Origin of the sequence: Pseudundibacterium arcticum, from assembly GCF_042646465.1 — a bacterium.
In the GTDB taxonomy this organism is placed as follows: Bacteria; Pseudomonadota; Gammaproteobacteria; order Burkholderiales; family Burkholderiaceae_D; genus Undibacterium_A; species Undibacterium_A arcticum.
The window spans coordinates 1-57,671 of record NZ_JBHRTP010000002.1 but is presented as its reverse complement, the minus strand read 5'-3'; the positions used below and the strand labels follow the sequence as shown (position 1 = coordinate 57,671).

The 57,671-nt window shown below is 57.5% G+C and carries 52 protein-coding genes and 5 pseudogenes (1 of these 57 running past the window's edge); 27 read left to right on the top strand and 30 right to left on the bottom strand.

The features are described from left to right. The 7 genes from bioF to ACFOFO_RS00420 form a co-directional block, all read right to left on the bottom strand. Positions 1–349, bottom strand: the 5' portion of a protein-coding gene (gene bioF, locus ACFOFO_RS00450; protein WP_390328103.1) for an 8-amino-7-oxononanoate synthase. 833 nt of this gene lie to the left of the window's left edge; 349 of the gene's 1,182 nt are visible here — the first part of the coding sequence; the start codon lies at positions 347–349; its stop codon lies beyond the left edge, outside the window. 8 nt (positions 350–357) lie between these two features. Further along, the gene (bioA, locus tag ACFOFO_RS00445) at positions 358–1,698 is read right to left on the bottom strand and encodes an adenosylmethionine--8-amino-7-oxononanoate transaminase (RefSeq protein WP_390324911.1); all 1,341 of its coding nucleotides are present in this window, start codon (positions 1,696–1,698) and stop codon (positions 358–360) included. Positions 1,699–2,239: 541 nt separating this feature from the next. After that, a complete protein-coding gene (locus ACFOFO_RS00440; protein ID WP_390330502.1) occupies positions 2,240–2,956 on the bottom strand; it encodes an ABC transporter ATP-binding protein in 717 nt (238 codons plus the stop codon). Then, positions 2,937–3,731: an ABC transporter ATP-binding protein gene (locus ACFOFO_RS00435; protein WP_390330501.1), complete on the bottom strand. Its 795-nt coding sequence runs from the start codon at positions 3,729–3,731 to the stop codon at positions 2,937–2,939. The genes ACFOFO_RS00440 and ACFOFO_RS00435 overlap by 20 nt, the downstream gene beginning before the upstream one ends. Then, positions 3,728–4,858 carry a branched-chain amino acid ABC transporter permease gene (locus tag ACFOFO_RS00430; protein ID WP_390324913.1) on the bottom strand — a complete coding sequence of 377 codons (1,131 nt, stop codon included), beginning with the start codon at positions 4,856–4,858 and terminating at the stop codon, positions 3,728–3,730. Before ACFOFO_RS00430 ends, ACFOFO_RS00435 begins: the two co-directional genes overlap by 4 nt. Next, positions 4,855–5,730, bottom strand: a complete 876-nt coding sequence (locus tag ACFOFO_RS00425; RefSeq protein ID WP_390330499.1) for a branched-chain amino acid ABC transporter permease — start codon at positions 5,728–5,730, stop codon at positions 4,855–4,857. The genes ACFOFO_RS00430 and ACFOFO_RS00425 overlap by 4 nt, the downstream gene beginning before the upstream one ends. Before the next feature lie 129 nt (positions 5,731–5,859). Continuing rightward, positions 5,860–7,017 (bottom strand): ABC transporter substrate-binding protein, encoded by a 1,158-nt coding sequence (locus ACFOFO_RS00420; protein WP_390330498.1) that lies wholly within the window; start codon positions 7,015–7,017, stop codon positions 5,860–5,862. 331 nt (positions 7,018–7,348) lie between these two features. Here ACFOFO_RS00420 and ACFOFO_RS00415 point away from each other — a divergent pair, with 331 nt between their 5' ends. From ACFOFO_RS00415 to ACFOFO_RS00380, 8 genes are all read left to right on the top strand, one after another. Next, entirely contained in the window at positions 7,349–8,305 is a 957-nt protein-coding gene (locus tag ACFOFO_RS00415; protein ID WP_390330497.1) for a CoA transferase subunit A, read from the top strand. After that, positions 8,298–9,068 carry a CoA-transferase subunit beta gene (locus ACFOFO_RS00410; protein ID WP_390324919.1) on the top strand — a complete coding sequence of 257 codons (771 nt, stop codon included), beginning with the start codon at positions 8,298–8,300 and terminating at the stop codon, positions 9,066–9,068. The genes ACFOFO_RS00415 and ACFOFO_RS00410 overlap by 8 nt, the downstream gene beginning before the upstream one ends. A 55-nt stretch (positions 9,069–9,123) precedes the next feature. Then, complete coding sequence (locus ACFOFO_RS00405; RefSeq protein ID WP_390330495.1) at positions 9,124–10,086, top strand: LLM class flavin-dependent oxidoreductase; 963 nt, start codon at positions 9,124–9,126, stop codon at positions 10,084–10,086. Between the two features lie 79 nt (positions 10,087–10,165). Then, complete coding sequence (locus ACFOFO_RS00400; RefSeq protein WP_390324924.1) at positions 10,166–11,698, top strand: acyl-CoA carboxylase subunit beta; 1,533 nt, start codon at positions 10,166–10,168, stop codon at positions 11,696–11,698. Positions 11,699–11,728: 30 nt separating this feature from the next. Continuing rightward, positions 11,729–13,738 carry an acetyl-CoA carboxylase biotin carboxylase subunit gene (locus tag ACFOFO_RS00395; RefSeq protein ID WP_390330493.1) on the top strand — a complete coding sequence of 670 codons (2,010 nt, stop codon included), beginning with the start codon at positions 11,729–11,731 and terminating at the stop codon, positions 13,736–13,738. A 267-nt stretch (positions 13,739–14,005) separates the two neighbouring features. Continuing rightward, positions 14,006–14,983: an XdhC family protein gene (locus tag ACFOFO_RS00390; RefSeq protein ID WP_390324926.1), complete on the top strand. Its 978-nt coding sequence runs from the start codon at positions 14,006–14,008 to the stop codon at positions 14,981–14,983. Between the two features lie 357 nt (positions 14,984–15,340). Beyond that, positions 15,341–16,363, top strand: a complete 1,023-nt coding sequence (bioB, locus tag ACFOFO_RS00385; RefSeq protein WP_390330491.1) for a biotin synthase BioB — start codon at positions 15,341–15,343, stop codon at positions 16,361–16,363. A gap of 22 nt (positions 16,364–16,385) precedes the next feature. Further along, the gene (locus ACFOFO_RS00380; protein WP_390324927.1) at positions 16,386–16,571 is read left to right on the top strand and encodes a hypothetical protein; all 186 of its coding nucleotides are present in this window, start codon (positions 16,386–16,388) and stop codon (positions 16,569–16,571) included. A gap of 169 nt (positions 16,572–16,740) precedes the next feature. Here the strand turns inward: ACFOFO_RS00380 and ACFOFO_RS00375 are convergent. The 4 genes and pseudogenes from ACFOFO_RS00375 to ACFOFO_RS00360 all read right to left on the bottom strand — a co-directional run. Continuing rightward, positions 16,741–17,306: pseudogene (locus ACFOFO_RS00375) on the bottom strand (IS6 family transposase); the annotation flags it as partial. A gap of 82 nt (positions 17,307–17,388) precedes the next feature. After that, positions 17,389–17,952 (bottom strand): NADPH-dependent FMN reductase, encoded by a 564-nt coding sequence (locus ACFOFO_RS00370; protein ID WP_390324929.1) that lies wholly within the window; start codon positions 17,950–17,952, stop codon positions 17,389–17,391. 303 nt (positions 17,953–18,255) lie between these two features. Continuing rightward, the gene (locus ACFOFO_RS00365; protein WP_390330489.1) at positions 18,256–20,424 is read right to left on the bottom strand and encodes an FUSC family membrane protein; all 2,169 of its coding nucleotides are present in this window, start codon (positions 20,422–20,424) and stop codon (positions 18,256–18,258) included. Between the two features lie 126 nt (positions 20,425–20,550). Further along, positions 20,551–20,856, bottom strand: a pseudogene (locus ACFOFO_RS00360) (XdhC family protein); the annotation flags it as partial. A gap of 5 nt (positions 20,857–20,861) precedes the next feature. Here ACFOFO_RS00360 and ACFOFO_RS00355 point away from each other — a divergent pair. Continuing rightward, a pseudogene (locus tag ACFOFO_RS00355) lies at positions 20,862–21,087 on the top strand (XdhC family protein); the annotation flags it as partial. A 3-nt stretch (positions 21,088–21,090) separates the two neighbouring features. Here the strand turns inward: ACFOFO_RS00355 and ACFOFO_RS00350 are convergent. The 13 genes and pseudogenes from ACFOFO_RS00350 to ACFOFO_RS00290 form a co-directional block, all read right to left on the bottom strand. Further along, positions 21,091–21,274: pseudogene (locus tag ACFOFO_RS00350) on the bottom strand (XdhC family protein); the annotation flags it as partial. A gap of 94 nt (positions 21,275–21,368) precedes the next feature. Further along, the gene (locus ACFOFO_RS00345) at positions 21,369–22,823 is read right to left on the bottom strand and encodes an NAD(P)(+) transhydrogenase (Re/Si-specific) subunit beta (protein ID WP_390328108.1); all 1,455 of its coding nucleotides are present in this window, start codon (positions 22,821–22,823) and stop codon (positions 21,369–21,371) included. Between the two features lie 5 nt (positions 22,824–22,828). Further along, on the bottom strand, positions 22,829–23,176 hold the full coding sequence (locus tag ACFOFO_RS00340) for an NAD(P) transhydrogenase subunit alpha part 2 (RefSeq protein ID WP_390324933.1): 348 nt from the start codon (positions 23,174–23,176) through the stop codon (positions 22,829–22,831). Positions 23,177–23,245: 69 nt separating this feature from the next. After that, complete coding sequence (locus ACFOFO_RS00335; protein WP_390324935.1) at positions 23,246–23,593, bottom strand: aspartate 1-decarboxylase; 348 nt, start codon at positions 23,591–23,593, stop codon at positions 23,246–23,248. After that, entirely contained in the window at positions 23,590–24,717 is a 1,128-nt protein-coding gene (locus tag ACFOFO_RS00330; RefSeq protein ID WP_390324936.1) for a Re/Si-specific NAD(P)(+) transhydrogenase subunit alpha, read from the bottom strand. The genes ACFOFO_RS00335 and ACFOFO_RS00330 overlap by 4 nt, the downstream gene beginning before the upstream one ends. A gap of 71 nt (positions 24,718–24,788) precedes the next feature. After that, positions 24,789–26,021 carry a diaminopropionate ammonia-lyase gene (locus tag ACFOFO_RS00325; RefSeq protein WP_390330487.1) on the bottom strand — a complete coding sequence of 411 codons (1,233 nt, stop codon included), beginning with the start codon at positions 26,019–26,021 and terminating at the stop codon, positions 24,789–24,791. Between the two features lie 16 nt (positions 26,022–26,037). Then, a complete protein-coding gene (can, locus tag ACFOFO_RS00320) occupies positions 26,038–26,709 on the bottom strand; it encodes a carbonate dehydratase (protein WP_390330485.1) in 672 nt (223 codons plus the stop codon). Between the two features lie 157 nt (positions 26,710–26,866). Further along, positions 26,867–29,347: a 5-amino-6-(D-ribitylamino)uracil--L-tyrosine 4-hydroxyphenyl transferase CofH gene (gene cofH, locus ACFOFO_RS00315; RefSeq protein WP_390330483.1), complete on the bottom strand. Its 2,481-nt coding sequence runs from the start codon at positions 29,345–29,347 to the stop codon at positions 26,867–26,869. After that, entirely contained in the window at positions 29,292–30,017 is a 726-nt protein-coding gene (cofC, locus tag ACFOFO_RS00310) for a 2-phospho-L-lactate guanylyltransferase (RefSeq protein WP_390324939.1), read from the bottom strand. The genes cofH and cofC overlap by 56 nt, the downstream gene beginning before the upstream one ends. Then, entirely contained in the window at positions 30,014–31,033 is a 1,020-nt protein-coding gene (cofD, locus tag ACFOFO_RS00305; protein WP_390324941.1) for a 2-phospho-L-lactate transferase, read from the bottom strand. The genes cofC and cofD overlap by 4 nt, the downstream gene beginning before the upstream one ends. 16 nt (positions 31,034–31,049) lie before the next feature. After that, entirely contained in the window at positions 31,050–31,820 is a 771-nt protein-coding gene (gene cofE / locus ACFOFO_RS00300) for a coenzyme F420-0:L-glutamate ligase (RefSeq protein WP_390324943.1), read from the bottom strand. Positions 31,821–31,828: 8 nt separating this feature from the next. Continuing rightward, positions 31,829–32,503 carry an NADPH-dependent F420 reductase gene (gene npdG / locus ACFOFO_RS00295; RefSeq protein ID WP_390324945.1) on the bottom strand — a complete coding sequence of 225 codons (675 nt, stop codon included), beginning with the start codon at positions 32,501–32,503 and terminating at the stop codon, positions 31,829–31,831. Positions 32,504–32,558: 55 nt separating this feature from the next. Next, positions 32,559–33,335 (bottom strand): LamB/YcsF family protein, encoded by a 777-nt coding sequence (locus tag ACFOFO_RS00290; protein WP_390324947.1) that lies wholly within the window; start codon positions 33,333–33,335, stop codon positions 32,559–32,561. Between the two features lie 225 nt (positions 33,336–33,560). Between ACFOFO_RS00290 and pxpB the strand changes: the two genes are divergently transcribed. The 7 genes from pxpB to ACFOFO_RS00255 all read left to right on the top strand — a co-directional run bounded on the left by pxpB (position 33,561) and on the right by ACFOFO_RS00255 (position 41,700). Then, positions 33,561–34,283, top strand: coding sequence for a 5-oxoprolinase subunit PxpB (pxpB, locus tag ACFOFO_RS00285; RefSeq protein WP_390324949.1), 723 nt, complete (start codon positions 33,561–33,563; stop codon positions 34,281–34,283). Beyond that, positions 34,280–35,314, top strand: a complete 1,035-nt coding sequence (locus ACFOFO_RS00280) for a 5-oxoprolinase subunit C family protein (RefSeq protein ID WP_390324950.1) — start codon at positions 34,280–34,282, stop codon at positions 35,312–35,314. Before pxpB ends, ACFOFO_RS00280 begins: the two co-directional genes overlap by 4 nt. 127 nt (positions 35,315–35,441) lie before the next feature. Continuing rightward, positions 35,442–36,227 (top strand): GntR family transcriptional regulator, encoded by a 786-nt coding sequence (locus ACFOFO_RS00275; RefSeq protein WP_390324952.1) that lies wholly within the window; start codon positions 35,442–35,444, stop codon positions 36,225–36,227. Between the two features lie 223 nt (positions 36,228–36,450). Further along, positions 36,451–38,829, top strand: a complete 2,379-nt coding sequence (locus tag ACFOFO_RS00270) for a xanthine dehydrogenase family protein molybdopterin-binding subunit (protein WP_390324953.1) — start codon at positions 36,451–36,453, stop codon at positions 38,827–38,829. Then, positions 38,826–39,665 (top strand): FAD binding domain-containing protein, encoded by an 840-nt coding sequence (locus ACFOFO_RS00265; RefSeq protein ID WP_390324955.1) that lies wholly within the window; start codon positions 38,826–38,828, stop codon positions 39,663–39,665. The genes ACFOFO_RS00270 and ACFOFO_RS00265 overlap by 4 nt, the downstream gene beginning before the upstream one ends. Then, on the top strand, positions 39,662–40,915 hold the full coding sequence (locus ACFOFO_RS00260; RefSeq protein WP_390324957.1) for a xanthine dehydrogenase family Fe-S subunit: 1,254 nt from the start codon (positions 39,662–39,664) through the stop codon (positions 40,913–40,915). Before ACFOFO_RS00265 ends, ACFOFO_RS00260 begins: the two co-directional genes overlap by 4 nt. A gap of 11 nt (positions 40,916–40,926) precedes the next feature. Beyond that, positions 40,927–41,700: an alpha/beta fold hydrolase gene (locus tag ACFOFO_RS00255; RefSeq protein ID WP_390324959.1), complete on the top strand. Its 774-nt coding sequence runs from the start codon at positions 40,927–40,929 to the stop codon at positions 41,698–41,700. 191 nt (positions 41,701–41,891) lie between these two features. Here ACFOFO_RS00255 and ACFOFO_RS00250 read toward each other — a convergent pair whose 3' ends face one another. Continuing rightward, positions 41,892–42,794 (bottom strand): LysR family transcriptional regulator, encoded by a 903-nt coding sequence (locus tag ACFOFO_RS00250; protein ID WP_390330482.1) that lies wholly within the window; start codon positions 42,792–42,794, stop codon positions 41,892–41,894. A gap of 145 nt (positions 42,795–42,939) precedes the next feature. On the opposite strand from ACFOFO_RS00250, the gene ACFOFO_RS00245 reads away from it, so the two are divergent. The 9 genes from ACFOFO_RS00245 to ACFOFO_RS00205 all read left to right on the top strand — a co-directional run bounded on the left by ACFOFO_RS00245 (position 42,940) and on the right by ACFOFO_RS00205 (position 50,537). Further along, on the top strand, positions 42,940–44,085 hold the full coding sequence (locus ACFOFO_RS00245) for an NAD(P)/FAD-dependent oxidoreductase (RefSeq protein ID WP_390324964.1): 1,146 nt from the start codon (positions 42,940–42,942) through the stop codon (positions 44,083–44,085). A 99-nt stretch (positions 44,086–44,184) separates the two neighbouring features. Beyond that, entirely contained in the window at positions 44,185–45,429 is a 1,245-nt protein-coding gene (locus ACFOFO_RS00240) for an aromatic ring-hydroxylating oxygenase subunit alpha (protein WP_390324966.1), read from the top strand. Position 45,430: 1 nt separating this feature from the next. Next, positions 45,431–45,901 (top strand): aromatic-ring-hydroxylating dioxygenase subunit beta, encoded by a 471-nt coding sequence (locus ACFOFO_RS00235; protein WP_390330481.1) that lies wholly within the window; start codon positions 45,431–45,433, stop codon positions 45,899–45,901. A gap of 8 nt (positions 45,902–45,909) precedes the next feature. Next, on the top strand, positions 45,910–46,248 hold the full coding sequence (locus ACFOFO_RS00230) for a non-heme iron oxygenase ferredoxin subunit (protein ID WP_390330479.1): 339 nt from the start codon (positions 45,910–45,912) through the stop codon (positions 46,246–46,248). 54 nt (positions 46,249–46,302) lie between these two features. Next, positions 46,303–47,409 carry an S-(hydroxymethyl)glutathione dehydrogenase/class III alcohol dehydrogenase gene (locus ACFOFO_RS00225; protein WP_390324971.1) on the top strand — a complete coding sequence of 369 codons (1,107 nt, stop codon included), beginning with the start codon at positions 46,303–46,305 and terminating at the stop codon, positions 47,407–47,409. Between the two features lie 12 nt (positions 47,410–47,421). Continuing rightward, positions 47,422–48,273, top strand: a complete 852-nt coding sequence (fghA, locus tag ACFOFO_RS00220) for an S-formylglutathione hydrolase (RefSeq protein ID WP_390330477.1) — start codon at positions 47,422–47,424, stop codon at positions 48,271–48,273. A 74-nt stretch (positions 48,274–48,347) separates the two neighbouring features. After that, complete coding sequence (locus tag ACFOFO_RS00215; protein ID WP_390330475.1) at positions 48,348–48,956, top strand: glutathione S-transferase family protein; 609 nt, start codon at positions 48,348–48,350, stop codon at positions 48,954–48,956. 91 nt (positions 48,957–49,047) lie between these two features. Then, entirely contained in the window at positions 49,048–50,238 is a 1,191-nt protein-coding gene (locus ACFOFO_RS00210) for an ABC transporter substrate-binding protein (RefSeq protein WP_390330473.1), read from the top strand. Further along, on the top strand, positions 50,223–50,537 hold the full coding sequence (locus tag ACFOFO_RS00205) for a hypothetical protein (RefSeq protein WP_390330472.1): 315 nt from the start codon (positions 50,223–50,225) through the stop codon (positions 50,535–50,537). Before ACFOFO_RS00210 ends, ACFOFO_RS00205 begins: the two co-directional genes overlap by 16 nt. A gap of 454 nt (positions 50,538–50,991) precedes the next feature. Here ACFOFO_RS00205 and ACFOFO_RS00200 read toward each other — a convergent pair. Continuing rightward, positions 50,992–51,228, bottom strand: a pseudogene (locus ACFOFO_RS00200) (hypothetical protein); the annotation flags it as partial. Positions 51,229–51,801: 573 nt separating this feature from the next. Between ACFOFO_RS00200 and ACFOFO_RS00195 the strand changes: the two are divergent. Continuing rightward, complete coding sequence (locus tag ACFOFO_RS00195) at positions 51,802–53,397, top strand: ATP-binding response regulator (protein WP_390324978.1); 1,596 nt, start codon at positions 51,802–51,804, stop codon at positions 53,395–53,397. A gap of 219 nt (positions 53,398–53,616) precedes the next feature. Here the strand turns inward: ACFOFO_RS00195 and ACFOFO_RS00190 are convergent, their stop codons facing one another. The 3 genes from ACFOFO_RS00190 to ACFOFO_RS00180 form a co-directional block, all read right to left on the bottom strand. Next, positions 53,617–53,934: an HAD domain-containing protein gene (locus tag ACFOFO_RS00190; protein WP_390324980.1), complete on the bottom strand. Its 318-nt coding sequence runs from the start codon at positions 53,932–53,934 to the stop codon at positions 53,617–53,619. Next, positions 53,912–54,208: a hypothetical protein gene (locus ACFOFO_RS00185; RefSeq protein WP_390330471.1), complete on the bottom strand. Its 297-nt coding sequence runs from the start codon at positions 54,206–54,208 to the stop codon at positions 53,912–53,914. Before ACFOFO_RS00185 ends, ACFOFO_RS00190 begins: the two co-directional genes overlap by 23 nt. A gap of 183 nt (positions 54,209–54,391) precedes the next feature. After that, positions 54,392–55,183: a metallophosphoesterase gene (locus tag ACFOFO_RS00180; RefSeq protein WP_390324984.1), complete on the bottom strand. Its 792-nt coding sequence runs from the start codon at positions 55,181–55,183 to the stop codon at positions 54,392–54,394. A gap of 718 nt (positions 55,184–55,901) precedes the next feature. On the opposite strand from ACFOFO_RS00180, the gene ACFOFO_RS00170 reads away from it, so the two are divergent. Beyond that, positions 55,902–57,098: a tyrosine-type recombinase/integrase gene (locus ACFOFO_RS00170; RefSeq protein WP_390330469.1), complete on the top strand. Its 1,197-nt coding sequence runs from the start codon at positions 55,902–55,904 to the stop codon at positions 57,096–57,098. Between the two features lie 94 nt (positions 57,099–57,192). Here ACFOFO_RS00170 and ACFOFO_RS00165 read toward each other — a convergent pair. Next, positions 57,193–57,671 (bottom strand): hypothetical protein (locus ACFOFO_RS00165; RefSeq protein WP_390330467.1); only part of this gene is annotated, 479 nt, incomplete at its 5' end.

The window sequence follows — 57,671 nt, the reverse complement described above, 5'->3', positions numbered from 1 at the left end:
GATTCGCCATGTAGCCGGTGCAGAAATACAGCGCGCGGGCCGACTCCAGATGCGGCGACATGAACTCCGCCAGCCGTTCTTCCAGCAGTGCATGGGCGCGCGAATGGCCGCTGATCAGGTGCGAGGCGCCGCTGCCGACGCCGTAGCGGGTCGCTCCTTCGCGCAAGGCCTCGACCACGCGCGGATGCGCGGCCAGGCCGAGGTAATCATTGCTGCAGAATGCCAGCATCGCGCGGTCGTCCAGCTCGACCCGCGGCGCGCACGGCGTCTCCGCGATACGGCGGCGGCGGCGCAAGCCGCGTTGCTCCAACTGCTGCAGTTCGCTTTCCAGTGTCGCGATGAGTTGCATCGGCATGCTCATGCTTGGATCACTTTTTCAAAAACGGTTTGGGTGCGCGCCGCCAAGCCGTCGATCTCGTCCTGGTCCAGCACGTACGGCGGCATCAGATACACGGTGCGGCCGATCGGGCGCAGCAACAGCTCATGTTCCAGCGCGGTGCTGAAGAAACGGCGCGAGAAGGTGGCGGCGGCAGCCGGATCTTCGATCACCGCATCGAACGCGAAGATCATGCCGCGCTGGCGGAAATGCCTGACTTGCGGATGGGCGGCCAGCGGTGCCAGCGCCGCGTTCAGCTGCTGCGCACGCAGACGGTTGCGGTTCAATACGTCGTCTTCCTCGAAGATCGCCAGCGTCGCCAGCGCCGCCCGGCAAGCCAGCGGATTGCCGGTATACGAATGCGAATGCAGGAAGCCGCGCGCGATATCGGCATGATAAAACGCCTGATACACCGCGTCGCGCGTCATCACCAGCGACAGCGGCAGATAGCCGCCGCTGATGCCTTTCGACAGGCACAGGAAATCGGGCCAGATATTGGCTTGCTCGCAGGCGAAAAAAGTACCGGTGCGGCCGCAGCCGACCGCGATTTCATCGGCGATTAGATGCACCTGGTAACGGTCGCACAGCGCTCGCACTTCGCTTAAGTACACCGGGTCGTGCATTGCCATGCCAGTCGCGCATTGCACCAGCGGCTCGATGATCAGCGCAGCGATCTTGTCGGCGCGCTGTTGCAGTAACGCTTCCAGCTCGGCGGCGGCACGCCGCGCGACATCGGCCGCCGATTCGCCGTCTCGCGCACCGCGCGCATCGGGCGACGCCACCACATGCGCCTGACGCAGCAACGGGCCGTAGGCATCGCGGAACAGCGCCACGTCGGTGACCGCGAGCGCGCCGATGGTTTCGCCGTGATAGCTGCCCTTCAGGCAGACAAATTCCTGCTTGTCAGTTTTCCCAGCATTGCGCCATGCATGAAAACTCATCTTCAGCGCAATCTCGACCGCCGACGCGCCATCCGATGCATAAAAAGAGTGCCCCAGCACATGGCCGGTGCGCGCCGTCAGTTGTTCCGACAATTCGATCACCGGCTCATGCGTGAAACCGGCCAGCATCGCGTGTTCCAGCTTGTCGAGCTGATCCTTCAGTGCCGCGTTGATGCGCGGATTGGCGTGACCAAACAGATTGACCCACCAGGAGCTGATCGCATCGAGGTAACGCTTGCCATCGGCATCATACAGCCAGGCGCCGCGGCCGTGGCTGACCGGCACCAGCGGCACGGTCTCGTGATGCTGCATCTGGGTGCAGGGATGCCAAACGCTGCGCAAGCTGCGGGTGACCCAATCGGTTTGTTTGCTTAACTCCAAAATCAACTCCAAAAAATTTCCTGGTCAGCCAAGCCACGACGGCATATGATTTTACAGAAACGGCATAACCCCGTGATGGCACACATGCGCCCATAAAGGGCGGAACAAAACGGGCTGAGCTGGCGCACCCAGCAGCAGTTTGCGCACAGGCAGTTCCATCTTTTTACCGGTTAAGGCGCGCGGGATTTCGTCAACCTGATAGATCACCGCAACATTGCCCAATCATTTATTGATCTCAAGCCCAGCCTGTTTCCTTCAATACCCCGATTATCTGCTGTTCTGTAAATCGATTCTTCATGCCTGCCTCCCTAAGGGCAGACTCTACATACTTGCCGTACTAATTCAAGGGGGCAGGTCATTGACTGCGAAAATGTGGCAAAGAAAATAACCCTTTGCCAAATCAATCCTGCATGTACTGAACGCCATTTCAAGCGCTCCTTTCGTCTAATTGATCTCCCGAATTTCCCCTACGGCATTTTGATGCCGCTGTCGGTTGGATCCGTCCATTCCATTAAAGTCGTTTTGGTCGTGCAGCTCAATGTTACCCGCCGAGATAGGCCTTGCGAACGTGCGGATCGTCGATCATGTCCTTCCCGGTCCCCTCGAGGGACAGTGATCCCGATTCAAACAGATAGGCACGATCACACATATCCAGCGCAGCGTAGGCGTTCTGCTCCACCATCAGCACGGTCATTCCGTCGTCGCGAACACGCCTGATGATCTCAAAGGTGCGCTCCACAATATTTGGCGCGAGGCCAAGAGACGGTTCGTCGAATAGGACCAGCTTAGGGCGCGACATCAAGGCGCGCCCTATCGCGAGCATTTGTTGTTCCCCACCTGAAAGTGTGCCGGCCATCTGATGCCGGCGCTCTGCCAGTTTCGGAAAATTGTCGAACATCCGCCCCATATCGGCAGTAATCCCTGCCTTATCCTTGCGTCGATAGGCGCCTATTTCAAGATTTTCCTGGATCGTCATTTGCGGGAAAACGCGTCGGCCTTCCGGGCAATGCGCAATCCCCATCGACAGAATGTGTTGCGGTGACGCCTTTGTGATATCCACTCCCTCAAAGCATATGCGGCCACTGACTGGGGGCAGAAGACCAGAAATTGCCTTAAGGGTGGATGTCTTGCCTGCGCCATTGGCGCCGATCAGGGTGACGAGCTCGCCCTTCTTGACGACGATAGAGACACCTTTAATTGCATCAACCTTGCCATAACGACAGATGATATTGTTAATTTCAAGCATGCTTGACTCCATGCCCCAGATAGGCGCTGATAACTTCGGGATTTTGCTGGATTGCCACCGGCGGACCGTCGGCGATGATCTTTCCATAGTTCAGGACGACGATACGATCTGAGACGCCCATTACCAACGGCATGTCGTGTTCCACCAGGAGGATGGAAATGCCGCGTGCTCGGATCTTGCTGAGGAGCTCCATGAAATCCGCTGTCTCGGATGGATTCATGCCGGATGCCGGCTCATCGAGAAGCAGCAGCGTAGGATTGGCCGCAAGCGCGACTGCTACACCGAGTAGGCGTTGCGCGCCGTATGGCAAAGCGCCGCCAAGCTCGTTGGCGTATTCGGCGATACCGATGAAGTCGAGTATTTCCCATACTGTCTCGCGTTGGCGTGCTTCCTCGCGTTTGACGCTCGGCAGCGAAAGCAGCGTCGCCCATGCCGAGGCGCGGCCATGGCGGTGCAGGCCGGTGAGAACGTTTTCGAACACCGTGTTCGTCGTGAAAAGACTGGTCTTTTGAAACGTCCGCACCAGTCCGACATCTGCCACTTCGTGCGGCTTGAGACGATGAAGCGGAGCCCCGCGAAAATGCACCTCTCCATTTGTCGGTCGCAAAAACCCTGTGACGACGTTGAATGCGGTGGTTTTTCCTGCGCCGTTCGGTCCGATCAGGCTCACCAGTTCCCCTTCCTTCACATCGAATGTCATGTCGGATATTGCCACCAGGCCGCCGAAGTGGACCGCTACATGGCTGATCGACAGGATCGTTTTTTTGGTATGCGTTGCGTTGATCATGGCTTCATCTCCATTCTCGTTGAGAGCATCTTGGCAGACGCAAGTTTTGCCTCGTGAGCCGCTTTGTTTCTGCTGTCATGGTGGTCAGGCCATCGCGACGGCGAGTTCGACGTCGCCGGCCGCACATGGGCCGGTGCGCTGCCCGTTTTTCTGTGCCACCAGCCGGATACTGCCGGCACGATGCCGCGCGGCAGGAAGAAGACAATGAGAATCATGACCACGCCGTAGACGATCCACTGAACTTCAGGCGCCGCGACGGCGCGCAACCCTACCGGCAGCACCCCGAAGATCAGGCCGCCGACGACAGGACCGGCCAGCGTGCCCTTGCCGCCCGTGACGACCATGATCACCATCGTCACCGTGTAAATGAACAGGAAAATGTCCGGATCGATGATCCTGATGTAATGCGCGTAAAGTCCGCCAGCCGCACCCGCCAGCGCGGCCGCAGCAACCGCGGCGAACACGAGGTAGCGCGTAACGTCGATGCCAACGGAGGTGGCCAAGGGCTCGTTCTCTCTCAGAGCGATCATCGCGCGCCCCATGCGGGAGCGCACGATGCGTTGTATGAGTACATAGGCGATGAAAGCCAGCCCCAGCACCAGATAGTAGTTCGGCGCCTTTTGCCAAAAGACCATCTCCCCGATTAAAGGCAGGTTGAATCCGATCGGCGGGATGTTGCTGAGTGCGAGCGGACCTTGCGTCAGATCGACCCAGTTGAGTGCCACCAGGCGAACGACTTCCGCAAAACTGATGGTGACGATAACGAAATACGCGCCCCGGATTTTGAACGATAGTTTGCCCACTATGTACCCGAACAGACCTGCAACCAGCGTGCCCAGCAGAATCCCGGCGACTGGATGCCAGGGCTGGTGAACGATGCGAAAGTCGCCGAAAATCGGGATGTCGAAACCAAGCGAAGTCAGCGCGCTGGTGTATGCACCAATGCCGAAGAAGGCGATGTGGCCCAGACTGAGCTGGCCGGTAAAACCGAGCAGGAGGTTCAGGCTCATCGCCCCGATGATAAAGATGCCGGTCGTGATCAGGATATGAAGAAAGTACTGATCATGCAGCCACAAGGGAACAGTCAGCAGGATGCCGACGAATAGATAAGTCCAGAGATGTTTCATCCGATTCTCTCCCCGCGTACGTAGAACAGGCCTGTGGGTTTGAACATCAGGACTAGGATGATGAGAATGAAGCCCATCGCGTCGCGATAGCCGGAGGAAACATAGCCGGAACCCAGCTCCTCGGCAAACGCAAGGATGAAGCCGCCGATGGCAGCCCCCGGGATACTGCCGAGGCCACCCAGAATGACGATGGCAAACGCTTTCAGCGCTGCCATATTGCCCATCGTGGTCGTCACCACGAACACCGGCCCGAGCAGTGCCCCGGCTGCAGCTGCGAGCCCGGAGCCAAGCGCAAATGTGACGGTGTAGATGGCATTGATATTGATCCCCATCAGGGAAGCCGTTTCCCGATCCTGGAACGTCGCCCGCATCGCCTTGCCCAGCGGGCTCTTGTTAATCAGGAGATAGGTTGCAAGAATCAGGATCATTGCTGCGCCAAGGACAAAAACACGTAGCCACGAGATGGAGATGGGGCCGATGATCAACGGTTCGGTAGAAAAGGGGGTTGGGACCGATTTTGCGACGCCGCCCCAGATCAGCAGTGCGATGTTCTGCAGGGCTATCCAGCAGCCGATCATGACGATCATTGTCGAATCGATATCTGCATTGCGCATCCTGCGCAGAAACACTCTTTCGATGCAGGCTCCAAGCAGGATTCCAAGCATGATGGATACGGCCATGGCGAGGAAGAAGTTCCACCCCAGCGCCGATACAAAGAAATAGGCCATGAAGCCACCGAATGAATACAGCTCTCCATGGGTGAAATTCACGACTTTCATGATCCCGAGGATCAGGGTCAGACCGATCCCGAGAAGCGCATATGTGCCCCCCAGGATCAGCGCATTTGCTATGTGCTGAAGTAATTGGTCCAATTGGATTCCCGCACGCGCCTGAAGACGAAGTGATTGTGGATGGCGCTGGATCCACAACATTCAAGACGAATGCCTGGCGTATTCCGCTGCAAGATTGCACAAAATACACCAGGCTTCACCAGCTTTTCGTTACGGAACGAGCTCGACCTTTCCATTTTCGATTTTCACGAGATAGGTATTCGGCGTGCTTTGGCCGCTCTCTTTACCCAGAGGGCCCGCCTTGCTGAAAGCGATCTTGCCGGTGAGGCCGGTCAACTCGGTTTTCCAGAGCGCATCGCGGATTTTCTCCGGATCCGGGCTGCCAGCCTTCGCGATTGCCGCCACGATAGTGCGAATCCCATCGTAGCCACGGAAACCTTCGGTCAGGCCAGCACCGTCATAGCCGCGCTTATTCCATTCGGCGATAAAGGCTTTGGCAGCCACCGGATCGGCGGATGCCTCAGGAAACCACGGCGCAAACATCATGTTATGCATCGAGCCATTCGCCGCAGAGCCGGCGTGTTCGATCAACTGGTTCGGGCTTTGGGACCCACCCAGCGTAATGATCCGGCGTTTGAGCCCGAGGGACTGCGCCTGCTTCAGGACCAGTGTCAATTGCTCGACAGCGGTTGTAACGAACAACGTGTCGCTATCGGTGCCCTTGAGGGTCGACAGCTGCGACGTCATATCTTGGGCTGATGCATCCATGGTCAGCACGCGTCCGACGGTGACCCCCTTCTCCTTCAGCATGGCCTGGAATGCATCGGCCGAGCCTCGTCCCCAGTCATTGTTCACAACGAGCATGTCGGCTTTGCGGATGTTCAGCGCGGCGACATGCCTGGCAAAACTGAGGGCTTCCATGCCGTTGGTCGGGCAGATTCTGAAGACATAAGGATTACCCGATGTCGTGATCTTGTCCGCGCCCGATGTCTCAACCACCATTGGCACCTTGTATTCCATCAGCTTCGGCATCGCTGCGAGCGTATAAGTGGAACTCCACGCACCCAGCATGACCGGTACCTTATCCCGGACAATCAGCTTCTCGGCAGCGTTAGCCGCTTCAGTCGGATTGCTCTTGTTGTCTTCAATAACAAGTTCAATTTTGCTGCCGTTGATGCCTCCTTTCGTGTTGATTTCATCCGCCGCAATCTTCGCGCCGTTGGTCACGAAATTTCCGGATGCAGCGACCGCCCCGGTCAACGGTTGGTTCACCCCGATCTTTACGATGCCTGCAGCTTGCGTTTCAGCAGTTACCGCAAAACACACGGCAGCTGCGGCAAGAGTCATCCTAAACCATTTCTGTCTCATCCTTCTTCTCCTTTTGTATGCTTTGCCGTACAAGATGTCAGCTCAGTCTGCCTATGAATCTATCAATAGGACGTTAGAAAGTCAATGTTATTTTATTTTAATTTGCCATTTCACCGAACGGCCATTTGATTACTTGCACTCGACCTTTATTGGTGATATGGTTCCATCAATGGAATGATACAAACAATGAGGCGAAATAGCTTCTTGGTGTCAGCCATGCGAAGGGGCTATTGCTGTCGGGGCGCACTTAATTTCATGTCCGGGCATTCGATTCGCCGCCTTCTGCGCGTAACTCCCACTCGGGGATTATGTCAAAACACTAGGAGACAAAATGGAAGTTAAATCTTATCTTGAACTGCGCGGCCAGCTTGCGGAGCGGGATCGAAGTCTGCGCGAAAAAGTGCTTTCGCTAGAAGAGGCGGCTGCATTGGTAAATGATGGGGACTCGGTAGGCATCGGCGGAAGCACACTGTCACGCACCCCGATGGCAATGATCTGGGCGCTGATCCGGGCCCGAAAAAAAGAGCTTTCAATCTCGCGCAGCATCGTCTCAAGTGACGGCGATCTGCTCTTCGCGTCCGGGATCTGCAACCACATCACTACCAGCTGGTTCAGTCAGGGAATCGTATGGGGAGTGTCCAAAGTCATGCGCCATTACGTCGAGAGTCGTAAAGCCCGATATGACGAGTGGAGCCATCTCGCGATGGGCATGCGCTTCAAGGCCGGCGCGATGGGCGTACCCTTCCTGCCCATGCGCTCGATGCTCGGCTCCGATGTCATGCGCCAGCGCCCGGAGGCGCGCCAGATCGATTGTCCTTTCACCGGTGAAAACCTGTTGCTGGTACCGGCGCTCAATCCGGACGTGGCGATCATTCACGTACAGCGTTGCGACGCTTACGGCAACGCGCAGATGGATGGCTTGCAATTCATGGACATTGATCTTGCAATGGCCGCGAACAAGGTCATTTTGACAACTGAGAGGATCGTCTCCAACGATCAGATCCGGCGTGCTCCCGACCAAACAAAGATCCCGTTTTTCGCCGTCGATGCCGTGGTCGAAGTGCCGTTTGGCTCGGCACCGCACGAATGCAGCGGAGTCTACGAGCCGCTATTCCAGCACATGGATTACTACACTTCGCTTGCCAATGGTGATCCGGTTGCCGGAATGGAGGAATATTTGAATCGCTATGTTCGCGAGCCAAAGACATGGAACGACTATCTAGGTCTTCTTGGATTAGATGAATTACTGGATGCTTCGCGCCGCGGAAGGAGTCTGCTCAATGACTGATATCGCCAATTTCACCGCCGGCGAGCTGCTGGCGGTAATGAGTTCACGTTTACTCAAGGAAGGACAAATCGTGTTCGCCGGAGTGGGCGTGCCACTGTTGTCGGCAACGCTGGCACAACGTCTGCGTTGCCCCGGTCTCACGATCTTGTTCGAGGGGGGGGTCGTCGGTCCGATCATTGAGCCGGGTGCACTACCGCCATCAACCAACGAACAACGCTGTACAAAGCGCGCCAATATGGTGCTCAGCAGTACCGACGTACTGCTTCTATTGCAACGTGGATACGTCGACATCGGCTTCATGGGCGGTGCGCAGATCGATATGTACGGCAATCTGAATTCATCGTATATCGGTAACCCTGCCAATCCGAAGACGCGTCTGCCGGGCACCGGCGGCGGCAACGACATCTCGAGCCTGACCCACATGATCGTCGCCATGAAGCATGAAAGGCGTCGCTTCGTCGAAAAGGTTGACTTCGTCACCAGTCCGGGCTTCCTCAACGGCGGTACGACGCGTCGCGACCAAGGTCTTCTTGCCGGCGGCATGTACCGGGTAGTGACGGATCTGGGGATCTTCGGCTTCGACGACAGGAGCAAGAAAATGAAGGTCGTCGCACTTCATCCGGGCGTCAGCATCGAACAGGTTCATGACAACACAGGATTCCGACTTGCGTATGACCAAGATATCACAGTGACTGAGCTCCCAACCGAGCGTGAGCTCGGTGTGCTGCGCGAGCTCGACCCGGAGCGCCTTTATATCGCATAGCGTCTGCATGTTTCACAAAATTTCAGAATGAAAATGACTTTACAGGAGAACACACATGGCTGGTCTGCATAACACGTATGGTATCGCTGCTCGCAATTTCACGGCCTATCCGGAAATGCCGGATGCGAAGGCGCTGGTCGACTACGGCGTCAGAATGGAGGAATTGGGTTTTGATTCGATTTGGGTCTGGGATCACATCCTCTTGGGCGTGCAGCCGAATTTCCCAATCATCGATTCGCTGACACTACTCACAGCCATTGCCGCCCGCACCAAAAAGATCAAGCTATCTACTGGCATTCTGGTACTGCCGCTGCGCAATCCGGTGGTGCTCGCTAAACAGCTCTCGAGCATGGATCAGCTCTCCGATGGCCGCCTCCTGCTGGCCATGGCCGCTGGCTGGTACAAGCGCGAGTTCGACGCTGTCGGCGTGCCTTTCGACCAGCGCGGCAAGATCATGGGCGAGAACCTCGAGATTCTGAAACGCTTCTGGACCGAGGACATGGTCGAGGGCGAATGGACCAATCACAAGATACCCGCTGGGGTGATGTATCCGAAGCCAGTGCAGAAGTCCCGTCCGCCGCTCCTGATCGGCGGCTATGTCGATCGCGTACTGAAGCGGGCAGCAGTGGAAGGCGACGGATGGTTGACGTATTTCTACCGCCCCGAGAAATTCGCCAAGTCGTGGGCGAAGATCCGCAACTACGCCACGGAAGCAGGCAAGGATCCAGATACGCTCATGAATGGCGCGCAGCTTCCAATCATGATCGGCGAATCGCGTGCCGCGGTGGAGGGAAAGATGATGGAATGGCTGAACACGGATTTTGATATTGCACAGGGAAGCGAATCGACCATGGACAGCGCGATCATGGGGACCGTTGACGAATGCGTGGCGCAGCTCAAGGAGCACCTCGCCGCCGGCGTGCAGAAAATCGTCTTCGTTCCCTACAAGTACGAGATGAACCAGTGCGAGATCATCGCGAAGGAAATCATCCCGCAACTTAGGGCATTTCAGGCGTGACGCGCGCCGTCTTGCGTAGGACTGTTTTTTTCGATGAATGCGTAAATGGCGTTGGGTTGGACAACTGAAGGAAATTCGGATGAAAGCCAATCACAACCAACTCGCACAACGCCGAGAGCAAGCTTTGCTCGGCGGCGGTGCGGAACGCATCGCCGCACATCACGCACGCGGCAAGCTCACTGCGCGGGAGCGTGTCGAGCTACTACTCGACCAAGGGTCCTGCATTGAGTTTGACATGTTTGTGGAACATCGGTGCGCGGACTTCGGGATGGCGGCGAACAAGATGCCGGGTGATGGCGTCATCACCTGCCAGGGCACCATCAACGGACGCCCGGTATTTCTCTTCGCAAAGGATATTTCAGCATTCCACGGCACGCTATCCGAATCACATGCACGGAAGATTGCCAAGATCCAGGATTTGGCGCTCAAGAACCGCGCCCCCCTCATCGGGCTTTTCGACAGCGATGGCGCACGCGTTCAGGAGGGTACGGCGGCACTTGCAGGCTACGGCGAGCAGTATCGGCGCAGCGTGGCAGCGTCGGGCGTCATTCCCCAGATTTCGGTGATTCTGGGCCCATGCCCGGGCGCCGACGCGTTCTCACCGCCGATGACTGATTTCGTCTTTATGGTGAATGATACGAGTTCAATGTTTGTGACCGGACCGGACGTGGTGCAAACCATCACTAATGAAACGGTTACCGTTGAGGAACTCGGGGGCGCCTCTGTGCATACCACGCAATCATCGGTGGCAGATAGCAACTATGATAACGATGTCACGGCGATTCTACAGATGCGGCGCCTGGTCGACTTCTTGCCGGCGAACAACCTGGATGGCGTCCCGGAGTGGTCCAGCTTTGATGATTGGGAACGGATCGAGCCCTCGCTTGATACGCTCATCCCGGAAGACCCGGACCAGCCCTACGACATCAAGGAGCTGATCCTCAAGGTGGTGGATGAAGGCGACTTCTTCGAGATCCAGGCGATGTTTGCATCCAATATCGTGACCGGATTCGGGCGCATCGCAGGGCGCACCATAGGCATCGTCGCGAATCAGCCCATGGTGCTTGCCGGCGTGCTTGACTCCGACGCTGCACGCAAGGCGGCTCGCTTCGTGCGCTTTTGCGATGCTTTCGGTATACCCGTCGTCACGTTGGTTGACGTTCCGGGTTTCCTGCCAGGCACATCGCAGGAACATGGTGGCCTCATCAAGCACGGCGCCAAGCTGTTATTCGCTTTTTCGCAGGCGACCGTGCCGCTGGTTACCGTAGTCACCCGCAAGGCATTCGGCGCCGCATATACCATTATGGGCTCCAAGCATATCGGAGCCGACGTGAATTATGTGTGGCCCACTGCGCACATCGGGCTCATGAGCGCGAAGAGTGCCTTGGCAATAATCGACGGCTGCACCGAAAATGATCCGGATCAAGTCGCGGAGCGCGTAAAGAAGTACGAAGAATGTTTCAACTCGTCTTTTGCCGCAGCAAAACAAGGCTATGTCGATGACATCATCATGCCTTGTCAGACCAGGCGGCACATTGCGCAGGCACTTGCTGCGCTGGTGCGCAAGACGAGCGAGCAACCGTGGCGCAAGCACGACAACATTCCCCTATAACCGCATGAATCACGGATAACAACAAGATCCATGTTTTCAAAAATTCTTATCGCCAACCGTGGCGAAATCGCATGCCGGATCATCAAGACCGCGCGCCGCATGGGCATTAAGACGGTTGCCGTCTACTCGGATGCCGACAAGCGGGCGCTACATGTCGAAATGGCCGACGAATCAGTGCATATAGGACCCGCCGCTGCCGGTGAGTCCTACTTGGTCATGGAAAAGATCATTGCCGCCTGCCGGCGGACGAACGCGGACGCAGTCCATCCCGGCTATGGTTTTTTGTCCGAGCGAGCCGCGTTCGCCAAGGCGTTGCAGGCGGCTGAGTTGGTTTTCATCGGGCCCAATCCGAAGGCCATGGAGGCCATGGGTGACAAAATCGAGTCGAAAAAGTGCGCCAGCGCCGCGCATGTCTCGACCATTCCCGGCTATCTCGGCGTCATCGCCGATCCGGATCACGCGGTGCAGATCGCCGACGAGATAGGCTACCCGGTTATGATCAAGGCCTCTGCCGGTGGCGGCGGAAAAGGCATGCGTATCGCCTACTCGGCGTCCGAGGTTGCCGACGGTTTCGCGCGCGCCAAATCCGAAGCGGCATCCTCGTTCGGAGATGATCGCGTCTTCGTCGAGAAATTCATTGTCGATCCGCGTCACATCGAAATACAGATACTCGGCGACAAGCACGGCAACCTCATTTATCTCGGCGAACGCGAGTGCTCGATTCAGCGACGCAACCAGAAGGTCATCGAAGAAGCGCCGTCACCGTTTCTCAACGACGCAATGCGCAAAAAAATGGGTGACCAGGCCGTGGCGCTGGCCAGAGCGGTAGGATACGACTCGGCGGGCACCGTCGAATTCGTTGCGGGGCAAGACGGCTCGTTCTACTTCCTCGAGATGAACACGCGTCTGCAAGTCGAACATCCAGTGACGGAACTGATCACGGGTATCGATCTGGTCGAACAGATGATCCATGTTGCGGCCGGAGGCAAGCTCGCGCTTACGCAGGCTGACGTGAAACTCAACGGCTGGGCTGTCGAGAGCCGTATCTACGCCGAAGACCCGACAAACAATTTCATGCCGGCGACTGGCCGTCTCGTGAGCTACCGCCCCCCTGCCGAAGGCACCCATCAGGGCATCACTCTGCGTAATGATACGGGCGTGTATGAGGGCGGAGAAATATCCGTCCACTACGACCCCATGATAGCCAAACTCGTCACGCACGCGCCGACGCGCCAGCAGGCGATCGCATCGCAGTGCCATGCCCTCGACGCTTTCGTGATCGACGGCATTCGCCATAACATCCCCTTTCTTTCCGCGCTCATGCGCCACCCCCGATGGCACGCAGGTAATCTCTCAACGGCGTTCATCGCAGAAGAGTTTAAAGGGGGCTTCGCGCTATCGGAACCTACGGGGTGCCTGGCACGGAGGTTGGCAGCCGTGGCTGCGGCAATCGACGACCTTTCTGCCGTCAGACAACATGCGATTTCCAAGTCGGTACGGGGCATGCTAGCAAGGCCGCATCGACGCGAACGCGTGGTGATGCTCCATGCGGCACGCTTCGACGTATCGGTGGAAACTACGTCCGATGGCTGCCTAGTTCGCTTCGACCGCGACGAGGAACCCGCTCATATCGTTGTGTCTGACTGGCGGCCAGGTCAACTTGTTTGGTGCGGCACGGTCGACGCCGAGAACATGGCGGTTCAAGTACGTCCCGTCCTGAACGGGATGACACTGGCGCATGCCGGTACGCACGTCAAAGCGCGTGTCTTCACGCGTCGCGAAGCCGAACTCATTACTTTCATGCCCTCGAAAAAGGTCGACGCCGCCGACACGCAGCTTCACTGTCCGATGGCAGGCGTCATCATGTTGATAGCGGTAGAGGTCGGCCAAGAGGTTAAGGCTGGTGACCCGCTATGCGTCATCGAGGCGATGAAGATGGAGACCACATTGCATGCAGCGCGGACCGGGGTCGTGTCGAAAATCAGCGTTAGAACAGGAGACCTCCTGGCAGCGGAGGCCGTGATCATGGAGTTTGCATGAACATCGGCAGTGGAACTGCATTACAGAACTACCTGGCATGGTAGGAATGTTGGGAGTCTGGACGGCAAGCAGCACGCTGCGGTCAGTGTGGTAACGACGCTACGTTGCCAAGGGGATGCGCTTAGATTCATTTTCGCGATTTTTCCGTTCGTCCCGACTGCCAAAATGCTGTATCCGGTCGGTCGCACCTGGTGAGTCGAACGGTCCCCGTGTTGGCCACCGCGTGGGAATTAAGGATACGGTAAGGATACGGTCAAAAGGAAGAACATGGATTCTGAAAATTTTTCCACGCTACAGGCAGCAGCCGACTGGCGACGACAAGGCCACGCGGTTGCGCTGGTCACCGTTGCCGAAACCTGGGGTTCGTCGCCACGGCCGGTCGGCGCTATGCTGTGCTTGCATGAGGATGGCCGGGTCATGGGCTCGGTATCGGGCGGTTGCGTCGAGGACGATCTAATCGAACGGCTGCGCCGAGATGGTATGCCGGCAGCCTTGACGACCGTTACATATGGCGTCACACGGGAAGAAGCTGCCCGCTTCGGCCTGCCCTGCGGCGGCACCCTTCGGCTCATTGTAGAACCGCTGACCGATGCACTATGGGTCCATGAAGTCCTTGACGCTATCGCAGGGCATCAACTCGTGATGCGCACCATAGACTTGAACACGGGTGCGCACACGCTTGCCCCGGCACGTAACAATGACCTTTGCGGCCTGGAGAGCGGATGGTTTCGATGTCTGTTTGGCCCGCGCTGGCGTCTGCTGCTGATCGGGGCTGGGCAGACGTCTTCGATTGCCGCCGAGATCGCCAAGGCATTAGATTTTCATGTGATAGTGTGCGATCCTCGCGATGAGTTCTATCGTGGCTGGTCGGTATCCAGCACCGACTTGTTGACCATCATGCCTGACGACGCGGTGGTGCACATTGAACCCGATTGTCGCACGGCCATTGTGGCCCTAACTCACGACCCCAAGCTTGACGATATGGCTCTGCTCGAGGCGCTCAAGTCACCTGCCTTTTACGTTGGCGCACTCGGCTCTCGGGAAAATCAAAAAAATCGCCGCGAGCGCCTTGCTTTATTTGATTTGGCGACATGCGAAATTAACCGATTATACGGACCTGTCGGCTTGCGCATCGGCAGCCGGACTCCGGCTGAGATCGCAGTCTCGATAATGGCCGAAATTATCAGTGTGCGAAATCAGGTTACGACGGCGGTAGCCATCGGAGCAAGCGCTTGCATTTCCTAGCTCCACCCGGTCATGTCCGCCAGCAAACTGCAGATACCTAGCGGAGTTCGAAAGTAAGCGGTACTTGAAATTCCACAGCATCGCGTCGTCACTGTCATTTCAATTGCAAGCTTTTCTTCCGCCAACTTTAATTATATGGGCATTTTTTTGCAGAAAGGCGCAGAAGTTTCATTGGGGGAGTTTGTGCAACACCGCGCAGACGGGTACGGATAAACGATCGATTTTAAGTAACATGCTTAGGCTTCCTTTAGCGAATGATCGGAAGAGGACAGGAAGGTTCTCTTCGTAGCTGATTTTACTTGCATTCTTGTCGCGCCCCATTCCCCTATTCCATCCTGAAGCGAAAAGGTTATTGTCATGTTGCAACCTGTCACTTTTCATCCTGTTGCACCTGCAATCACGCCATCGCATGGCGCTGCCTGGCCAGTCGATGAGGTATTAGCGTTATTCGAGATGCGGTTTAATGACCTCATGTATCAGGCGCAGCAGGTACATCGCGCAAATTTTGATTCTGGTGATGTCGAGTTGGCGACGCTGCTGTCGATCAAGACCGGCGGTTGCGAGGAAGATTGCGGCTACTGCCCGCAAGCGGCGCGCTTCGACACCGGCGTCGTAGCCAAAAAAATCATGCCGCTGGAGGAAGTGTTAGCCGCGGCCTGTGAAGCCAAGGCCAACGGCGCGACCCGTTTCTGTATGGGCGCAGCCTGGCGCTCGCCGAAAGAGCGTGACATGAAGAAGGTCGAAGAGATGGTGCGCGGAGTCAAGGCACTCGGTCTGGAAACCTGCGCCACGCTCGGCATGCTGGAAGAAGGCCAGGCCGATCGCCTGAAACAAGCTGGTCTCGATTATTACAACCATAACCTCGACACCGCGCCGGAGTTCTACAACAACGTGATCTCGACCCGTGAATATCAGGACCGTCTCGATACGCTGGGCCGCGTGCGCCATGCGGGCTTGAAAGTGTGCTGCGGCGGCATCGTCGGCATGGGCGAATCGCGCCGTCAACGCGCCGGCCTGATCGCGCAATTGGCGAACCTGAATCCGTATCCGGAATCGGTGCCGGTCAATCATCTGGTGCAGGTCGAAGGCACGCCGCTGCATGGCACCGAAGCGCTCGATCCGTTTGAATTCGTGCGCACCATCGCGGTGGCGCGGATCACGATGCCGAAGGCGCGGGTGCGTTTGTCGGCCGGGCGGCGGCAAATGGGTGAAGCGGTGCAGGCGCTGTGTTTCCTGGCCGGTGCCAATTCGATTTTTTATGGCGACAAGTTGCTGACCACCGGCAACCCGGAAACCGACGACGATCGCGCGCTGCTCGCCAAGCTGGGCTTGCGTACCCGCGTCGGCGCAGCCGATGATGGATGCAAACCGACATCGTAGTGCCATTTTAAGTTAAAAGATAATGGATACAACCTTCATCAATTCTGCCTTCTTAATTGATCCTTATCCAACCTACCATGCGTTGCGTGCCGCAGGGCCGCTTCATTGGAGTAAGGAATTTTGTGGAGGGGCATGGCTGCTGACGAACTATACGGATGTCGCAAACGTGCTGCGCGATCCCAGTTTTTCGGCCCAGCGAGCGAGCTGATGGGCCAACGGCAGTGGGTCGGGGGCACGCGCGGAATTGCGCGAATTCAAGCGGATTTTTGCCAGATCGTTAGTCTTTCTTGACGGATCGCAGCATACCCGTCTCTTTTGCCCGCCCCCGATATGATTTCAATCAATCAGATGACGCGACAACTATTCTGACACCGGGGGATTCCGGCAAACACATTTCTGGCCAAGCGGAAGGATTTGAAGTTGAGCATCGACCTGGTCACGTGTTTGATTGCACGATGGTCTTGCTCGACGATGTTGTTGAGATATTTGACCTGACGAACCACCATCGGGATTTCCCTGCCGGCATTGATCTCATCGATAGCAGCTTTGTTGGCGCCGCTTTTATCCATGGCGATTTTTCAGGGACACCATTATCCTGCATGGCCTTGCCAAAGAAGCGCATGGCAGCTCCTTGTCGCGGCTTGCTGTCAAGAGGAAGTCGACCGTTTTACCTTCCTTGTCAACAGCGCGCTAGAGATATTTCCAGCCCCCCTTTCACCTTGATGTACGTTTCATCCATCCGCCAGCGGCCCCCAGTTGGGCGCTTGTGCTTGCGGAAGACTTTTTCAAGCAATGGCAGGAATCGGATCGCCCAACGGTTGATCGACGAGTGATCAACGAACACACCGCGCTCCTCCATCATTTCTTCGAGATGCCGGTAGCTCAACGGATACGCCGCGTACCAGCGGATGCACACCAGAATAACGTCGATCGGAAAGCACATCCCTTTGATCCAGCATGCCGGGTCATTCAAACGCTGCAGTCTACCCGAACGCCTTGACGATTACGCCTGATGCGACAGAACCCTACTCACTCGCTTCAGATCTAAAACGATCAATTGCTACGGCAAATGCTAAAACCGCTGAATGTATTGCACTCGATACTTTAGGGCTCGAAATGATTTTGGTCTCATTCAAGTTATCACTAGCGAGCGGCACAATGATTGACGCCTCCGGAACGATACGCCCGTCCATCGCCGTTAATATCTCGGTCAGGTTTTTTTGTGCAAGCATTGTGCGTGGCGAGGCATTTAGTATCGCGATCGGTTTATTCGCAATTTCCTTAGTCTCTATAATCCAGTCAAGTGCATTCTTCAGTACTCCGGGCACTCCATGGGCATGTTCTGGACTTGCTATTAGTACTCCGTCTGATTCATCCAGTCGAGCCCGGAACTCAACTAATGAAGACAGTGCTGCGGTATCGAGGTCAGGATTAAATAGCGGAAGATCGCCAATACCGTCATATAAGGTAATCTCCATGCATTCCGGTGCTAAGCTGCTGGCAAGACGAAGCAGCGCTGTATCCCGGGAAGCAGCTTGCAGGCTGCCTGAAATAGCCACAACTTTAATTGGTCGAGGTTTTTTATTCATTTTCGTCACTATTCGCTATTCGATCCGAGATTGGTTGTCCGAGAGAGATGGAAATACGGTCCGTCAGTATTCCAACTACATGATTAGAAGGATATCGACCAACATTCATTTAAATATAAAATGATTCTATTATCCAGTATACGCTGCGATGAGAAGAACTGCTACGTCAGCGTATTGAACGCACGTTTCGCTTTTCGCGAAATGGTCGCGATGCACCTGCTGCGCGCGATTCAGCAAATCGTTTAACGGCAGTTCGAACAATGCGGCGACTTTGTCGACCGGCCACGCCTGGGTCTTTCGCAGCTAATCATGCAGGCGCAGTATGCGGTCAATCGTCACGCTGCGAACGGCGATGTCGGCTGCATCTGCTTGAAGCAATCCTATGTGTCGCTGGAGCAGCCGGCGGGCCGGCCACGTTTCTTTTTCCGATAGCGCACAGGTATGCCGGGGATCAGTGACCATTTCCGGCTGCTCGATAGGGGGCGCGGGTCGTTCCAGGCTCTGTAGCGCCTGCGCCAGCGTGTCCCGTACCCGGTCGCAGGCCCGTTCCACGTCGACTGACGCCTCCGGCAATCCTTCAGGGTGGCTGCGCAGCAGTAGGCGGATCGCGGCGACATGTGCGACAACGAGGTAATTTCGCGCGATGAATTGATTGATGTCCTCCACCGATCGATGCTTGCTGACGGGTTCATCCAGCATCCGAACCAATGCCGCGCCCAACTCCGCAAGGCAATCCATGATTCGTTTGCGACAAAGGCGATAGATGAAATCATCGGCCACTTCGGCTTGCAGCAAGCCCCTGCTTGCTTCAATATAGCGCTGGTTTTGCCGAAGGACGTTTCTGATCAGCTGTGGCAGCGCACGATATTCCCAACTCGGCAATACAAAGCTGAAGAGGGAGGCGATTGCAACGCCTGCGGCCGTATCGATCAGGCGCTCGTTGATCAGATGGGTACTGCTGGGTAGCAGCAAACTGAATTGCAGAAGAATCTGCATGCTGGCCGCAATCGCGGTGTAGCGATATTTTATGTAGACAAAGGCAGGCACTGCCACAGTCGCCACGAATAGAAACCCGAACAATGCTATCGGCTGGTGAATGAAATGCAAAATCACGGCTGTCACGACGCATCCGACGACAGTGCCGATCAAACGGTCGCCACGTCGTCGTTTAGTCATGCTGAAGCTGGGTTTGAGGATGATGATAATGGTTAGCAAGATCCAGTAACCATGGGACGCATATGACAGCTGCTGCGTGACCATCAACCCAACGGCAACCGCCATTGCCACGCGCAGGGCGAAGCGGAAGACAGGCGATTTCCAATGCAGGTTCGATACCAGGAGGCGAGGTCCATATTTTTGCCGCGTCAGGAACACTGTCATATCCGCACCGGCAAAAGCCGCCAGCGGTCGGACCATGGTTTGCGTGGCCAGATGCAACTGGCCCATCATGTCGATGGCGGCGCGTGCTTTGTTATAGGACGCGCGCAATGCGATCACCGCTTCCGAGTGCGCGTAGCGGCAGTTTTTTTGCTCGAGCAATTGCAACACTGCCCTGATTGCTTGCAGCTCGCCATCGTAGCCGCTGTTGGCGACGGAAGCGCGATTGCGCGTCAGTGCGAAGGCGATCGATTCAATATCCCTCGCTATTTTTCTCACAAGGCCGCCTAGAGAGATCAAGACGTCTGCATCGGCGAAATGCTGCCGCAGCACGGCATAATCGGTACAGGTCGACAGAATCAGTTCGTACATATCCAGCGTGCCGGAATGCACTTGCAGCAGGACGGCATCCAGCTCGTTTTGGTGACCGCGCAGAATCAGGTCGCGCGCAGCCTCTTGTCTGTCCGCCAATTCGATCTGCTGGCGCACAAGCAGATTGAAATGATCATTCGAACTTACGCGCGTATCGTAAAAGTCAGCCTTGATCCTGATATACCGCGCCAGCGCAAACAGCGCTTCAGCCAGCACTTGCTGTTTGGTTCGGCGCCGCAGGAACCAGGACACTGCCATGGCATAGGCCAGGTACACTAGACCCCCGGTCAGAAACAATGCGCTGTGAAAAAATGCATGGGAGGCGGCCAACCCATTTGCCATCGACAGCGTCATGGCCAACAGTACGGAAAACTGCAAAGGCATGGTCTTTCTGCCATATACGACCATCATGCTAGCCAGGAAGGTCACCACTATCAGCATCAAACCGAGCAGCCAGTAATTGCGCGCGCACAGGCTAATAATCAACGTCACCGTCGAACACAGCAGCACGCTGGTCAGCATTTCGGTAAATTTATGCCGCAGGGGACTTGGCAAGTCCATCACGCTGGCGCACAAGGCACCGATACAAACAGTCATGGCGGTCGGCAAGTCCGTGCAGGATAGAATAAGAACGGTTAGTCCTATGACGCCTGTGGCTACACGTAATCCTGTATAAAAATAGTGACTGAAGAGGAAGGTCCGCAGATCGAGGGCATAGTGCATGCGAGAATGATCCTGTAATCTAGCCCGTATAGTCGGACACGGTTTAACGCTTAAGTTGGGTCATTTGCATTCTCCGGCGCCGTTGGGTTCTTTTGCGACGCTTTCTTCGCTCCCTCGATACGAACTTCATCGGATAAAACGAAGCCGTTTTTTTGCAGCGGTCAATTCGGCCAGAGTGGAAATCTCAATTTCGGACGGCGTCTTGCTGCCGATATATAGCCCGATTGGTCCATGCAGCCTGGCCAACTGTGCATCGGTCAGGTCGAATTCCTTCAGCCGTTCGCGGCGCCTGGCGTTGTTCGACCTTGAGCCGATCGCGCCGACGTAGAACGCGTCCGACTTCAATGCCTCCATCAGCGCCAGATCGTCCAGCTTCGGGTCATGCGTCAAGGCGACAACTGCGCTGCGGCTGTCCAGCTTCATTTCCAGCACCGCCGGCGACTAGCGGCATAAGCTCGCAGGTATCGAAAGCGGTACTGACGACAATCCATGGGCCACGCTGGCGGCTGTTTGTCATCGGCGCCGAAAATATGTCGGGATTCCTTGCGTAGATTGCGCTTGGCATGGATTATCATGTCACCGCTTTGCGATCCGCGCGAAGAGTATCGTGAAGCATGGCAGGTGGCCGGCGTGGAAGTTCATGCCATGCCGGATGACCTGGTGGCGCTACAGCGCCGGATGACATATCCAGTCGCCCTGCCACCAGTTCGTGCCGATTCAGCCGCTGCAGCAATTCGGCGATGCGGCTGCATTCCGCCAACGGCTCAATCGCAAGCTGGATGGTGCCGCCGCATGGCAGGCAAAACCGATGCGCTTCATCCGTACTAATGCCATACGTGACGATTTCAGGCTGCATTCACGGGCTGCATTCACGTAATGCCTTCAGAGATCGATGCACTCATTGGTGAAATCGGGCGCGCCTCGCGCACCCTGCGCCCACTACATCAACCCACCGCCTTGACCATATCCTCAATCACCTTCTTGGCGTCGCCGAACACCATCATGGTCTTGTCCATGTAGAACAGTTCGTTGTCCAGTCCGGCGTAACCGGCGGCCATCGAGCGCTTGTTGACGATCACGGTCTTGGCCTTGTAGGCTTCCAGAATCGGCATGCCGGCGATCGGCGATGTCGGATCCTTCGCCGCCGGATTGACGACGTCGTTGGCGCCCAGCACCAGCACGACGTCGGCCTGGCCGAACTCGTTGTTGATATCGTCCATCTCGAACACTTGCTCGTACGGCACTTCAGCTTCTGCCAGGAGCACATTCATATGGCCCGGCATGCGGCCCGCGACCGGGTGGATCGCGAACTTCACGTTCACGCCATGGTGCGTGAGCTTTTCCGCCAACTCCATCAGCGCATGCTGGGCGCGCGCCACCGCCAGCCCATAGCCGGGCACGATGATCACCGTCTCCGCGTTGCCCATCAGGAAAGCGGCGTCATCAGCCGAACCGGACTTGACCGGCCGCACATCCTGGCTGCCGCTGGCAGCGGTGGCCGCTTTGCCGCCAAAGCCGCCCAGCAGCACGTTGAAAAACGAGCGGTTCATGGCGCGGCACATGATGTACGACAAGATCGCGCCGCTGGAGCCCACCAGCGAGCCGGCGATGATCAGCATTGCGTTATTGAGCGAAAAGCCGATGCCCGCTGCCGCCCAGCCGGAATAACTGTTCAACATCGACACCACCACCGGCATGTCGGCGCCGCCGATCGGTATGATGATCAACACCCCCAGCACGAAAGCGGTCGCCGTCATCAGCAAAAACGGCGTCCAGGCCGATTGGGTGCCGGGGGCAAAGCAAAAGATCAGACCAAAGCCGACCATGGCCACTGCCAGCACCAGGTTGACGAAGTGCTGCCCCTTGAAACTGACCGGCGCGCCCTGGAACAGGCGGAACTTGTATTTGCCGGCGAGCTTGCCAAAGGCAATCACGGAACCGGAAAAGGTGATGGCGCCGACAAAGGTGCCGATGAAGAGTTCGAGCCGGTTGCCAAACGGAATCGCCGTGTCTTTCGTGGCGATATTGAATGCCCACGGCTCGGCCACCGCCGCCACCGCGATGCAGACCGCGGCCAAGCCGATCAGCGAATGCATCGCCGCCACCAGTTCCGGCATTTTCGTCATCTCGACGCGCTTGGCCAGCACGGCGCCGATGCTGCCGCCCACCACCAAGCCCAGCAGCACCAGCCACAGTCCGATGCCGGCTGCCGGCGCCTGCGCCAGCAGCTTGATGATCAGGACGACAGTGGTGACGGTGGCAATGGCCATGCCGCTCATGCCAAAGGCATTGCCGCGCCGCGCCGAGGCCGGATGCGACAAACCTTTCAAGGCCTGGATGAAACACACCGAGGCGATCAGGTACAACAGCGTCACCAGGTTCATGCTCACGAAGGTCATGTCCATTATTTGCTTCCTTCGTTCGCCAATACACCCGCCGGTGCAGCCGCCTTGGGCAACGCTTTCGGTTCTTTTTTCTTGAACATTTCCAGCATGCGCTGGGTAACCAAAAAGCCGCCGAAGACGTTGACTGCCGCCAGTGCCACGGCCAAGGTGCCCATGGTCTGGCCGAGCGCGCCTTCGGTCAGGCCCGCGGCCAGCATGGCGCCGACGATGATGATGGCGGAAATGGCATTGGTCACCGCCATCAATGGCGTATGCAAGGCCGGCGTGACGGTCCAGACCACGTGGTAGCCGACGTAAATCGCCAGCACGAAGATGATGAGATTGATGATGGTGTGACTGACTTCCATGATGTCCTCTTATGTTTGATGGAGACAAAACTTTGATCTGCGCCTAGGGCTTCGTCTTCTGCTATTTCTTCAGTCTGGTAATTTGGTATCAGATCCGACGAAGCGACCTACCCCTTTGGGTACAGGCTTCGCATTGTTTGAAAAGTCTGAGGCATAAATAATGAAAAAATCTCCGACAAGCCAGTTACAAACCGCTGATGAGTTAAATGAAATATCGCCTGTCCCCCGCTTGTCGCGAATGAAATAGGTCGGAACACGTTCACCACTATTGACGTTGTGCAGCTCGATCTTTTCGAACTCTCCGACATCAATTTTTTCCAACAGGGCTTCGTCAATGCCGCAGGATCCCTCGGGGTATCGGCCACACTGGATCGATGTGACCTGACGGATGTTGGCGCGCAGCACGATACGGTTCATTGTTGCTGCCATTTACGCAGCACTTCGCCGCCATGGCACAACAGCGTGGCGGCGACGATTTCATCGTCGCGATTCAGCGCCAGATTGGCATCCTTGTCGATGATCAGCTTTAGGAAGTCGAGCACGTTGCGCGCATACAGCGCCGACGCGTCCGCTGCCAACAGCGTGGCCAGATCGGGCTGCCCGATGATGTGCACGCCGTGTTTCGTAACCGTCTTGCCTAGTTCCGACAGCGGGCAATTGCCGCCCTGTTCCACCGCCATGTCGACGATCACGGAACCCGGCTTCATCGCCTTGACCGTCTCTTCGCCAATCAAGACCGGCGCACGGCGCCCCGGGATCAGGGCGGTGGTGATGATGATGTCGGACAATCTGGCGCGCTCATGCACCAGTTCGGCTTGCCGGCGCATCCAGTCCGCCGGCATGGCGCGCGCATAGCCGCCGACCCCTTGCGCAATTTCCCTTTCTTCATCGGTAATGAACGGCACATCGATGAATTTCGCACCCAGCGACTCCACCTGTTCCTTGACCGGCGGGCGCACATCCGACGCTTCGATCACGGCGCCCAGGCGCTTGGCCGTGGCAATGGCTTGCAAGCCGGCCACACCGACCCCCATGACCAGCATGCGCACCGCTTTCACGGTGCCGGCGGCCGTCATCAGCATCGGCATGAAGCGCTGGTAAGTGTTGGCCGCCAGCAGCACCGCCTTGTAGCCGGCGATATTGGCTTGCGACGAGAGCACATCCATCGATTGCGCGCGTGTGATGCGCGGCGCCGCTTCCAGCGCAAAGGCAGTCAGGCCACACCCGGCCATGGCGGCGATATTGTCGGCATCAAAGGGGTTCAACATGCCCACTACCACCGTGCCGGAGGGCAGCAGCGATCGCTCCTCAAGACTGGGCGCGCGCACTTTCAGCACCAGTGGCGCGCCGAAGGCGTCGGCGGCGCTGCCCATGGCGGCGCCGGCTGCCTGATATGCCGCATCCGTTAAGCTTGCGGCAACCCCCGCATGGAACTGCACGGTAACCTGATGGCCCTGAGCCACATATTTCTTGACCGTCTCCGGGGTCGCGGCGAAGCGGGTTTCGCCTGCCGCTGTCTCCAGTGGGATGCCTATGCGCATAGTTGGAATCTTTGCAAAAGGTAGGTTAATTCGGTTCGAAGTGCTGGTCTTGTTCTGGTCGCGGCACGCGATCAGGCGCTCGCGTGGCGACACCAACTCACCTGGCTCGCCAGAACGGTGTCAGCCGATTGTCCCACCAGGTGCTCGTAGACCGACGGGGCCGTAGCGCCTTCAGTATTAATGAGCAAGATCCTGGACTCGGGTCCAAGCCCGGTTCTTTGCCGCAGCTCGGGTGAACGCGTCAAGTGAACGAGACCGGCAAGACCCGCGGCGCCGGACTCCCCGCTTACGATCGGAATATCGTCGGCGCTGCCCGCTGCAAGCAAGCGCATCGCTTCTACCGCATCGTCGTCGGTGACAGTTTCGAAGAAATCAACCGCAGGTTGCAAAAATCTCCATGCAAGCGGCGAGGTCTCGCCGCAGGCAAGACCGGCCATCACCGAGTCGACTGAACCGGTTGCCTTTGCCGCGCGGCCCTGGATCGCACTTTGATACAGGCAATCCGCTTGTTGCGGCTCGACGACGATGAAGGTCGGCCGTCGCTCCCCATAAAGCTCGCTGAAGTAGCTGACAATGCCTGCGGCCAGGCCGCCGACTCCACCTTGCAAAAAGACGTGCGTATAAGGGCAGGGATCATCCGGCGCAGTCCCTTCCTGCGCCAGCAATTCCGCCGCAATCGTCCCATATCCTTGCATGACATCCCGCGGGATCTCTTCATAACCATCGTACGAGGTATCCGATACGACGTACCACCCGTTTTCCCGGGCGAGGCGTGCGGCCTTCTGAACGGAGTCGTCGTAGTTGCCGGCGATCCGGACGACCTTCGCCCCGAAGGCAGCGATTGATGCTTCACGCTCCTCGCTGACGTTGTGGTGTAAAACGATCACGCAACGGCAGCCAACGCTTTTCGCCGCGGCTGCGAGCGCCCGGCCATGATTGCCGTCGGTCGCGCTGATGACGGTAAAGTCGCGCAGCCTGTCTGCATGGCGACCCAGAAAGAGATCCCTGGCCGCGAACGCGCTGTCAGGCCATTGCCGAAGAATCAGGCGAATCAATGCGATTGGGGCGCCCAAGGCCTTGAAGCTGCCGAGTAGCGCCCGCTTTGATTCATCCTTGATGCTGACCCGTGCAAGCTTGAGATCTTGCGCCAAACGCGGCAGATGCCACAGTGGGGTCGCTTCATGGCTCAGCTCGGGCCAGTAAGACAGCCAGCGCCGGCTTTCTTCCGCTTTCGCCACACTCATTACCTGCCGCAGATCATCGCTGTAGGAAGCGCGGTTCGCGTACTTGTTCTCAACTAGCATGTGTACTCCTCAAAAGTTAATAAAGTTCGGTGTCTGTAACCAAAGGCGCCCGTCCTGACGGGATGGCGCCGAGCCGGGCATTCAAGGTTTCCGGGTCGGGCGTCGAAACGTGCAGGTCATGCAGCAATCCATCCTCCAGGCCATAAACCCAGCCATGCAAAGTCAGCGCCTGCCCGCGTCGCCATGCATCCTGTACGACGGTGGTCTGGCAGGCATAGCCGACTTGTTCGACAACGTTGAGCTCGCACAAACGGTCGAGCCTGAGCGCCTCGCTCTCGCAGTCATCGAGAAGTCGCCCGTGCTTCTCTCGTATGTCGCGCATTTGTCCAAGCCAGTTGTCGCTCAAGCCGAGCCGGTCGCCCGAGAGCGATGCCTTGACGCCGGCGCAACCGTAATGTCCGCAGATGATGACGTGCTTGACTTGCAGCACGTCGATTGCGAACTGCATCACCGAAAGACAGTTCAGATCCGAATGCTTGACCATGTTGGCCAAGTTGCGGTGAACAAAAATCTCTCCCGGCGGAAGACCAATGATGGTATTGGCGGGAACCCTACTGTCCGAGCATCCGATCCACAAGTATTCGGGGGCCTGCTGCCGGGATAGTCTTTCGAAAAATTCCGGGTCACGGGTACGAACTTCGTCCGCCCACCGCCGGTTATTGTGAAATAAGTGGTCCAACTGACCCATCGTTGCCTCGTCCTATTGATCCTTACAGAAATGGCTGACAGCCATTTCTGTCACTATGCTCCCCTCTCCCCTCGCGTGAGAGGGGTTGGGGGTGAGGACTGAGCTTTGCTGACTGTCATGCAACGCTCAGTAAAACCGGGTTATGCCGCGGGCGCCTCTAGACTGCACAGATGCTGGCGATTTCCTTCTTCCTGAACTCGATTCGCACCGGTTCCACCGGCGTCGTCACGGCTCGCGCCTTCACTTTCGCGCTATCAGCAGGCGTGCCATACAACGTGGTCCGTTGGCGTGGAATGCGGCCTATCGATTCGAGCAACGCTTCCATCTCCATCGCTGTCATCTCCTGACCGTGCGAGGCGCCTGCCGAGCGGGAAATGGTCTCGTTCATCAGAGTGCCGCCCATATCGTTGACGCCGGCTCGCAGGCACGCTTTCACGCCTTCCGCGCCAAGCTTGACCCAGGACGCCTGAATGTTCGGAATGACAGGATGCAAGGCAAGACGGCCCACCGCGTGCATCAGCACCGTTTCGCGGAAGGACGGGCCCCGGCGTGCCTTGCCTTTGCGGTAGATCGGCGATTCCATGTGCACGAAGGGGAGCGGCACGAATTCCGTGATGCCGCCGGTTTCCACCTGCAGTGCACGCAGTCGCAATAGATGGCGCGCCCAGTGCTCGAACTTTTCCATGTGGCCGAACATGATCGTCGACGTGCTGCGCAAGCCCAGGCCGTGCGCAGTGCGCATGACTTCCAGCCATTCTGCCGTCGTCACCTTGTCGTGGCAAATGACGCGGCGCACTTCATCATCGAGAATTTCGGCGGCGGTTCCCGGCAGCGTGCCAAGACCCGCCGCCTTCAGCTGCGCGAGATAGTCCCGCAACGGGATGCCCAGTGTCCGGGCGCCTTGCCACACCTCAAGCGGAGAAAATGCGTGCACATGCATGCCCGGTGCTTCCGCCTTGACCGCGCGGCAGATCTCGAGATAGGTCGCGCCCGTGTACGACGGATGGATGCCACCCTGCATGCAGACTTCGGTTGCGCCGCGATCCCATGCTTCGCGCACGCGCCGCTGAATTTCTTCCAGTGGCAGGTCGTAGGGTTTACCGCGCAGATCTTCAGTGGTCTTCCCTTTGGCAAATGCACAAAACTGGCAACGGTAGGCGCAGATATTCGTGTAGTTGATATTGCGATTGACGACGAAGCTCACCACGTCACCGTTCATCTCTTTTCTCAGCGCGTCAGCTGCTGCGCATACCGCCGTGAACTCCTTGCCGCGGGCGCGGAACAACCGCACAATCTCCGCTTCCGTGAGTGTTGCGCCAGCCTGGGCGCGCGCCAGAATGTGTTCGACTTCACCATGCACGGTGGTCAATTTTTCCCCGATCAGACTGAGATCGGCCAAAGGCGGATCTTCCTGTGCGCCCGGTGACCAGCTATCGGTACGGGGAAAGCCATCGCTGTCGGCCCGGTGCAGGACTGCGGTGCGGAATGCCGGATCGACCCAGCGCTCCAGCTCACGCGCGTAGGCAGGATAAATGGCGAGGCGCTCGGTCAATTCTTTGCCAGCTGCCGTGGTTGCGCGTGCCAGTGCGTCGAGATGCGGCCACGGGGCTTCCGGATTGACGTGATCGGGGGTCACCGGAGACACGCCGCCCCAGTCATTAATGCCCGCATCGACCAGCGGACGCAGCGCGCCGGGACTCAGATTCGGCGGTGCCTGAATGTTCATCGACGGTTCAAAGATGAGCCGGGCTGCGGCTATCGTCCAGAGATGCTCTTCCAGCGACGGGGCAGGAGCGTTGACCATCAGCGTGCCTGCCTTAGGCCTGAAATTCTGGATGATGATCTCCTGAATGTGCCCGAACTGGTCCTGCAAGTCGCGCAATGCCAGCAGTGCATCAATGCGTTCCTCGCGCGTCTCGCCGATGCCGATCAGGATACCTGTCGTAAACGGTACACCGGCCTCGCCCGCCAGGCGGATGGTTTCGAGCCGAGCTGCAGGATTCTTGTCCGGCGAACCAAAATGCGGGCCACCGCGCTCGCACAGGCGCTCCGAGGAGCTCTCCAGCATGATCCCCTGCGAGACGGAGACCTGTCGCAGCGCTGCGAGGTCGGAGGCGTCAAGCAGGCCGGGGTTGAGGTGCGGCAGCAGACCGGTCTCGTTGAACACCACGCGTGCTGCCTCGGCCAGATAAGACAGAGTTGAATCATGCCCCAGGCGCGACAGCTCTTCCCGCGCCACGTGGTACCGGTCCTCCGGCTTGTCGCCCAGCGTGAAGAGTGCTTCCTTGCAACCTGCGGCTGCGCCGGCCCGGGCGATCGCCAGCACCCTCTCGATCGACAGGTAAGCTGGCTCTCCCTTGCGCGGAGCGTGGGCGAAGGTGCAGTAATGACAAACGTCGCGGCACAATTGCGTCAAGGGGATAAAGACTTTGCGCGAGTAAGAGATAACGAGGCCATGGGCTGCATCCCGGCGTAAGGCCGCGGCCCGCGTCAGAACTTTAAGATCGATGACCGGCAGAGTATGAGCCTGAATGCGCGAAAGCCGGTCATATTGTGTAAGCATTGGCGTAGTCATAGACGTGTCATCCCTTTTGGTAGAGCGCGACGGGTTCGGCGCGGGTGAATTCGGTGCGTTCAAGCTGACGATGGCGCAGTCGTTGTGCGATACCCCTATTGGTGAGGTAGGCGTAGCTTCGCGTCGGCGAAGGATGCTGGAGGAATGCGAACAGATCGTCTGGCCGGTCAATGTCGCGGCCGAAACGCGGTAACGTCAGCACCCTCGGCACGAGCCCAAGTGACAAGGCCGCATCGCGATGGCGACGGAAGCTGTCTTCGCCAAAGCAGAATGGCAAGGCGGCCGGCGGCGAGCATGCCAGCGCGTTGGTGCCGCCATCGTTGCTGGCGGCCACCAGTGTGATCGACGGCGAGACCTGGTGGGCCAGCGCGATCAACTCGATATCGGCGGCTGTGATGAGTGGCAGATCGGCGGGGACCACCAGCATGCCAGCTCGCTTTGCGCAGGCAAGATGCTGCGCCGCGAGCTGAACGGCCGGAACGAGCCCTGCATTGGCGCTATCGTCGAGCACTCCCACGCCGGCGGCGTGGGCGATCGCTATGGCATCGGCATCGCTGGTCACGACGATCGTACCCGCGAGGTGCGGACTGTGTGCCAAAACGCGCAGCACATCCTCAAACATCGCCCGAGCCAGGCCCGCACGCTCCTGTGAAGAAAGAAGCGACATCAGGCGCTGCTTCGCGCATGCGAACGATTTGACCGGGACTACGGCCCAGAGCAGCGCGCGTTTCATCGGTGGCTCCCCCTCAATCGGGTGCTAGCTGCAGCCTGGTCGGTCAGCACCTGTGCGAAGTCCAGTACGGCCTGGGCCAGACGTTGCTTGTCATCTGCGGTCTGCATCAGAGTCCGTGCAATCTGCACGGGCATGGCAAGTTCGTTCGCCTCTGCCGCGTCGCTGTGATCAATGACCAGGCCATCGATCAGGTCGCGATAATGCTCGGCAACCGAGCGTGAGGTGACGCTGATCCCAAGCTCAGTCATGATTTTTGCCGTCGGTCCTTTGACAGCTTGCCCACCTACGATCGGCGATACGACGATGACAGGCGCGACTGAACGCTGCAATGCTGCACGGATGCCGGGTACCGCGAGAATCGGGTCAATGCTAAGGTAAGGATTGGACGGACAAATGACGATTGCAGTCAGATCGGGATGAGCAAGTGCGTCGAGGAGTGCCGGATGTGCGACGGCATCGTCAGCGCCGGAAAATGTGATTTCGGACACCGCCGGCTTGCAGGCGTGCTTGACGAAATACTGCTGGAACGGCAATTCGCCATCCGCGGTATGCACGATGGTACGTACCGGCTCTTCAGTCATTGGCAAAATCCGCGCTTTCACACCGGTTCGATGGGCGATCTCGCCCATAACGGCAGTCAGCGTTTCGCCGGCCAGCAGGCGGCGTGTGCGTTCCACATGCAGCGCCAGATCACGGTCGCCTAGCGAGAACCAGGATTCACCGCCGAGTTCCTGCAGTGCGGCCATGAAATTCCAGGTTTCACCGGCGCGTCCCCAGCCGCGCGTTTGATCGCTCAAACCGGCAAGGGTGTACAGGACGGTATCTAGGTCGGGCGAAATACGCAGGCCGAGATACTCGAAATCATCACCGGTATTGACAGCCACCGTCAATTGCCCGGAGCTGAGCAGCGTTTCGAGACCCAATGCGAGCTTGGCCCCACCCACGCCGCCGCACAGTGCCACCACCCGCCCAGGTCGCTCACTTGGCGAGGACCGATCTTCTTTGTACGATGTCATGAATGCCTCTTTGCTGTCATCGGAACATGTCTTGCTGTTTCGGCCTCAAGAGGGCTGCCGCATTACGCTCGGGTGCGTTCCACTGTAGTCCGCGAACATGGATGACGGGCTTGCCTGCATCGGTCTGCCCCATGATCAGAGAGGCCGCTGCTGCGATTTCATCAGCGACTGCAACCTCAGTCACACGCATCGCCCGGCCGTACAGATCGGGGGCGCCGATGAGGTTCAGCAATGACGGTAGCCCTGCGGCACCAAGTGCTACACCGACGACGCCGTTGCGCCACGGGCGACCGAAACTGTCGTTGATAACGATCGCCAGATCAACGCCGAAAGCGCGGTCCAGTCGCGCCTTCAGTTTGGCGCAGCTTGCGTCAGGGTTTTCCGGCAACAACAGGGCGCGCTCGCGTCCGCCGGGGTGATCGATATTCGATTGATCGATGCCGGCATTCGCCATCACGAAGCCAAGCCGATGCTCAACCACCAGTACACCACCGCGATGACGCAGCACCTCACGGCTTTCCGAAAGAATGAGCTCGATCAGGCGCGGGTCCTTGTTCACCTCGGCAGCGAGCTGAACGGCGCGAGGAGATGGCACCACCTCGCATAGATCCACATAGCGGCCTTCTGCTTTCGAGACGATTTTTTGGGCAATGACGAGCACATCCTGGTCACGCGGCACAATCGATGCGCGATTCAGGTTATCGATGAGAATGTCGGCGAGATCGTCGCCGGGCTGAACCATCGGAATGCCCGCAACTGCGGTCAACGTGACGACTGTGCTCTCCATCACGACCTCTACGCAGCAACGTTGGCGGTGATGCCGGTAATCTGGATTCCCGCGCAATCGACCTTGTAGCGTCGGTTGATGCCGATCAGAATTGAGGTCAGCGCTTCGGAGGCAGCCGCATTCGCGATCGGGCCAGCGTCGATACCGCGCATGCCGATTGCTTCGGTGATTGCAATCACCGCGTCACGCGCCTCTTTGTCGTTGCCGCATACCAGCACATCGCATTCGATCACGCCGCCATTCTGCAATTTTGCCGCACCGACATTGTGGAATGCCGATACCACGCGGGCGACGTCACCCAGGCGTTCGTGTGCAATCTGCCCTGCTGAACCCTTTGGCGGAAGTTGTACCTGCGAAACTTTCGGTGGAACCAGTGGCACCACCGCATCGACGATGATCTTGCCGCTGACAACACTCTTGATTTCATCAAGGGTTGCATCGTGATGCGAAAACGGCACTGCAACGATCACGATATCGGCTACGCCTGCTGCGGTGACATTGTCTTCGCCACGCACCGCTGGTGCGCCGTTGCCAGCCTTGATCTGAAGTGCCGCTTCCTTGGCCTTGTCGCTTGAGCGCGAACCCAGCACGACCGGGAAACCGGCGGCGGCCCAACGAATGGCCAAGCCGGAACCTAGGGCGCCTGTGCCACCGATGATTGCCAGAGTAGGGCGAGTTTGCATTGTGTACTCCTGTAGTCTGCTGAATGTGAAAGCTATATAGGTGAGCGCGAGGACTTCAGCCCAGTGTCATTTCCGTGAGCGGAACGATCTTCACGCCGGCTGCTTCTAGTCCCTCGCGCACTGCGCGCGAAAGTGCCAGCGCCGTGGGCTCGTCGCCGTGCACGCACAGCGTGTCGACCCGTCGCGGGATGCGCTTGCCGTTGCGCGAAATGATCTCGCCCTCAACCACCATCTGCACCACCTGTTTGGTGGCAACAGCGGGATCCTTGATGACAGCCCCGGGAATTTTGCGGGAGGTCAGATTGCCGTCATCTTCATACTGGCGGTCGCAGAAGCCTTCGCGGGCAAGTTTCAGTCCCAACTTGAGCGCAGCCGTCTCCATTTCAGAGCCGGACAGCGCGACATAGATCAGGTCGCGATCGACAGTTTTGATGGCGCGGCCGATGGCCATGGCGTATTCGGCGTTTTCTGCGGCCATATTGTTGAGTGCGCCATGCGGCTTCACATGCGTAACCTTCTCGCCCGCATATGCGGCCATCGCCTGGAGCGCGCCGATCTGATAGGCGATCAGGCTTTCGAGCTCGTCCGGACGCATGTCGATACGACGGCGTCCGAAGCCCCATAGATCGTTGAAACCTGGATGGGCGCCGATGCTCACGCCCTCCTCCTTGGCGCGTTGCACCACGCGGCGCATGGTGAGCGGATCACCGGCGTGGAAACCGCAGGCGATATTCGCCGAACGGATGATTTTCAGGATGCCGTCGTCATCGCCGATGTCGTATGCACCGAAACCTTCACCCATGTCTGCATTGAGATTGACCGATAGTGTCATTGCCTGTCCTTTATCCTCTAGGTAAAAAATCCGTATGGGAATGCGTGCTAACGCTACTTGCAAGACCATTACTGAGTGTGTTGCCATACACCGGTAGCGATGGTTTCTCTTGATATCTTCCCGCTTGCGAATTAGTATATGTTACTAAAGATGGAAAGACAATACTATATTTGAGGTATCCAAACCTATTGCCGTGTGAGCGGCGAGTTACCAGGAGAAGGCAGAATGGATGTGAGGTTTCTTTCCGCGGGTGACACCGCGCTGGCGGTCGAATTCGGGGACGTGATTGATCGCGCCTTGAGCGATCGCGTCCTGCGCCTGGCCGCCAAGGTTCGTGCGGCACAATTGCCGGGCGTCTTCGAGGCCGTGCCGACGTATCGCTCGTTGATGGTTCACTACGACCCGTTGGCGACGGATAGTGTCGGCCTGATCCAACGACTGAAACAGTTGATCGACGACGCCAGCGTGGGCACCAGACCGGCGAAACTATGGCGAATTCCCGCCTGTTACGAGGCCAGCCATGCTCCGGATCTCGCCGAAGTGGGTGAGCGCACCGGCCTCGGCAGCGACGAAGTCATTCGATTGCATAGCGGCACGCGCTTTCATGTATATATGATCGGCTTCGTGCCGGGCTATCCCTACATGGGGGATCTTCCCGAAGCACTCGTGCTCCCCCGCCGGCCGGATCCGCGGACTCGCGTTCCGGCCGGCTCGATTGCAATCGCCTCCGCCATGACTGCGATCTACCCGCTCGAAAGCCCGGGCGGATGGCACCTGATCGGCACCACACCAATCCGGCTGTTCAATAAGCACTGGCCTCGCCCGGTCTTGTTGAGTCCCGGTGACGCGGTCTGCTTCGAGCCGATCACTACCGCTGAATTCGCGGCAATTCGCTCTGCAAGCGACGCCGATGCCTACCAAGTTCCTTACGAAACGATAGAGATATGAAGCCTGCACTCAAAGTAATCAATCCCGGCCTGCATACCACCGTGCAGGATCTTGGACGTATCGGTTTTCAAGACGTCGGCGTACCGGTTTCCGGTCCTCTCGACCGCATCAGCCTGCGTCTTGCCAACGTCCTGGTCGGCAATTCTGCGGGCACTCCGGCGCTCGAAATGATCCATCAGGGACCTGCTCTGGAGGTGCAGGCGGAATCCGTGCGGGTCGCACTGGTCGGCTGCAACGCCATGATTGAAATAGGCACCGTCGGCGCGCGCCCGATTCCAGCCGGGCGTAGCGTCAGACTGACCCGAGGTGTCGTGTTTTCCGTAACCAAGCTCGGTGATTCGGGCTGCGCCTATCTCGCGATCGAAGGCGGGGTTGACGCGGCGCCCAGCCTCGGTAGCGCGTCGACTTACGTGCGCGGTGCCCTCGGCGGATATAGTGGACACGCGCTGCGACAGGCAGACCTGATCCCGTTAAAGCAGGCGGCAGTGGATGTGCGCAGCGAACATGCCTTGGCGCGACCGCTGGACCTGGCCCTCGATCAGCCGATTCGGGTGGTGCTCGGGCCGCAGGCCGATTTTTTCACTGACGCAGCAATTGAAACGTTCTTGTCCGCCGAGTACACGATATCCCCGCAGTCGGATCGAATGGGCTTCCGTCTTGAAGGCCCCAGACTCGACCACGCCAAGGGGTACAACATCGTGTCTGATGGCATCGTGACGGGATCGATCCAAGTACCGGGATCCGGCTTGCCGATTGTACTGATGGCCGATGCGCAGACAAGCGGCGGATATCCCAAAATTGCGACCGTCGTTTCCGCCGACATTCCCCTGCTCGGACGCCGTAAGCCGGGGCAAAAGATCCGCTTCACAGCGATTGGCGTGGGCGAGGCGGAATCACTGCGAAGAACTCAGGAGGCGGATTTTTTACAGTCTGTTGAAGCGCTTCGCGTGCTGAACGCCTCCGCCGGCATCGACCTCGCAGCACTGTATACGGAGAACCTGGTCAGCGGGGTTGCGAATGCTCTTGGCTGACGGTCCGCTGGTGCACACCTGCCGCCCGAATATTTTCTTATGGTAGCGTCATGATGACTATTCCCGGCACTCTTCGCAGGCATCTGACTGTATAATTCCATCATTAGGATGATAGGAGTATAAAACCATGGAAAAACTGAACAGCGCGGATCGACGCGGCCAAATCCCAGCGTACATTCAAGTCGCGTCCGCGTTGCGGCGCCGGATTGAAACCGGCGAATGGCTACCCGGCAGGAAAATTTCGACTCTGGAAGAACTCGAACAAGAATTTAACTTTGCGCGCGTCACCGTTCGGCAGGCAGTCGGACTGCTTGAGAAGGAGGGCCTCGTCACGCGTCAGCAGGGGCGCGGCACTTTCGTCAACGAACACGTCAACGACAAGCGCTGGCTCAGGCTTGAAACCACCTGGGAATCAGTGATTACATCGATCAAGGAAAACGTCCCCAAGTTCATCAAAGTGGCCACCCCTCCCCCCTTCCCGAAGTTGCATGAAGATGAAGGCTCGATGGCATCCGAATATGTTTTCTTGCGTAGCGTGCAGCTCAAGGACGGTGTGCCGTATGCCGTCGTCAATCTTCATCTCGCACGGGATATCTTCGACCAAAACCGGGACGCCTTCCTGAAACATACCGCATTGTCGGTATTGGCCACACTCGACAGCGTCGACATCAAGGAAGCGCATCAAACGCTCGTGATCGGCACCGCCGATCGCGAAACCGCAAATCTGCTCCAGGTGTCCTTGAGCGTTCCGACCGCGGAGTGCCGTTGCGTTGTCACGGATCAGGACGATGTGGCGATTTATGTTGCCGAGATCACCTACCGCAGTGACTGCATGAAGCTATATATGAACTTGCTGGACAGAGTGAAACCGACGCCGAAAGCACTTCCGAGAACCCGGAAGATGTCAGCCTGATCATCACCCGGATTTTCCTGAGTGCGCCGCCCAATATTTACTATCATTCTATAAATGGTATGTTAGAATGATAGCTCTGCGGTAGCATAGTAGCCGGCGGCGCATTCCATCTTGCCGCGAAGGACTCAAGATTGCCAGAGGTGCTGCTGTTGCGTTACCGGAAGTGGCACCACGGTTTGTATGCCCATCAACGGGTACGGTGAGTGATAAGAGGAGCAGGCCAATGTCAGGACAAGGTATCGGTGCGCGCGCCCTGCGCAAGGAAGATGATCGCTTGATGCGGGGACGCGGTCAGTTTGTTGCGGACATACGTCTGGCTGGAATGCAGGATGTCGCGTTCGTGCGTAGCCCGCTCGCTCATGCAGGAATTCTCGGCATCGATATTCCTGATGTCCACCAGAAAGACGTCTATACCATCGAGCATCTCGATACAGTCAAGGCGATCAGGTCGGTATCCGGGTTGCCGGGCTTCAAGGTTTCCGAGCAGCCGGTGCTGGCGCGCGGCAAGGTGCGGCACGTGGGCGAGCTGGTCGCGATGTGTGTTGCTGCCACAAGAGCCGAAGCGGAAGACATCGCGGCAACCGTCAGGCTTGATCTCGATGAGTTGAGCGCCGTTCACGACATGCTGGCTGGACGCCAGAGTGATGCGCCCCTGTTGCACGAGGCATGGTCGGACAATGTCTTTCTCGAAACAAACGTCAACGTCGATATCGCGCAAGTGCGCAATGCTCCGATTCAGGTCACCCGTGAAATCAGGACCTCGCGCCAGTCAATGGCACCAATGGAAGGGCGCGGTGTGGTCGCCTACTGGGATCATCGCCTCGAGCAACTCGTCGTCTATACTTCGACGCAGATGCCGCACATCGTACGAACCGGTTTGTCCGAATGCCTCGGGCTTGACCAGGGCCAGATCCGGGTCATCGCACCGGATGTCGGCGGTGCATTTGGATACAAAGGTATCTTGTTGCCAGAGGAAGTGGCGCTAGGCTGGCTTGCGATGCAGCGCGGTCACCCGGTACGCTGGATCGAGGATCGGCGCGAACATCTGACAGCGGGCGCGAATTGTCGCGAGCATTTCTACCGCATTACCGGCTATGCCGACAATGATGGGCGCCTGCTTGGCATCGATTGCGAGGCAACCGTCGATTCCGGGGCCTATTCGTCCTACCCATTCTCAGCCTGTCTGGAAGCAGCGCAGGTCGCCAGCATCTTACCGGGTCCTTATGACTTCCCGGCCTATCGCTGCCAAACCTATTCCGTGGCGACCAACAAGTGCCCGATTCTTCCCTATCGTGGCGTGGCTCGCACCGGCGTTTGTTTTGCACTCGAACTGGTATTGGATGCAATTGCACGGGAAGCCGGGGTCGAACCGTACGAGGTGCGGATGAAAAGCCTGGTACGGCCCGAGCAGATGCCGTTTGATAACATCACTAACAAGCATTTCGATAGCGGAGATTACCCGGAAGCCCTGCGCCAGGCGATTGAAGCGATCAACTACCCGGCCATTCGGGCCCGACAACAAACCGCAGAAGCGGATGGTCGCCTGATCGGCGTCGGTATTTCAATCTATTGCGAGCAAGCGGCACACGGCACCTCGGTGTACGCTGGCTGGGGCATCCCGATGGTACCCGGGTATGAACAGGCCACTGCAAGAGTGACGCCCGATGGGGGCTTAGAGCTGCGCATTGGCGCCCATTCACACGGCCAAAGCCTGGAAACTACGCTAGCACAGGTCGCTCATGAGATTCTCGGGATTGATATTTCCCGCGTGAAACTGGTGCACGGCGATACCGCTGTCACACCATACTCTACCGGCACCTGGGGTTCGCGCTGCATGGTGATGTCTGGCGGCGCCGTCTCTCGGGCTTGCCAGACCTTAGCAAAGCGGTTGGTCCAGATCGGTGCCTGGATGCTCAAGACGGATCCGGATCAGGTGACAGTGCGCGACGGCTGTGTCGTGGGGCCCGCCGGCAGTTTTACACTTGCAGAAGTAGCCCGGACCTGGTATCTGCGACCGCAGGACTTGCCTGCCGAAGTCAACCCGGGCGGTCTCGAGGTGACTGAAGGGTACAAGCCAATGCGTGACTCCGGCACCTTCGGCTATGGCGTGCATGCCGCACTGGTGGCGGTCGACCCCGAGACCGGTGATGTCGAAATCCTCGACTATGTGATCGTCGAGGATGGCGGAAAACTTGTCAATCCAATGGTGGTCGATGGTCAGATCTATGGCGGAACTGCACAAGGCATAGGCACCGCATTGTATGAAGAAATGGCGTTCGATGCTTCGGCGCAACCGCTCGCGTCTACCTTTGCCGACTACCTGCTGCCGGGGCCAACCGAAGTACCGGAGCCGCGCATTATCCATATGGAGACCGTGTCCCCTTATACCGAATTTGGCGTGAAAGGGATTGGTGAAAGTGGTGCGATTCCACCGCCGGCCGCGATCTGCAATGCGGTGAATGACGCCTTGCGACCGCTGGGTGCCGAACTGCATATCTCGCCAATCACCCCACGCCGTGTTCTGGAAGCGATTGCCAATGCCGCTATACACCCGCAGGTGCCGAAAGCATCTTCGTCCACCACCAAAAAGGAGTTCGCATGAAGCCGTCAAGGTTTGACTACGAACGCCCCGCTAACCTGGCCTCAGTCATCGCGCTCATGCAGCGCGATGATATTGTCGTGAAGATCCTCGCAGGAGGCCAGTCACTTGGCCCCATGCTCAATCTGCGCCTGGTGCAGCCCGATCTGCTGGTCGATATCACCGGCATTCCCGAACTGAAGCGGGTCGAGCTCACCGCCGATGCGATCATCATCGGTGCATGCGTCACCCATGCCGATATTGAAGATGGCCGGGTTCCCGACGTAACTGGCGGCGCATTATCGAAAGTAGCCCGCGCGATTGCCTATCGTGCGGTGCGCAACCGCGGTACCATCGGCGGCAGTCTCGTCCATGCGGACCCTTCTGCGGACTGGATTTCAAGTCTGGCGGCAATTGGTGCCGAAGTACTGGTCACTGGACCGACCGGCCAACGCCGGCTTGCGATTGAGAATTTCATGACCGGCGTGTTCGAGGTTGCACTCGAACCAGGTGAAATGCTGGAAGCGGTGCGCATACCGCGCTTGTCTGCCAATGCGCGCTGGGGCTATTACAAGCTCTGCCGCAAAACGGGTGAATTTGCGCATGCCATCGGCGCGGTGCTTCACGACCCGGATCGGGCGGTGTGCCGGGTCGTGCTCGGCGCAACAGAGTCAAAGCCCATCGTCCTCACTGACGCACGTGGGCTTTTCAACAGCGAACCACACGGCGGGCGGCCACGACGACTTGATCTCGATGCCGCCAGGCACACGCTCACCAGCGCCGGGATGACTGACCCGCTGGAGAATCAAATTCACATTGCCGCCTTGAAGCGTGCAGTTGACCGGGCTGAACTATCATGAAAATGATTAACTTAATCGTGAATGGAAAGGACGTCGTCGCTGCGACTGTCGAACCACGTACGCAACTGGCAGATTTCCTGCGCGACACGTTAAATCTTACAGGCACCCATCTGGGCTGCGAGCATGGCGTCTGTGGCGCTTGTACGCTGCTCATCGATGGCGTGCCGGCACGCTCGTGCATCACACTTGCGGTCGCCTGCGACGGCGCCAGCATCACGACCATCGAAGGAATGGATGACGACGAGGTCATGCGCGCGCTGCGTGCCGCGTTTTCGCGCGAGCATGCCTTGCAATGCGGCTACTGTACGCCGGGCATGCTGGCCTCCGCTCGTGATGTGGTGCTGCGCATGCCGGATGCGAGCGAACAGGATATCCGGTTTGCCATGAGCGGCAATCTATGCCGCTGCACCGGTTACGTGGGCATCATCAAGGCGGTGCAAAGCGTGATCGCTGAGCGCAGGGAAGCAGGCGTGGTATCGCCGGAAAATCCGCGCACCACCTTGGGACCGGTTGGTTCCGGTCATGCGCAGCCCATGGCGAGCGGCAACACCGCATTTGCCGGGACGACCAAGCTGGTCGCGGCACCGGTACAAAGGGCTGCAGCTGCCACGGCGCCAGCACCGGTGGTACCGGCCAAAAAGGCGGGCGCGCCCGACAGCGGCAAGCCGCTGACGACATTGAACCAATCCTTCAGCATTGACTTTCCGCGCGAACAGGTCTGGAACTTCTTCGGCCGTCTTGGCGATGTGACGACATGCCTGCCCGGTGCATCGCTACTCGCCCCGCCCACCGAGACCCATGTCGAACCTAAGCTTCGGATCAAGGTCGGACCGATCGTGGCCGAATTCGAAGGGGCTGCCGATGTGGTGCGCGATGCCGCGAACCACTCCGGGACGATATACGGCAGTGCCCGCGACACGAAGTCGAGTTCCGCTACCCGTGGCGAAATTCGCTACGACCTGATCGAAGAAAAAGGCGGCACCGCGACCCGGGTCGAGGTCCAAGTTGGGTTCGCGCTGACCGGATCCCTCGCGCAGTTCAGTCGTTCGAGCATCGTGCGGGATATTGCCAAGCGCATGACAGACGCATTTGCCGAAAACCTGCGCGCGCGTCTGAGCCAGGGCGGCAGCGAAGTCGCGGATGGTAGCGCGTTTCACGCTCCGGCGGCTGAGCTCAATGCAGGAGCGCTTGTTTTCTCCGTGCTACGTGATCGAATAGTGGCGTTTTTCCGCTCGCTGTTCGGGCGCTGAGGGTCTTGAGCTTGAATACATTCACTACCGTCGGGGTTGGCGGCACCAAGGTGCTGCTGCTTCCCGGCCTGTTCGGCGCGAATGAAGCGTTCGATGCGATGCTGGCTTTCGCGGACACCGAGCGCTTTCAGTATGTGGTCATGGATTATCGCGGCTACGGCCGCGCGAAAAACCTGTCTGGACTATATACCCTGAACGAAGTGGTCGCGGACGCCATCCGCTTGCTCGACCATCTCAGGTGGGACCAAGCGCATCTGCTCGGCCATTCGATAGGCGCGCTGGTTGGCCAGATGATCGCGGTGGCCGCACCCGGGCGCATCCGGTCGATTGTTTCACTGGCCGGCATGAACGCTCGTGGCGCGTCGCGTGACCCGGCCCGCATGCGCATGCTGGACGAGGCCGCGCACCATGTGAGCCAGCGTGCCGCGGTCATTCACATGGGCGTGGGCAAACGCTACGGCATGGCGTTTGCGCAGCAGGTGTCGCAAAGCGCCTGGGAAGCGATTGCACCGCAAGCCTGCGCCGACTATGCCGCCGATGCCGCCCTGACCGATATCCACACCCAGGTGGACGGGTCGGAGATTCCCTTGCTGGCGCTCGTCGGCGCGCACGATCCGGGTTGCACCGAGCAACTGGCGCGTGATACGACCCTGCGCTGGTACCGCAATGCCATCCTCGAGGTCGTATCCGACGCGGGTCATTACCCGATGATCGAGGCGCCTGCACGCACGCTTGCTGCTGTCGAGACCTTTCTGCGCAGCGTCAGCAAGACATCAGGACAGTAGGCTGGGATGCAATCCCAGCAACCTGCCATCATTCACCCAACGCACAATTCAACACCTCCGGTGATCCAACCCAATCAACCGGATAGAGGCCGTGCATAGGGTAATGGTCGATCGCTGGGATTGCATCCCAGCCTACCACTGCCCGCACGTTCACTGCGGTCGAGACCTCTCCGCGCAGCGTCAGCAAGACATCAGTCTCCGAATAGCTCATAGATCAATCCGCGCAGCCAGCGGTTGGCGGCATCCTCATGGAAGCGTTCATGCCAGTATTGCTTGATGGAGTAGACCGGCAGCTCGACCGGTGGCGCCAGTAATTTGATATTGCCGGCGGGGAGATAGGATTCCGCCAGCATCGTCGGAATGGTCACGATCAAATCGGTGTTGGCGACGATCAGCGGAATTGCCAGAAAATGCGTCACGTGCAGCGCGATTCTGCGCTTGAGGCCCTTTTCGGTCAGGACTCTTTCCACCACGTCGTGACCGGTCCCCGGCGCGGAAACAATTGCGTGAGACGCCGCCAAGTACTGCTTCAGGCTAAGCGCATCCTTGATGACCGGATGATCCGGCCGTATTAGGCACACGTAAGAGCGATTGAATAATCTTTGCTGGTAGTAGCCGGCGTTCAGATCCGGGATGAAGCCGACGGCCAGGTCCATTTCCCCGGATTCCAGTGCTTCCCGCATTTCCTTCACCGGTAACTGCACCGTTCTGATATTGAGCCCCGGCGCCACGGTGCTCAGTCGCCGCAATAGATCAGGGAGGAAAACCCTTTCTCCTATATCCGTCATGATCAGCTTGAACGTCCGAGTCGATGTAGCCGCATCGAAATGCTTGTCCCGATTAAGCGTCTGCCGAATCAGGTGAAGCGCATTTCGTATCGGTTCCGACAATTCGAGCGCGAACGGGGTCGGCTCCATGCCGCGGGAAGTCCTGACGAAAAGAGGATCGCCCAGCACCTTTCGCAGCTTCCCCAGGCATGTGCTCATCGCGGGCTGCGTCAATCCGATGGCGTCCGCTGCCGAGGTGACGTTGCGAGTTGCCAGCATGGCTTCGAAAGCAACTAGCAGCTTCAGGTCCAGATGCAGAATATCCATTTTTCTGTATACCTTCCATCGATATTATGCAATTTACATATGATACGCCGGCGAATATATTGGTGCCAAGAGATAGCGCGATGACCGCGCTGACAGTTTAAACAAACGCAAAAAAACGGCAGTGCCGATTGGTGGAAAAAACCCCATGGATCCCATCGTAATCGTCGGAAGTGGTCTCGCAGGCTATTCGGTAGCCCGCGAATTCCGCAAGCGGAACAAGACGGATCCGCTGGTGGTGGTGACAGCTGACGACGGACAGTTCTATTCGAAGCCGACGCTTTCCGAAGCCTTTCGCCTGGGCGCCCAGGTATCCGAACTGGCATCCAGGAGCGCGGATGGAATGGCTGCCCAAATCAAGGCGGAGGTGTTGACGGAAACCCGGGTCCGGCACATCGATACGGCCACCCGCTCGCTTTTGACCACTCACGGAACCATCGCGTACAGTCAACTAGTTCTTGCCCTTGGCGCTGAACCGGTACGGCTGCCGCTCGCCCCGGCGTCTCTGGAAACCGTCTTCGCAGTCAATGACCTCTCGGATTACGCGCGCTTCCGGGCGGCAGCTCACGGCAAGAAAGTTGTCGCCATTCTCGGCGCAGGGCTGATCGGCTGCGAATTTGCGAATGATATGGTGCACGCCGGTTACCGGGTAAAAGTCATCGACATCGCTGCCGCACCCCTGAACCGGCTTCTCCCCAGCGCCAATGGGCAATTCCTGTTAAACGCCTTGCGGCAAGCGGGTGTCGACTGGCATCTGGGCACAGGGGTCAGTACCATCGAGCGGGACGGGGATGGCGTTGTCATCCGTTGTACCAACGGCGATGCGCTCGAAGCGGACATCGTGCTGTCGGCAATCGGCCTGAAGCCGCGTACAGCGCTAGTTCAAGGCACGTCGATTCGGGCAAGCCACGGCATTTCGGTCGACCTGAGCCTTCGGACCAGTGACCCCAGGGTGTTTGCGCTTGGCGATTGCGCCGAGGTGGACGGGTTATGGCTTCCCTACATCGCGCCGATCGGACCGGCCGCCAGGGTCGTGGCCAGCAATCTGGCTGGCGACGCTGCGCTTGTCCGCTATTCCGCGATGCCGGTTATCGTGAAAACCCCGGCCTGTCCGACCGTGGTTTGTCCGCCACCGCTGGGTGTGGAGGGGGAGTGGAACACCGAATCCGATGACAGCGGCATGCAGTCGCTGTTCCGCGACGGTACTGGCCTGTTGCGCGGATTCGCGTTGAACGGGGCACACACCGAGCGGGCAAGCACATTGGCGCTATCCATGCCGATGCTGTTGGGATAACGAAGTGCATTCATCGATCCGCGGCCGCATCCGTACTGGCGTCGCGGGAAACATATGGCAAGGCGTCAACATGCGCCGGTTTAAATCAAAGGAGAAGACATGAACCACCCGCAACCGATTTCATTTGTCCGCCAATGGCGTGACCCGGGCTCCTCCCGTATTCCCTACTGGCTCTATACGGATCCTGAAATTTATCGGCGCGAGCAGGAACGGATCTTCAACGGGCCTCACTGGAACTATGTGGCATTGACCGCAGAGATCCCGCATGCCGGCGACTTCAAGCGTACCTGGATCGGCGAGCGCTCCGTGATCGTGGTGCGCGATGAGGAAGGCAATGTCAATGTAGTGGAAAACCGCTGTGCGCACCGGGCCACACAGTTTTGCCAGGAACACTCGGGCAACCGGAAGGATTTCATCTGTCCGTATCACCAATGGAGCTACGATCTTCAGGGCAATCTCCAGGGCGTGCCGTTCATGCGCGGCATCAAGGGTAAAGGCGGGATGCCGGCGGACTTCAAGCGGGAGAATCATGGGCTGACAAAACTTAAAGTGGCGGTGCACAACGGCGTCATCTTTGCCAGCTTTCATCCTGACGTGCCGGACTTCAAGGAATTTCTCGGCCCGACCATGCTGAAATACTTCGAGCGCGTGTTCGACGGCCGCGAACTGAAGGTTCTCGGCTACAACCGGCAACGCGTTGCCGGCAACTGGAAACTGATCCACGAAAATCTCAAGGACTGCTACCACCCGGGATTGCTCCATACCTGGTTCGTCAACTACGGCTTATGGCGGGCCGACAACGAATCGCAGAATGTCATGGATGATCTGCACCGCCACTCCGCCATGGTGACGGTGCGCAACCAGGGCGGGCAAGGTGAGGCAACCACAGGGGTGAGCAGCTTCCGGGCCGACATGGCGCTGAATGACGGCCGTTTCCTTGATGTGGAGACGGAGCCGTGGTGGGATGGGCCGACTGCGGTAATTCAAAGCATTTTCCCAAGCGTGATCATGCAGCAGCAAATCAATTCAGTCGCAGTTCGCCAGGTCATTCCGCGCGGGCCGAAAGCCTTCGATTACATCTGGACTCATCTTGGTTTTGCGGACGATACGCCAGAGATGACCGAGCGGCGTCTGCGCCAGGCCAATCTGTTCGGACCCGCCGGTTTTGTCTCCGCGGACGACAGCGAAATCATCGGACTGGTCGAAGAAGGTATGGTGCAGGATCCCGAATCCGAGACCTTCTGCGAGTTGGGCGGCCGCGAAATCGCCGACACCGATACCCACATTTCGGAAACCCTGATCCGGGGCATGTACGAGTATTACCGCAAAGTGATGGAGGTTTGACATGGATACAACAACACGTTTCGCCATCCAGGACTTGTACGCTGACTACACCCGGTGCGTCGACGACAGCTGCTATGAAGAATGGCCGGAGTTTTTTACGGACGAATGCCTGTACCGGAATGTTTCACGCGAAAACTTCGAAGCGGGATTGCCGATGTCAGCGCTGGCGCTGGAGAGCAAGGCCATGCTCAAGGACCGTGTCTACGGCGTCACGCAGACGATTTTTCATGCGCCGTACTTCCAGCGGCATATTGTCGGCATTCCGAAGATCATCAGCGAAAGCGACGGGGTCATCGTTTCGGAAGCGAACTACCTGGTGATCCGGACCAAACTGGATTCTTTTTCCGAAGTCTTCAACGCCGGCCGTTACATCGATACCATCGTCAGAGAAAACGGGCGACTAAAGTTCCGGCAGCGCATCTGCGTTTTCGATAGCGAGCTGGTGCCGAACTCCATAATTTACCCGATCTGAGGTGCCGCATGTCTATCGAAAATCTGGATTCGGAGTGGCAGCGGGCAGCGGGCATAGCCGACCTTGCGGAAGGCGAAGTCATCGCCGCGAGCGCGGGCGGACAACGTATTGCGCTCTATAAGGTCGAGGGCGAGGTATATGCGACGCATGATATTTGCACCCACGAGCATGCACATCTGTCGGAAGGCTATCTCGATGGCTGCGAGATCGAATGCCCGCTGCACCAGGGCCGCTTCGATATACGCACCGGAAAGGCCATGTGTCGGCCCGTTACCCAGGCCTTGCCGGTCTATCCCGTGAAAATTGTTGGGAAAGATGTGTTTGTGATGCTGGGCCAGGCCCAATGATCCCGCCATACCGGGTTGCCAAATAAATTTTTATTTTTTTGCTGGAATAAGCTTATGAAAACGAAAGCCGCAATTGCATGGAAGGCTGGAGCACCGCTGACGATTGAAGAGGTCGACCTGGCAGGACCGAGAGCTGGTGAAGTGCTGGTTGAGATCAAGGCTACCGGCATTTGCCACACCGATTACTACACGCTGTCGGGCGCCGATCCAGAAGGCATCTTTCCCTCTATCCTGGGGCATGAAGGCGCCGGCGTGGTGATTGAGGTCGGCCCCGGCGTTAGCTCGCTTAAAAAAGACGATCATGTCATTCCGCTGTATACGCCGGAATGCCGCCAATGCAAATTTTGCCTGTCGCGCAAGACCAATCTCTGTCAAGCCATTCGTTCAACCCAGGGCCGAGGCTTGATGCCGGATGCGACATCGCGCTTCTCAATCGATGGCAAGCCGATTTATCACTACATGGGGACATCCACCTTCTCCAATTACATCGTGGTGCCGGAGATCGCCCTGGCCAAAATCCGCGAGGATGCGCCGTTCGATAAGGCCTGCTACATCGGTTGCGGCGTGACGACCGGCGTTGGCGCCGTGGTGTTTTCCGCCAAAGTGGAAGCGGGCGCCAATGTGGTGGTATTCGGCCTCGGCGGCATCGGGCTCAATGTCATCCAGGGCGCCAGGATGGTGGGCGCGGACAAGATCATCGGCGTCGATATCAATCCAGGGCGTATAGAAATGGCACGCAAATTCGGCATGACCCATTTCGTCAACCCGAAAGAAGTCGACAATGTTGTTGATCACATCACTCAACTGACCGATGGCGGCGCTGATTATTCCTTTGAATGCATAGGCAATACCACCACCATGCGCCAGGCGCTTGAATGTTGTCACAAGGGCTGGGGTCAATCATTCATCATTGGCGTGGCGGCCGCTGGACAAGAGATCAGCACCCGCCCGTTTCAGCTTGTCACTGGCCGTGAATGGAAAGGATCGGCTTTCGGCGGTGCGCGAGGGCGTACCGATGTGCCGAAGATCGTTGACTGGTACATGGACGGCAAGTTGAATATCGACGATTTGATTACCCATACGCTGCCGCTGGAAAGAATCAATGAAGGTTTCGATCTCATGAAAAGCGGCGAATCGATCCGCTCCGTTGTGCTCTATTGATCGGCCCCGACCATGCTTGAACTGCTCAGCGAACACGCATGCTTCGGGGGAATGCAGCGTTTCTACAGCCATCACTCTAAAGAGATCGGCTTGCCTATGCGTTTCTCGGTATTCTTGCCGCCCCAGGCAAACGCCGGCAAGGTCCCCGCCCTGTTGTATTTGGCTGGACTTACCTGCACCGAAGAGACGTTCATGATCAAGGCGGGTGCGCAACGCAGCGCCGCGAGCGCAGGCATGATCCTGATTGCCCCGGACACCAGTCCGCGCAATGCGGGCGTTGCGGGTGAAGATGACAGCTGGGATCTCGGCGTTGGCGCCGGTTTCTATGTCGATGCGACAGAAGCCGCGTGGCGTATGCAGTACCGGATGTACAGCTACATTCTGGAACTGTACGCGGCGACCGTTCAGGAATTTCCCGTGGATCCTGCTCGCATCGGTATTTTCGGACACTCGATGGGCGGGCATGGCGCACTGGTCCTGGCGCTGCGCAATCCTGAGCTTTTCCGATCGGTATCGGCATTCGCGCCGATATGCGCACCGGCCAAATGCCCATGGGGCAAAAAGGCGTTCTCCGCGTATCTGGGAGACGACAGCAAATCCTGGCTGCAATACGATGCCAGCGCACTCATGGCAAGCAGGCAGGCGCCGCCCTTTCCGGGCGGTATTCGGATTGACCAGGGCTTGAATGACAAATTCCTCGCGGATCAATTGTTCCCCGAGACCTTTGAAGAAGCCTGCAAAAAGGCACAACAACCTTTGGAATTACATCGGCATGCCGGTTACGACCATGGGTACTACTTTATTTCGACCTTCGTCGAAGAGCACATTCGATTTCACGATCGAAGACTGAATGGGAATGCTTAGTCGTCATGTTGACCGCTTCCATTCCATTTTTCAAAAGCCGTTATTTCCACACTTCCACACTAAAGGATTGACCAATGATTAAGCTATATGACTTCGAACTCTCCGGCAGCTGCTATAAAATTCGCCTGCTTCTCAATATGCTCGGCATCGAGTACGAAGCGGTGAATGTGGACTTCGTGAACAAGGAACATAAAAACGAAAAATACGCCGCACTCAATGCGTTCGGCGAGATTCCGATTTTCGAGGACGCCGGTCTGCGCTTGCGTGATGCACAAGCCATTATGGTTTACATCGCCAGGAAATACGACAAGGACAATCAATGGTATCCAAACGATGCTGAATCCATGGGCCGCATCAATCAGTGGTTAGCGACCGGTGGCGGCGAGATAATGAATTCGGCAGGAGCGCGGCTTGTCAAGATACTGAACTATCCGCTCGATCTGGATAAGTTGCAAGCGGGCGCCAACCGTGTATTCAAAATACTCGACGATCATCTTGCGACGCGCAAATGGCTGGAGCTGGATCATCCGACCATCGGTGACATCGCCTGCTTCCCTTATACCGCGTTGGCTGGCGAAGGGGGAATTGACCTCAAGCCTTACCCGAACATACTCGAATGGATAGCCCGTGTAAAAGCGCTTCCAGGCTTTATTCCAATGCCAGGAATTCCAGCGCAAGCTTAAATTTCCGGATACAGCTTCCTTCAAGCTGGAGGAAGCTATTGTCAGGTTCAACCATGTTGTTGCTGAATAAGTAAGTTTATATTCGCCGACCTTGTGTACGGCGCAACGTAAAAAGGAGAGAAAGATGAGACACGCAATTTTCAAGCTTACTCTTGCCACGGCGGCAGTTTGCCTTGCTTTCGCTGCTGAAGCGCAAGCTGCAGACGTCATAAAGATCGGGGTGAACCAGCCATTGACCGGGGCGGTCGCGGCATCCGGGAATTTCGTCACCAATGGCGCAAGGATCGCGGCGGATGAAATCAATGCGAAGGGCGGCATCAACGGCAGCAAGATTGAACTTGTTATCGAAGACAACAAGAGCAATCCTACTGAAGCGGCTAACGCTGCGGAAAAGCTGATTGTTCGCGACAAGGTCCCCGTCATGCTAGGGGCATGGAGTTCCACCTATACGCTCGCAGTAATGCCGAAGCTGATGGAATACAAGATACCCATGCTGGTCGAGACTTCGGGCGCAGACAAGATCACGACATCGGGCAACCCGTATGTCTTCAGAATCTGCCCGACCAATGGCATGGAAGCCGTCAGCTTTGCTAGGCATGTCACCCCGCTGAACATCCGCAAAGCCGACATGCTTGTTGTGAACAATGACTGGGGGCGAGGCTCTGCCGAAGCATTCCAGGCCATGCTGAAGGGGAAAGGCGTCACGATCGGACGCGTGCTGACCATGGATGCAGCGGCGCAAGATATGACATCCCAGCTTTCGACGCTCAAAGGCACCGATAGCGAGACACTGTTCGTTACAACCGCTGTCGAGCAATTGACACTGGTCCTGAAGCAGGCGCAGTCCCTCGGGCTCAAACGCCGGATCATTACGCTGGGTGGGTCCCAAAGCCCGAACCAGTTGATCGAACACGCCGGCTCTGCGGCGAATGGCTCGATGCATAACATGATGTTTGCGCCGTGGTTTCCTGAGGCATCCGCCGATCCGGTGGCTGCCAAAGCCTTTATCGCCGAATGGAATAAGCGCGGCTATGACGGTGCTGGCCTGACCGAAGGTTTCCGTGGCTACGATGGGATTCGCACTATCGTGGTGGCAATCGCGAAGGCTGGCAGCCCGGATCCGGAGAAAATCCGCGATGCGCTCTGGAAAACCGAGTTGACCGGCCTCACCGGCAAGATCGCCTTCAAGAAGGTAGGGCCGCAGGGTAAAGAGAGCGGCCAAAGCACGCCGAATACCTATCTCGTGAAAATCGAAAACGGCAAGGTTTGGCTCGTTCAGTAACGATGGTCTGTGGCTTGCTTGAAGACGGCGCCGTATTCTCAAATACGGCGCCATTTTTAGCACATGTCTATCGCCTCGGGCTGTTACCGGAAGGCTATATTTATCCGGTCGAAGAACGCGGATTGCGCGATTTATCACGCAAGCGTCTTCAACTCGTGCAGCAACGCACGCAGAATATTTTGAGTATCGAAAGCTTGATGGCACGGCATCTGGGAACACGGCTTCTGAGCGATCAGATTTACAAATTAGGCGATGCCGGGGTCGCACAGCTAGGATTGGCGACGCACGTTCCATCATGACTAAAGCGAGAGATCACTGATACGCCCAAGCCATGAGCCGACCTGAGGTTGGCACCGGAGCATCGGCAGCCATCGTTCTGATACATACCCCATGGACATCGGCTTGGTACCAACGTTTTTCTGGGACCTGGCGCCAGGCCAGGGTGGATGTCGGAAGATTGGCATTCACCTTGATTCCGATGGGTGACTGATGCGGATCAGCTCCGCCAGCCGAAAGAATGAAAAACTGGGTGCGTTGTTATGGTTCACCTCGTCGAATGGCGTGATTTGTATCGCATACAAGATTTTTCTTGCGCTGGAAATGCATTGTCTCTTGACCGTGGCCTTTCTATGGGCGTGGCCTTTCTATGGGCGACCTGTTGGGCATCTATCTTTCTTTACCTTCGCAAACTTGGTGGGTTTTACTCCAAAAAATAGCACTTCTGTTAATCAATACTGCACATCGCCCAACATTTCAATGACCCGGTTTGGCCATGCTTTTCGACCGGACCGGAACATATTCACGGCCGTGCGCCAACAACGCCCATATCACCCGTGCCATCTTGTTGGCTAATGCAACCGCAGCCACTTTGACGCCGCTGCGTTCGGCCAGCTTTACCGCCCAGTGCAACAGTTTGTCCGGCTTCTCGCCAGAACACCGCAACGCGCTGCGGGCGCCGTGTATCAGCAAGGTGCGCACATATGCATCGCCAACTTCCGTTGTCAATAGGATGGTTTTCGGTTTCTCATTTTTCTCATAGGCAATATAGAATTTCCTGAAGGTGGCGTAGCAGTAAATCTCGACGGTGAATCACGCTGATATCCGCGGGGTTGGGTACCGCATTACAGAGGTCCGTCTCATGAGCCTGCCGCTTTCTTGGTCCGCAAGTCGGCTGAATGCCGTTGCCAAACGCGGACGCGCTCGGCCTGGCAACTGGAGAAAGCATCGCCCACCTCAACTACTTGATCCATCGTGGCGAAGCCATGAAGCAACTCGATGACGATGATGTCGCGTGGTACCGCATTGTTTGTTGACGTTCGCATGGCGTTGGCGCATGGATAACCGATGGACGAGTTGGGCATAATATTTTTGCCGCTGTGCTTCTTTACGTTTCCTAGATCGTGGCACACACTATTGCAAGATCCGATGATCGGTGAACGGGATGAGCAATTCCGTTTGCCGGGGTTGATGGAACTGGACGTCGCCTAGGTCAGTGGACCTCGACCCGCAAAGCGTGGGGGCGGTGCCAAAAAGAAGTATTTACGCTTATTCAGGCAGCCGAACATGCGCAAACAACATACCAATCCGCCGGGAAACTCGCCTTCTTTCGACAGCGAAATTGACGAGGGTGAACGACGCTTTAGATCGCTTGCCGATGCAATCCCCCAACTCGTGTGGACAGCCAGTCCGGACGGCACGTTCGAGTACTGCAACCAACGCTGGATCACCTATACCGGACTCACGTTGGAGCAATCCCAAAGAGGGGATTGGAGGAGTCTATTAATTCACCCGGATGATTTGCAACATTGGATTGATCACAGGGCGAGAGGATTAGAGAGAGGTGAAGCTTTTGAAGGTGAACTCCGCTTCAAAAGAGCCTCCGATGACGTGTATCGATGGCAACTTGCCCGGGGAGTACCCATTAAAGACGCCAATGGACATATCGTCAAATGGGTTGGGACCAGCACCGACATCGAGGACCAAAAGCAGGCGCAGGCCGCGGCCGAAAGTGCGAACCGCGCGAAATCGGATTTCCTTTCCGGCATGAGCCATGAGCTGCGCAGTCCGCTGAATGCGATCCTCGGTTTCGCCCAGCTGATGGCGTCCGATTCCCCGCCGCCGACGCCCTCGCAGCAGGCCAGCATCGACCAGATTCTCCGGGCCGGATGGCATCTGCTGGAGCTGATCAATGAAGTGCTCGATCTCGCAAAGATCGAGTCCGGCCAGGTGTCACTATCGCAGGAATCGGTGTCGCTGGCCGAAGTCATGCGCGAATGCCAAGAGATGATTGAGCCGCAGGCGCAACAGCGGGGCATGCGCATGAGCTTTCCCCGGTTCGACCTCCCTTGCTTCGTCCATGGCGACCGGACCCGGGTCAAGCAGATCCTGATCAACCTGCTGTCCAACGCGATCAAATACAACCGCGAACAGGGATCGGTCGAAGTGACGTGCAGCGCAAACACAGCGGAACGCATGCGCGTCAACGTCAGGGATGGCGGCCCGGGATTGCCGCCGGACAAACTGGCGCAGCTGTTTCAGCCCTTCAATCGTCTCGGACAAGAAGCCGGCGCCGAGGAAGGCACCGGCATCGGCCTCGTGGTGGCCAAGCGGCTGGTGGAACTGATGGGGGGCGCGATCGGCGCAGAAAGCACCGTCGGCGCGGGAAGCGTGTTCTGGTTCGAACTACGCTCGGCGGCCGCACCGCGAGTCGCCGCGGGCGGCCCCGAACCCGCCGTGCTTGCCAAAGCGCAAGTTCAGGACGGTGCGTCGCCGCATACCTTGCTCTATGTCGAGGACAACCCGGCGAACCTGGAACTGGTCGAACAACTCATCGCACGCCACACCGAGATGCGCCTGCTGACCGCGGTGAATGGGAAGCTCGGCATCGCGCTGGCACGCACCGCGCAGCCGGAGGTGATCGTGATGGACATCAATCTGCCGGACATCAGCGGCACCGACGCGCTGAAAATTCTGCGCGACGACCCGGCAACGGCGCACATCCCGGTGATTGCCCTCAGTGCAAATGCGATGCCACGCGACATCGCGAAGGGCATGAAGGCAGGATTCTTCCGTTATGTGACCAAGCCAATCAAGCTCGATGAATTCATGGACGCACTGAACCTGGCACTGGAATTCGCGCAGGTGAATCAGCGCCAATGAGTCTCCCAGCAGAATGACGGCATCCGGCCGATATGAATCAACCGCCCCCAGGATATGATCGAAGCGACCATGTGGGTCACCACAAAAATAGATCGTGCTCATTATTTGTTAATAATAGCGTTGGCCTGCAAATGACGTCTTAATGCCAGTTCTTCAGTCTCATCAAAGCCATCGTCGCAGAAAATGAAATGAGGATCGTCGGTCAGCCAGTTCCAGGGATCATCGTCTAGCGCAATCCAGGGCCCGGTAAAGCCATTCCCCATCATCCAAGCCACGGCCTCGTAATACCTGACGCCGGTCTGATCCAGCGGGTTCATTTCGGACTGTAAATTCGGCGTCACTCTTGCCGATGTCCGCAGAAAAGAACCCCTTCAGTTCTTCCAGGGTGTGGTGTTTGCGCCAGTCACTGGAAACGGCAATTTTCACGTCCGGGTAATCCCGCAACTCCGCTTCAAGCCGCGGCAGAAACCGGCAGTAATCTGCAATGCGATCACCAAAGCGGTGCAGTACACCATCAAAATCCAGGAACAGGATCATGAAGGTCCCATTTCCCTGAAAGGGAATCGATTCGCTGGGCGTCGTTTAGGGCATGGTGCGGCTCAAGCCCGGTGACCAGAAAATATTGAGCAAAGAGATCGCTCCCCAGATTTCCGCGGATATTTCTGCGCTTTAACCAGGCCGGCATATCACGATCGAGAAGATCCCAAAGGTGGTCCCAATCGCCAGGGTAATCAAAGCAGATAGTCGGCCCATCATCGGCAAACTGTTCTAACCACTCGAAAACTGCTTGGCTGAGCCGCCATAGTGACATTGCAGTCCCAGGGCGCTTACCCAGTAACGGCAAGGCTGTTTCACGAACAAAGTCTGAGCACCTCGAGCGATCGAAATCAAGCACTTCGCCATAAAACGCTCGGCCGTCCGATGATACGAGGCCGATCGAAATCAGGTCTACGCCATCAAAAAAGCCGCTAAATTCAGTATCGACAAAAATATTTCATACTAGCGGCAAATCAAACACAAGAGCCCTGTCGAAATCGGCATTTTCAAACGTGACGTATTGAGGATCCTTGAAACGCTTGTTTTCGGGATAGCCGCACGGATTGGCGATAACGGTGGTCCCCGCGACGTTGTAGCGAGAACTCGCGTGGCTGTGTCCGTGAATCCATAGTGCGGCTTTTCCCATGAGGGGCGTCAGGTCACTGTAGAATGCCGGGTTCGCAGGGTTGCCGGCAAATTTTTCGTCGATCGAGGCGGGATGTGGCCCATGGTGGGTGACAACCACCGTTTGACCAGGAAACGGCTCATCCAGTTTTTGTGCCAACCATTTCCGCGACTGTTTGTGTAGCGCCAGAGCGTGGCTGGGCATGAATCGCTTGCCATCCGCGACGCGGATGACCTCGTGGTCTCGCATTCCATATCGGGCTTCAAACATCGCGCCGGGCCGGTCACCTGTCAATTCGTAGTCGGTCCATAGGCAGCACCCCAGAAAGCGCACGCCATTCAAGACATATTCGTCATTCTCAAGATAGTGGACATTGGTGCCGGCGGCCGTTACCCGTAACGCATCCTGCACCTTGAGCAAATTCTGACCATAAAACTCGTGATTGCCATGCACGTAGACCACCGGCACCGGCCAATCGCGAAATGCCTCGATCGCTTTGGTGCGGTTGTGGATATCACCGGCCAGGACCAGTACATCGGCATCAGTCTTGTCGATGATCCGATAATCGGCATGCGATTGCATCAGAAATTCAAGGTGCAAATCGGAGGCGATCTGAATTTTCATCGTTCGATACTCAGGTTAAGGAAAACTGGCCGAGGCAATCAACCCAGTCGTTGCGCAACTCGGTTGCCGCCTGGCCGACGATACCGAGGGCTGACAATGCAGCTCGCTGGCTGCGGTTGGTCGCAGGACCTTCGGTAGCGAGTTCTCACTCATACAGGGCGGGCCTCAGCAAGGACGTAGTCACGGATCTCAGGCGGAAGATCGCCGGGCGTCAACAAGTCTACCGGGACATCCAGTAGTTCCTCCAATTCGACCTGCAGGCCGGTAGCGCGCAACCGGCGTTAGCCAACAAATATCTGGCCGAGTATGGTTCCAAGCCAAGAAAAAAGTGAATTCCTGCATGGTATCACTCGCGTAAGAATAGGACGACATTGGGTAGCTTGGGCCACATGCACCACGGGAGCGACGCCTGAGGTTGGGGAAGAACCAACTCATTCGAGACATCGAAAGCAGCGATTCCTTAATATCGAGTGACCGCTCTTAAAACGGGAGCACCTTGCCCGTTCGCCGGTTCTGATGAATAGTACAAAATCTGCTGGGATAACCAGGACGGCGACACCCAGAGAAACCCCTCGGAACCCAACTCTAACGGATACTCATGGAACGGTTTCAAGTTAACCCCCTACTTGCGCGATTTGGCCTAGGCAGTAAATGACATTATTGCCATAATGTCGAGTATCATCGGGATGTGCCAATTCTAGATGCGTCAGCACTCATCATGCCTTCTGCCAATCTGCACCCCGATATGCCTCCCGCGCTCGCGACGATCGAAAGCGTCCAACTGCCCTCCCACATCGATGGCCGGGATGGCACCAACCGCGCCACCGGCAATCGCCCGCAAATCGCCGCCGACTACGATGTCGATGCGATCAAGGCATGGCTCGCGCGCTTCCTCGATACCAAGACCACGTTCGACAATTACCGCAAGGAAGCCGAACGCTTGCTGCTCTGGTCGACCGTCCAGCTCGGCAAACCGCTGTCGTCGCTCACGCATGAAGACCTGCTGGTCTATCAACGGTTTCTGTCGGATCCGCAGCCGGCAAAGCTCTGGGTGATGTGCGATGGCCGTAAGTTCGCGCGCGCACATCCAGAGTGGCGGCCGTTTGCCGGCCCCCTCTCCCCTGCCAGCCAGCGCCAGGCGATCATCATTCTCAACACGCTGTTCTCGTGGCTGGTCAATGCCGGCTACCTCGCCGGCAATCCACTGTCGCTGTCGCGCCAGCGCGCCCGCAAGGCGAAGCCACGCATCACCCGTTACCTCGAAGAGGACTTATGGAACGAAGTGAAAATGACGATCGACTTGATGCCGAAGGAATCGGATCGCGAACGCGAGCATTACTATCGCGGACGGTGGCTATTTTCTCTGCTGTACCTGTGCGGATTGCGCATCTCGGAAGTGGTCGGCAACACGATGGGTAGCTTCTTCTGCCGGCGCGACAAGGCTGGTGAAGAGCGCTGGTGGCTCGAGATCCTGGGCAAAGGCGACAAGTTGCGGATAGTCCCGGCGACCAATGAACTGATGGTCGAGTTGGCGCGCTATCGCAGAGAAAAAGGCCTTGCATCCTTCCCGTTAGCGGGCGACGACGTTCCGCTCCTTTTGCCGATCGGCCGTCGCACAGAACCAATGACGCGCGGCGCTGTGCATGCAATAGTGAAGAAGGTATTCGAGCACACTGCCATCCGGCTCAGACAACGCGGCGAGCAATTCCAAGCGATTGCGGATCGTGTAGAACAGGCGTCTGCCCATTGGCTGCGACACACGGCCGGTTCTCACATGGCCAATAGCGATGTCGACCTGCGGCACGTCCGTGACAACCTGGGACACGAATCGATCGGCACGACAAGCAACTACCTGCATTCATCGGACGACAAACGGCATAAGGAGACGGAGGAGAAACACCGCATCAAGTGGTGACATGAGTTGCCCAACCAACTTCTGTCTTTCTTCAAGAAAGTAATTAGTAGCGCTCGTCTTCAAGAATTTTGCCATCAGTATTTTCCTCAATTAATTATCGCAGTTTTGGTCTCCGAAAAAGACCATCACCATGTACAGGCACTTGGAGCCGATACAGTAGTTGATCGACAACGTCTCGGTCGACGCGGCAATGCAGATTGAACAATTTACGGCCATCACTAGCTTCGCGAATTTCCCAAATTGGCAGCAATGCATGCTTCTGCGATGCATCGAGCCATACGACAGCCCGTAGACTATGGTGTTTCCGCGCCCGTAGTAACAAGAAGACGAAGGAAGCGTACAGTTCATGTTCAAGCACTAATCTATTTGCTTTGCGTGATTCCCAGACCGTGTCGGAGAGCTGCACCAACAAGCCATTTTGAGGTCGATACTTGCCACTCTTGGCCAGTTTGCATAGTTGGTCCCATCGGTCCGCTTCGCCGGCATCATAGAGGTATCTCTGCGTAATCCAGCCAAACTGGACGCCTAATCCGCCGCAAACTGGACACGCATTCCACGCCAAACTGGACACTT

Bases quoted from the DNA above. Each gene is read 5' to 3' on its own strand.
- ACFOFO_RS00270 (WP_390324953.1), top strand. From the start codon at position 36,451: ATGTCAGGACAAGGTATCGGTGCGCGCGCCCTGCGCAAGGAAGATGAT.
- ACFOFO_RS00280 (WP_390324950.1), top strand. From the start codon at position 34,280: ATGAAGCCTGCACTCAAAGTAATCAATCCCGGCCTGCATACCACCGTG.
- ACFOFO_RS00235 (WP_390330481.1), top strand. From the start codon at position 45,431: ATGGATACAACAACACGTTTCGCCATCCAGGACTTGTACGCTGACTAC.
- ACFOFO_RS00215 (WP_390330475.1), top strand. From the start codon at position 48,348: ATGATTAAGCTATATGACTTCGAACTCTCCGGCAGCTGCTATAAAATT.
- ACFOFO_RS00180 (WP_390324984.1), bottom strand. From the start codon at position 55,183: ATGAAAATTCAGATCGCCTCCGATTTGCACCTTGAATTTCTGATGCAA.
- ACFOFO_RS00265 (WP_390324955.1), top strand. From the start codon at position 38,826: ATGAAGCCGTCAAGGTTTGACTACGAACGCCCCGCTAACCTGGCCTCA.
- ACFOFO_RS00230 (WP_390330479.1), top strand. From the start codon at position 45,910: ATGTCTATCGAAAATCTGGATTCGGAGTGGCAGCGGGCAGCGGGCATA.
- ACFOFO_RS00340 (WP_390324933.1), bottom strand. From the start codon at position 23,176: ATGGAAGTCAGTCACACCATCATCAATCTCATCATCTTCGTGCTGGCG.
- cofC (WP_390324939.1), bottom strand. From the start codon at position 30,017: ATGAAACGCGCGCTGCTCTGGGCCGTAGTCCCGGTCAAATCGTTCGCA.
- ACFOFO_RS00190 (WP_390324980.1), bottom strand. From the start codon at position 53,934: ATGATCCTGTTCCTGGATTTTGATGGTGTACTGCACCGCTTTGGTGAT.
- bioB (WP_390330491.1), top strand. From the start codon at position 15,341: ATGTTGCAACCTGTCACTTTTCATCCTGTTGCACCTGCAATCACGCCA.
- ACFOFO_RS00225 (WP_390324971.1), top strand. From the start codon at position 46,303: ATGAAAACGAAAGCCGCAATTGCATGGAAGGCTGGAGCACCGCTGACG.
- ACFOFO_RS00260 (WP_390324957.1), top strand. From the start codon at position 39,662: ATGAAAATGATTAACTTAATCGTGAATGGAAAGGACGTCGTCGCTGCG.
- ACFOFO_RS00400 (WP_390324924.1), top strand. From the start codon at position 10,166: ATGAAAGCCAATCACAACCAACTCGCACAACGCCGAGAGCAAGCTTTG.
- ACFOFO_RS00335 (WP_390324935.1), bottom strand. From the start codon at position 23,593: ATGAACCGTATCGTGCTGCGCGCCAACATCCGTCAGGTCACATCGATC.
- ACFOFO_RS00405 (WP_390330495.1), top strand. From the start codon at position 9,124: ATGGCTGGTCTGCATAACACGTATGGTATCGCTGCTCGCAATTTCACG.
- ACFOFO_RS00345 (WP_390328108.1), bottom strand. From the start codon at position 22,823: ATGACCTTCGTGAGCATGAACCTGGTGACGCTGTTGTACCTGATCGCC.
- ACFOFO_RS00250 (WP_390330482.1), bottom strand. From the start codon at position 42,794: ATGGATATTCTGCATCTGGACCTGAAGCTGCTAGTTGCTTTCGAAGCC.
- can (WP_390330485.1), bottom strand. From the start codon at position 26,709: ATGGGTCAGTTGGACCACTTATTTCACAATAACCGGCGGTGGGCGGAC.
- ACFOFO_RS00370 (WP_390324929.1), bottom strand. From the start codon at position 17,952: ATGAATAAAAAACCTCGACCAATTAAAGTTGTGGCTATTTCAGGCAGC.
- ACFOFO_RS00290 (WP_390324947.1), bottom strand. From the start codon at position 33,335: ATGACACTATCGGTCAATCTCAATGCAGACATGGGTGAAGGTTTCGGT.
- cofE (WP_390324943.1), bottom strand. From the start codon at position 31,820: ATGGAGAGCACAGTCGTCACGTTGACCGCAGTTGCGGGCATTCCGATG.
- ACFOFO_RS00170 (WP_390330469.1), top strand. From the start codon at position 55,902: ATGCCTTCTGCCAATCTGCACCCCGATATGCCTCCCGCGCTCGCGACG.
- ACFOFO_RS00390 (WP_390324926.1), top strand. From the start codon at position 14,006: ATGGATTCTGAAAATTTTTCCACGCTACAGGCAGCAGCCGACTGGCGA.
- ACFOFO_RS00380 (WP_390324927.1), top strand. From the start codon at position 16,386: ATGGATACAACCTTCATCAATTCTGCCTTCTTAATTGATCCTTATCCA.
- npdG (WP_390324945.1), bottom strand. From the start codon at position 32,503: ATGCAAACTCGCCCTACTCTGGCAATCATCGGTGGCACAGGCGCCCTA.
- ACFOFO_RS00195 (WP_390324978.1), top strand. From the start codon at position 51,802: ATGCGCAAACAACATACCAATCCGCCGGGAAACTCGCCTTCTTTCGAC.
- ACFOFO_RS00325 (WP_390330487.1), bottom strand. From the start codon at position 26,021: ATGCTAGTTGAGAACAAGTACGCGAACCGCGCTTCCTACAGCGATGAT.
- ACFOFO_RS00275 (WP_390324952.1), top strand. From the start codon at position 35,442: ATGGAAAAACTGAACAGCGCGGATCGACGCGGCCAAATCCCAGCGTAC.
- ACFOFO_RS00365 (WP_390330489.1), bottom strand. From the start codon at position 20,424: ATGCACTATGCCCTCGATCTGCGGACCTTCCTCTTCAGTCACTATTTT.
- ACFOFO_RS00435 (WP_390330501.1), bottom strand. From the start codon at position 3,731: ATGATCAACGCAACGCATACCAAAAAAACGATCCTGTCGATCAGCCAT.
- ACFOFO_RS00395 (WP_390330493.1), top strand. From the start codon at position 11,729: ATGTTTTCAAAAATTCTTATCGCCAACCGTGGCGAAATCGCATGCCGG.
- ACFOFO_RS00415 (WP_390330497.1), top strand. From the start codon at position 7,349: ATGGAAGTTAAATCTTATCTTGAACTGCGCGGCCAGCTTGCGGAGCGG.
- ACFOFO_RS00240 (WP_390324966.1), top strand. From the start codon at position 44,185: ATGAACCACCCGCAACCGATTTCATTTGTCCGCCAATGGCGTGACCCG.
- ACFOFO_RS00410 (WP_390324919.1), top strand. From the start codon at position 8,298: ATGACTGATATCGCCAATTTCACCGCCGGCGAGCTGCTGGCGGTAATG.
- pxpB (WP_390324949.1), top strand. From the start codon at position 33,561: ATGGATGTGAGGTTTCTTTCCGCGGGTGACACCGCGCTGGCGGTCGAA.
- ACFOFO_RS00330 (WP_390324936.1), bottom strand. From the start codon at position 24,717: ATGCGCATAGGCATCCCACTGGAGACAGCGGCAGGCGAAACCCGCTTC.
- ACFOFO_RS00185 (WP_390330471.1), bottom strand. From the start codon at position 54,208: ATGTCACTATGGCGGCTCAGCCAAGCAGTTTTCGAGTGGTTAGAACAG.
- cofD (WP_390324941.1), bottom strand. From the start codon at position 31,033: ATGACATCGTACAAAGAAGATCGGTCCTCGCCAAGTGAGCGACCTGGG.
- fghA (WP_390330477.1), top strand. From the start codon at position 47,422: ATGCTTGAACTGCTCAGCGAACACGCATGCTTCGGGGGAATGCAGCGT.
- ACFOFO_RS00430 (WP_390324913.1), bottom strand. From the start codon at position 4,858: ATGAAACATCTCTGGACTTATCTATTCGTCGGCATCCTGCTGACTGTT.
- ACFOFO_RS00420 (WP_390330498.1), bottom strand. From the start codon at position 7,017: ATGAGACAGAAATGGTTTAGGATGACTCTTGCCGCAGCTGCCGTGTGT.
- ACFOFO_RS00245 (WP_390324964.1), top strand. From the start codon at position 42,940: ATGGATCCCATCGTAATCGTCGGAAGTGGTCTCGCAGGCTATTCGGTA.
- ACFOFO_RS00440 (WP_390330502.1), bottom strand. From the start codon at position 2,956: ATGGAGTCAAGCATGCTTGAAATTAACAATATCATCTGTCGTTATGGC.